Genomic DNA, 57,671 nt, shown 5'->3' with positions numbered 1-57,671 from the left:
GGACCGTTATTAGTGGAATAAGTTTTGAATTTTTTCGGAATTAATTTCCCGTTTTCTGTATAATTTATTGTGATTTCCTTTTCAATTACCGGCAAGAGCTTATTGTCGAATTCATAGAATAATTTTCCGTTTTTATTGGTGATTTTTTCTGCATACATATCGGCAACATCAACGTTTGATGAGGTATGCATCCAGCCACAATTTTCATTGAATCCCTGATAAATAAAAAATTGTCCCCAGGTTACTGCTCCGTAAACATTCAAGCCTTCTTCACTGGTAATCTGAACTTCTGGTCTGAAGTAAAAAGTAGTATGCGGATTAATGTATAAAATAGCATTTCCGTCGGCTGTTTTTGATGGTGCAAAAGCAAAACCGTTAGACCCGGTCTGAACATATTTTTCTCGTTCTACATAAGCCACTTTATCATTATTTCCCGAATAAAAAGCTTTTAATTCTGCTGTAGAAAGATCTGCAGTACTTATCGCGCCAATACTTCCGTCTGTCCAAAGCAATGGAAACCAAGGTTCAAAATGCGTTAAGATTGCCGGTTTTACTTCCGGATGTTTATACAGATAAAAGTTAATAGCATCTGCATAACTGTCCAATAATTTTTTAAGCCATGATGGTGCTTTTTTATAGTCGGCTTTGGCATCCTCAACATCAATCAGAAGTTTAATTTCTAAATCATTATATAAAACGGCTTGTCCTTTAATTTCTGAAAGTCGGCCTAATTTTTCAATATAATTCATTTCGATTCTTTTAAAATCGTCCTCACATTGCGCATAAAGCAATCCGAAAACAGCATCAGCATCCGTTTTTCCATAAATGTGTGGAATACCCCAATTGTCCCGAATTATGGTTGTTTGCTGTGCTAGTTTCTCTAAACGATTAACTTCTTTTGAACTTATTTTTTGTGCCGAAATCTGAAAACTGATGCAGCCAATTAAAAAAGTAAATTTTATTATTTTTAAAGAATGAAACATGCTTATTTGATATTAAATTTTTGTCCTGCGGTATAAATGCTCATTTCCAGTTTTTCAATAGAAATTAGGTTGTTTTTTTTAGATTTTAAAATTCCTTTAGGATTTTTAACGACAATGACTTCGCTTTCTCCAGCGACTTCAACCTGATTGTTTCGAACAATAATTGCGGTTGCTTCATCAATTCCGATTCCGGTTAAAGTAGGAAATTCAACCAAAGCAGAAAGTAAACGATTGTAACGATTTCTCTTTAAAAAATGCTGATCAATCACAGCTGTTTTCAATAATCCCAATCCTTCGGAAGTTTCTAAATTATCATATCGGATATTGTCAAAAGTACCGGAATACTCTTTTTGCAGTTTCTGGTTTCCGGTAATCATTTTTTCAGACATTACAGCTGCTCCGGCGCTTGTTCCGGAAATTGTGCTTCCGTTTTCATAGGCTTTTTGAATGGCGGTTTTGATTGGTGTATTTTGAACCACATTCATAAAACGACTTTGATCACCACCGCTTATAAAAATCAGTTTTGCTTTTTGAACCGAATCGGTAAGGACTTTATTTTGAGAAGTTTCTTTGTTGAAATTCAACATCACAATTGGGTTTTGAGTAAGCTTTACCATTTGAGTTTTAAAGAAAATAAACGAACTGTCTGGTTCTTCACTCGACATAGGTAAAACCACGATATAATCTTTTTTTCCTAATTCGGCTACAGCCAAAACCTGTTTCATTAAAGCGTCAGAACGATCTCCGCCGCCAATAATAAATAGTTTTCCTTTTGGAGTTTGCGCATGGAGAAAATTAAAAATGAAAAAAAACAGCAATGCAATAAATTGATTCGACGAAAACCTAAAAGGAAATTTATTTTTCATGGATTGAAACGATTAAGTAGATTATCTTATAATGTGATATTTCGTTTAAAAGCACAACCTAATTCGATAATGGAATCCGTTTTCGCAATGCCCGGAATACTATCAATTTTCTCGTATAGAATTCGGCGCATGTGTTCGTGATTCTTCGCAATAATTTTGATGTAAAGAGTAAAAGAACCCGTTACATAATAACATTCTGTGATTTCGGGAATATCTTTTAACGCTTCGATAATTCGATCTGAATCAGAATCTTTATTCAATGTTATTCCGGTAAAAGAAGCCCAGTCGTATCCAATCTTTTTTTCTTGTATAATTGGTTTTATTCCGCCAATTACTCCTTGTTCTATCATTCTGTTGATACGCTGATGCACCATCGTGTTTGATATTTTCAAATTAGCAGCAATTGCAGAAAAAGCCATTCTTCCGTCTTTTTCCAATTCCTTAATTATATTGATATCAAATTCGTCTAATGTTTCCATTCTTTTAAATTGAGTTTACTTTTAACATTCATAAAAGTAATTATTTTTTTTAATAAAAGGTTCTCAAATTGAATTTATGATAAAATCATATTTTACTTTTTAAAGTATAAATTTATATGTTTTGACTTATTTGATTAAAATTAAAGTCAAATATTGATTTTAAATAGCTTAAATTAATATTTTTAAATACTTTTGTAGCTCTAAAAAAGAAAGATCATGATTCATACTGAAAATACCCTTTCGTCAAAATCAGAAATTTTGATTGAAAAAGAAAATAAATACGGCGCTCATAATTATCATCCGCTTCCGGTTGTGCTGGAAAGAGGAGAAGGTGTATATGTTTGGGATGTTGACGGGAAGAAATATTATGATTTTTTATCGGCTTATTCTGCGGTAAATCAAGGGCATTGTCATCCTAAAATTGTGAAAGCAATGGTGGATCAGGCTCAAAAATTAACTTTAACTTCTCGTGCTTTTTATAACGATCAATTAGGAAATTACGAAGAATATGTAACGAAGTATTTTGGTTTTGATAAAGTACTGCCAATGAATACAGGTGCTGAAGCAGTTGAAACGGCATTGAAAGTTTGTAGAAAATGGGCATATGAAGTAAAAGGAATTCCCGAAAATCAAGCGCAGGTTATTGTGTGTGAGAATAATTTCCATGGAAGAACGACTACTATTATTTCTTTTTCTAATGATGAAACTGCCCGTAAAAACTTTGGCCCGTTTACAGATGGATTTATAAAAATTGAATATGATAATCTTGAAGCTCTTGAAAAAGCTTTAGAAGCATCAAAAAATATTGCCGGATTTTTGGTTGAACCCATTCAGGGAGAAGCTGGAGTTTATGTACCTTCTGAAGGTTATTTGGCGAAAGCAAAAGCTTTATGCGAGAAACACAATGTTTTGTTTATTGCTGATGAAGTTCAGACTGGAATTGCCCGTACCGGAAAATTATTAGCCGTTCATCACGAAAATGTACAACCTGATATTTTGATTTTAGGAAAAGCAATTTCTGGCGGAGTTTATCCGGTTTCTGCTGTTTTGTGTAACAACGAAATTATGAATGTGATTAAACCGGGGCAACACGGTTCTACTTTTGGAGGAAATCCTGTTGCAGCTGCTGTTGCAATTGCAGCTCTGGAAGTGATCAGAGAGGAAAAACTAGCTGAAAATGCAGAGCGTTTAGGAATTATTTTAAGAAAAGGATTAAACGAAATTGCGGAAAGAAATAACTTGATTACACTGGTTCGCGGAAAAGGTTTATTAAATGCGATCGTAATCAATTGTGGAGAAGATTCTGATTTAGCCTGGGAAATTTGCCTGAGATTCAGAGACAACGGATTATTGGCAAAACCTACTCACGGAAATAAAATCAGATTGGCACCGCCATTGGTAATGACAGAAACTCAAGTTCAGGAATGTCTTGAAATTATTGAGAAATCGTTGAATGATTTTAGAGATTAAGTTTTCTTTTCAATAAAATAAACAAAGGCTGCAGGACTTTCTTGCAGCTTTTTTGTTTTGTAATAGTGTGGAATTATGTAACAAACGAAAATAATTATATAATTTTTTAAATCATGATGAGAAGTAGTTTTGGATGTCTTCAAAAAGAAACAATTAAGCATAAAAACGTTTTCTTATTTCATTTCAATCTGGAGACTATTAAACAAACCAAAAACGGAATTATAAACTTAAATTCAATTTCAAAATGGCTTACTCAAATACTGATATCACTCGTTTTTTAGATGCGCAAAATAAACTTTATCTTACTGCACTTTCTGAAATTAGAAATGGAAAAAAGGAAAGTCATTGGATGTGGTTTATTTTTCCTCAAATAAAAGGATTAGGAAAAAGTACTATTGCTAAATATTATGCACTTGCAGATCTTCATGAAGCAGAAGAGTTTCTTAATCATCCTGTTTTGCTAAAACATTTAATTGAAATTTCACAACTTTTGCTGACTTATAAAACAAAATCGATCGAAGCGATTTTGGGAGAATTGGATGCAAGAAAATTACGTTCGTCAATGACGCTGTTTTCTCAGGTCGAAAATGCTAATCCGATATTTCAGGAAATAATAGATACTTTTTTCTCCGGCTATTCAGATCCTTTAACTTTATCAATGATTGCAGCCAATACAGAAATTGCGATGGCTTCTTAAGATTTAACTGCTATAAAATAAAATAGATTTTATATTAATTTTCAATCTTATTTATAAAATCATATAAAAAAATCATCCCGCCAAAGCAGGATGATTTTTTACATTTATGAAAGTTTCAACTTAGCTACTGTAACCTGGATTTTGGGTAATTTTTTTGTTCGCATCAGTTTCGCTCAATGGTATTGGGAAAACCAATTCGTCTGCATCGTAAAGAAGCAAATCAGAACCATCACCATCAGAACTAATATCTATAGAACGTTTTGTTCTGCGGATATCATGAATTAAAAATCCTTCCATTCCTAATTCTAATTCGCGTTCCAATAAAATATCATCAATGGTTACTGCAGCTAAATTATCAGCTTTAGCTCTTGATCTGATGATGTTGATATCATCAAGAGGCGTATTTCCTAATGTTGTTCCAGTTCTAAGATTGGATTCTGCTCTTATTAAATACATTTCGGCTAAACGGATAATTCCAACATTTGCAAATTGATCTGTAAATTTTGAAGTTAAAAGCCTTCCGTTATCATCATTTACATAGTTGAATGTTGCTCTGTCATCAGGATCACTAAATTTTTCCAAATAAGCATCTCTAATAGTAAAATCGCCACCACGGCCTCCATTGCCTTCAGAGGCGTAAAAAGTTACAGCGTCATTTAAACCTGTTTGTTTTGTAATCTGAATAGCAAAAACATCTTCTTCTTTATCTGTTTCGTGATTAAAAGCACCAGCATAGGTTTGAGATAGCGAATGTCCGCTGTTTTCAATTACATCATTTGCTGCGTCTCTTGCCCCGGCATAATTTCCTTGTTGCAAATATACTCGTGCCAGCAAAGCTCTTGCAGCATATTTATCAGCATAAAAACTGTTTTCTTCAGGAAGATTAGTGTAGGCTAAATTTAATCCGTCAATAATTACCTTATATACTTCATCAACAGTACTTCTTTCTTTAGAAAGATCAACATTAAAATCAGAAATAGCTGTGGGTCTGATCACAACTCCCAATTGGCTATTGGCTTTTCCGCTTACGTAGGGTTTTGCAAAAAAGCGAACCAGATCAAAATAAGCCAATGATCTTAAAAAGTTAGCTTCACCAATCATTCGGGCTTTTTTATCCGAATCTTTAACTTTGTTTATATTTTCGATAACCGTATTTGAGGCATTAATTATCTCATAACATCTTGCGTAACTTCCTTCAATAATTACATTGCTAGATAACATCGATTTAATATACATTTGTCTTAGCTCTCCAAAAGTACCTCTCCATCTTAAATCGGTAGTGCTTAATACACCGCTTACACCTAACAGATCGGCATAAAGTAAAATCCTTCCTCCATAAGCATTACCATTGGCAGCCAGGGCATAAGCTCCCGTAAGAACATTTGTAACCCCACTTTCAGTACTTAAAGTTACAGATGCGTCTTCTCTTTGCTTAGGTTCTATGTTTAATTCGTTTTCACAACTTGCAAAAAAGACTGCGAAAATTATAAATAAGATTAATTTATTTGCTTTCATCTTGTTGTTTTTAAAAATTAATATTTACTCCCATTGCAAAGGTTTTTGCGGGTGGTGCAGAGTAAAAATCTTCTCCGACACGTGGACTGGTTTTGCTAATGTCATCTCTTCTTGCTTCAGGATCTGTCCCTTCATAACCTGTAAAAGTAAGTAAGTTAACGGCTGTAATATATACTCTTAAACTGCTCATTCCTGCTTTATTTACAGTTTCTTTAGGTAATGAATATCCAAAAGTTAAGTTTCTTAAACGTACAAAATCAGACTTGTCTAAATAACGCGTTGATTCCTGAGTTCCATTTGATCCCAGATATCTTGCCTGCGGAACATTGGTAATATCACCAGGATTTTGCCAACGATTTAACTGGTCCAAAGTTTGGTTGTCAAAATAATCTGCAGCAGTAGATTGGTATAAACCTGCTGAATTATAAATACTCGCGCCCCATTCTCCCTGAAAAGTAAAGGTGAAGTCAAAACCTTTGTAGGTCATGGTATTTGTTAAACCAGACATTAAAGTTGGGAAAGGATTACCGGCAACAATTCTTTTAGCTTCACTATAATCGTTCGTCGTACTTTTGTCAATACTTCCGTCTGTATTTTTTGTGTTTTTTACAAAAAGTGCATCTCCGTTCGCAGGATCAACTCCGGCATATTCTACTAGATAAAAGGAAGAAATATTTTCTCCCGTTCTGTTAATAGTATAATCAGAGATAATATCTGTATTGTCGTTTGGCAGTGATTTTACTTTTGATTGATTCGTTGTAACGTTGATACTGGTATTCCATCTGAAATCTTGTGTTTCAATATTTTTTGTGTTTAAAGTAAACTCAAAACCATTACTTCTGATTTTTCCGATGTTTTTATTTATATAAGAAGCACCTGAACTTAAAGGCAAAGGCACTTCAAAAAGTAACCCGTCTGTGTCTTTTTGATAATAATCTGCTTCAAAAGTGATTTTGTTTAAAAAGCCAACTTCTACACCAAAATCTGTCTGAGTTGATTTTTCCCAGGTTAAATCATTGTTTCCAGCCTGATCAAACGTAAGACCCGATTTTAAGTTGTAGGGATTTGGTTTGTATAATTGACGAGAAGCGAAATTTCCTATTTCAGCATTTCCTAATTTACCCCAGCTTCCTTTTAATTTTAAATAAGTCAAAACAGTATTATCTTTCAGAAAACTTTCCTCAGACATTACCCAACCTGCAGAAAATGCAGGGAAAATTCCAAATCTTTCATTTTTTCCAAAACGAGAAGAACCATCTCGACGAACACTGGCCTTAAAAAGATATTTGCCCGCATAAGAGTAATTTAATCTTCCGAATTGCGAAACGAAAGCATAATCTGTTTCACTGCCGTGTCCTTCGTTAACTTCCGCACCGCCATCTACAGTATGAAAATCATCATTTGGAAAATAAATACTATTTACATCCTGGTATCTTCTGTTGTATTTGTTGAATTCCATACCGGCAACAACATTTAAAACGTGCTTTTCAGCAAATGTTTTATCGTAAGTAAAATAATTACTAAAAACATAATTTTCAGTATTTACGGAAGTAGCAAAAACGGCTCCGTCAGTTGCCATGAATGGTGCATCTTTGCCTTGCCAGTAATCTTCGGTTTGCGTTAAAAGATCATAGGAGAAATCAGAATTGAATTTTAAACCATTTACAATTTTTAGTTCTCCAAAAACTTTTCCGGTAACTCTGCGCATTATTGTTTTCCACGAAGTATTGTCTTTGGCTAATAAGTAGTTAACATATTCTGTATTCGGGTTTGGCGATCCATCTTCTAATCGGGCTTTCGAAATTGGAGCCTGAGCTACAGATTGCAAAGGAGTAGAGAAGGAGTTATCATCCTGAACCCTGTTGATTACCGATCTTGAAAAACCAATGTTCATGCCGGCAGTAAAACGATCAGAAACCTTGTGAGATACATTAGATCTTGCCGTAATTCTTTCCAGATCATTACTGTCAACGATTCCCGTTGTATTATTATAGGCACCTGAAAAAAAGTATTTTGTTTTTTCATCTCCACCAGAAACAGAGAAATCAGCATCAGTTGTATAACCGGTTCTTAGTGCGATATCTTGCCAGTTTGTGTCAATTTCTCCATTTCTCCAGTCGGTTCCCTGAGAAAGATATTCTAATTCATCTTCAACAGATTCTAAATCGTCGACATTTCTACCTGCTTCCTGTAGCAACTCAACATATTGTTTTGCATTTAGCCATTTCTTTTTATGAGTAGCTTCGCTAACACCTTGCGAAAAGTTGATCGAGAAATTTCCTTTACCTTCTTTTCCTTTTTTGGTCGTAATTATTACAACTCCATTAGCTCCACGCGCTCCATAAATGGCAGCAGAAGAAGCATCTTTAAGTACATCGATTGATTCTATTTCGTTAGGACTTAAAGTTAATAATGGATTGGTTGGTGAACCATTGCTGGATTCGTTGTCATTAATAAGCGGAATTCCGTCTAAAACATAAAGAGGCTGCGTTCCGGCACTTATACTCGCCGCACCACGAACTCTAATGTTTATTCCTCCCTCAACTTTACCATTTGTTTGTGTAATTTGAACTCCTGCCAGTTTACCTACTAATGCATTTTGTAAGTTTGAAACTGGTATTTGCTGGATATCTTTTGCTGTTACACGAGCAATATTATCGGTTAAATTCTTTTTTGATTGTGTACCGTAACCTACAACAAGTACGGCCTCTAATTCATTTTGTGTTTCAACTAATTCAATTGTCATATTGTTAGAAGCCTGCACATTTATAGTAGCAAAACTCACGTAACTAACAGTTAAAATATCACCTTTTTTCGCGGCAATTTTAAAATTACCATCAAAATCGGTTTGTGTACTTGCACTGGTTCCTTTCAGAATAATATTTACTCCCGGAATTGGAACCCCTTTTTTATCAATAACCTTACCGGTAATATATCCTTCCTGAGCGGCTGCTATCTGTGCAAATAGTATCAATACGAACCATAAAAAATGCTTTAACTTAATTTTCATTTTTCAAATGTTTAGGATTAGTTTTCCCAAATATCTTAAATATATGTTAATTAAAACATCTTTATTAACATTAAATATAACATTTTAATTTATTTTTGTATTATTTATAACTTTACACCTTTGTAAAACCCTTTTTTTGAAAAAAATAGCCAATAAATTATTGAATATTTAACTTGTGATTTGTAAAATCTATTTAATATTTATTAATTAACATATTATATGTGATAATTATTGCTTTTTTTAAAATGCATAATAGATTGTTTGATTTTGTTCTTTATTTTAATAAAAAAGCGATTGTTTATAAAACAATCGCTTTTTGTTATAATTACTTAAAATATCAAAAAAAGTAATTATGTTTTTAATCTAAAATCGGACCTTTTTAAGTTCCCATAAAGTTTTTATAAAAGTATCTACATCCTGAGTTGTGTTGTAAAAAGCCAGCGAAGGGCGAACTGTAGTTTCAACTCCCATTCGGCGTAAAATTGGCTGCGCACAATGATGGCCAGTTCTCACAGCAACTCCTTCTTTGTTTAGAGCCTGTCCAACCTGATCGTTTGAATATCCTTGTAAATTAAAAGATAACACACTTGCTTTGTCTTTTGCAGTGCCTATTAATCGTACACCTGGAATTTCCTTTAATAACCGGGTAGCATAGTCTAACAAATAATGTTCGTACTGACCAATGGTATCTATCCCAATTTTGGTTACATAATCGATTGCGGCTCCAAGACCAATTGCATCGGCAATATTTCCTGTTCCGGCTTCAAAACGATTGGGTGCTTTATGGTATTTTATTTCCTCAAAAGTCACATCCTGAATCATATTACCACCAGCTTGATACGGCTGCATTTCGTTCAATAATTCTTCTTTGCCATATAATGCCCCAATTCCGGTTGGACCAAACAATTTATGACCTGAAAAAACAAGCCAATCCGGATTTAAATCCTGAACATCAACTTTCATATGCGAAACTGATTGCGCGCCGTCTATTAAAACTTTTGCTCCGGCAGCATGCGCCATTTCAACTATTTTTTTGGCTGGAGTTACGGTTCCAAGAGCATTCGAAACCTGAGTAAAAGCAACCAAACGTGTTTTTGAATTCAGTAGTTTTGCGTATTCATCCAATAAAATCTGACCGTCATCGTCTACCGGAATTACTCTGAGTTTCAAACCTTTTTTATCGGCCAGTCTTTTCCACGGAACAATATTCGCATGATGTTCCAGATTACTAACGATAATTTCATCTCCGGCGACCAAATTAGGATCGCCCCAGCTTTGCGCCACAAGATTAATTCCTTCTGTTGCACCACGAACAAAGACAATTTCATTTACTGAACCGGCATTTAAAAACGTTTTTACTTTTTCGCGGGCAGCTTCATAAGCATCAGATGCCCGGGCAGCTAACTCATGTGCCGCACGATGAATATTCGAATTTTCGTGTTCATAAAAATAAGCGATACGATCAATAACAGCTTGCGGTTTTTGAGTTGTTGCGGCATTATCAAACCAAACTAGCGGTTTTCCATTTACAGTTTCACGCAGAATTGGGAAATCTTTTTTGATTAATTCTGCATTAAAATTGTTCCCTGTAATACCGCCAAATTCTTTTAATCCAAAAGTATTTCCAATAATTGCATTTGTGTTTTTTTGATCAAAAGCAAATGGATTCTGATCTAAAAAATAGTATGAATTTGGGCTTTCACTTCCGCCTGACGAAAAATCAACACGTTTTCTGAATTGCGTATCAACCATTTCGAGAGCCAATTTTAATTCTGCCTCAAAAGAAGAATTTTCAGTTTGGAATGGTAAATATTGATTATTCAACAGTAATGACGAAAAAAACGATTCTTCATTAATTTGTGATGCACCTTCATTTTTCAAATTAATATCATTAAATCCAGTTTGTGGATTATTGATATTTAAAGCATTATTTTCAGGAACTCCCGATGAAGGAATACCATATTGAGGATCAAAACCTGCGCCTGCATTCGGATACAATGCAGAAGCACTCGAACTTTGATTAGCAATAGTTGGAGAGGCTCCAAAACCACTAAATGAAGTTGGAAAAGGCTGTACATGTAACGGACTTTGCGTTGGAAATGGTGCAATGATATTGGCACCACCTGCATGCAAAAGTGTTTCTGCAATTTTTGTCGCACGAGGATGTTCGGCTCTATCCGGACTCAACGAAATTTCTTTCGGAAATTCATTGGGTAAAGTTTGGAACAACTCATTGGCTAAATTTTGCAAATCGTCAATGTTTGGTAATCCGTTTTCGTTAGTATTTATACTCATGATACTTTCCTATTTCTACATCTTCTAAAACAGCAATTGCATCATCAACCAAAATGGCTAAAGAGCAATAAAGAGATACTAAATACGAAGCAATGGCTCTTTCATTGATGCCCATAAAACGAACAGATAGTCCAGGTGATTGTTCCCCCTGTAAACCAGGCTGAATTAATCCGATAACACCCTGACGGCTTTCTCCGGTTCTCAACAAAATAATTTTCGATTTTCCGTTTTTAATAGGTAATTTATCTGAAGGTATAAGAGGAATTCCTCTCCAGGTTAAAAATTGTGATCCAAACAAAGAGGTAGTAGGAGGGGGAACGCCACGACGTGTACATTCACGACCAAAAGCAGCAATCGCTAACGGGTGAAGTAAGAAGAATCCAGGTTCTTTCCACACTTTTGTAAGCAACTCATCTAAATCGTCCGGAGTTGGTGCGCCAGTTCGCGTTTTTATTATTTGAGAAGGCGCAACGTTGCTTAATAATCCATAATCTTTATTATTGATTAATTCACTTTCCTGACGTTCTTTGATCGTTTCGATAGCCAAACGAAGCTGTTCTGAAATTTGATTGTATGGCTTACTATACAAGTCCGAAACACGGGTGTGAACTTCAACAATAGTTTGCACGGCTGCTAAATTATACTCTCTTGGATTCTCGATATAATCGACAAAAGTATTGGGTAAAACCCTTTCGTCTCGTGCAGAACAATCTACTTCGATATGACTTCCGTCTTTTACTTTATTCAGACGAAATACGCCAGATTCTACAGGTGTCCAATGCAATAAATGCGTTAACCAACGTGGAGAAATAGTTCCGATTTGAGGGACTGTACGGGTTGCAATTGCTAACTGTCTTGCTGCAACATCGCCTAATGCGGTCTGTTGTTGTTTAGATTCTGCCATTTTGTTTTTGGTTTTTTTTTAATTAATAATTTATTCTTTTTGGATACCTTAAAGTTATTGATAAAATTTAAAAATCTAGTCAAATAGTTCATCTATAGATAGATATCTTTCTCCTGTGTCATAATTAAAAGTGAGAATCACGGCATTTTCCGGGATATCTTTTAATTTTTTTGCGATTGCAGAAAGTGCTGCACCGGTTGAAATGCCTGCAAATATGCCTTCTTCTTTTGCAATTCTTTTAGTGAACGTGTACGATTCATTCTTATCAACTGTTATGATTTGATCGACATATTCACGATTGAAAACTTCGGGAATAAAGCCAGCACCAATTCCCTGAAAGGGATGTGGTGCTGGTAAACCCCCGCTTAAAACCGGAGATAATGCGGGTTCAACCGCAAAGGTTTTTAGATTTGGAAAATGTTGTTTTAGAATTTTTGATACACCGGTAATATGGCCTCCGGTTCCAACGCCGGTAATCAGATAATCGATTCCGTCGGGGAAATCGGCGAGAATTTCCAGCGCCGTTGTTTTTTCATGAATTTCTACATTCGCTTTATTGGTAAACTGCGATGGTAAAAATGAATTTTTAATCGTTGCTGCTAGTTCTTTTGCTCTTTCTACTGCTCCCGAAGTTCCTTTTTCACGAGGCGTTAAAATAAATTCGGCGCCATACGCATTCAGAATTCTTCTGCGTTCAACACTCATCGATTCTGGCATAACCACAATAACTTTGTAGCCTTTAACTGCCGCAACTAATGAAAGTCCGATTCCGGTATTTCCCGAAGTTGGCTCTATAATAGTGGTTTCTTCATTTATCAGCCCTTTTTTTTCTGCATCTTCAATCATAGCCAATGCAATTCGGTCTTTTATACTGGATCCCGGATTTGATTTTTCAAGTTTAATCCAAACTTCGTGCGATTTAAAAAGTTTATTTAATCTTATATGAGGCGTGTTTCCAATCGTCTCTAAAATGTTTTGATATTTCATTGGTTTTGGTGTTTTTTTAAATGGAATAAAAAATGGGCGCCGGAAAAGGATTATTGTCCCTGATCTTGATTTCATTTTTATGATAGACAACAGAATTTGAAGGTACAGTGTAGGTTAGCCAGACATTTCCTCCAATAATAGAATCTTTTCCTACTTTCGTCTGTCCGCCCAGAATAGTACTATTGGCATAAATAATTACATTGTCCTCAATGGTTGGATGTCTTTTTACAAAAGCCTCCTCTTTTTTTACACTCAAAGCCCCAAGCGTCACTCCCTGATAAATCTGCACATTATTGCCAATAATCGCTGTTTCACCAATTACAATTCCTGTTCCGTGATCAATGGCAAAATCAGTCCCAATCTCAGCACCGGGATGAATTTCAATACTTGTTTTAATATGTGCGTATTCCGAAATAGTTCTGGCGAGCAATTTTAAATCCTGTTTCCATAACTGATGAGAAAAACGATAAACTGCAATAGCAAAAAATCCAGGATAGGAATACAATACTTCCTCTAATGATTTTGCTGCAGGATCTTTTGTGAAAATCGTCAGGGCGTCATTTAACGCTTCCTTATGCAACAATGGTATGATGTTGAAAAAAGTGGTCGTCTGCTCTTTATCCTGCACCGTTTTTGTTGAAAAATCTAAAACTAGTTCGTCAAATTGGTTTTTAAGTTGAGTGAATTTGTATTTGATAGTTTCTTCTGACTCTAATGATTTTGATGTATTCGAGAACAAGATCACAAATAAGTTATCTACAAACTGGTGAATTAATTTCTTATCAGGAAGAATCAATAGCTCCTGATGCTGTTTGGCAATTTCCTGATAAAATGAATTCATAATTGATTATTTTAAAATTAGAAAAATGATTTTTATTTCTTCAAAAGCGCACCACCGGGCATCACTTCTGGTTTTAGTTTAAACTTGCTGTATTCTACAACTCCCGTTCTGTCTGCCCATTCAAAATAAGAAGCAGAAAGTTTGTTGACAATTCCCGGATTTTGTTGTGCGACATTGGTTGTTTCTCCACGGTCCGTTTCAATGTTGTAAAGCTCCCATTCATAAGAAGGATAAGTTGAAACTAATTTCCATTTTCCGTCACGAACCGCTCGGTTTCCGGCTCTTTCCCAAAATAATGGTGCGCCTCTGTTTACTTCAGAAACATTATCGAATAGAACTGGTAATAAGCTTTTTCCAGCTAATGGATTTGAATTAACACCATTGTATTCCTTCGGATATTCAATTCCGGCCAATTCGTAAAAAGTAGGAGCAAGGTCAATAATATGCCCGGTTCCTTTATCGATTCGGCCCGCTTTTATTTTTGATGGAAACCAGGCAATAAACGGCGAACTAAAACCACCTTCGTGCATGTTGTTTTTGTATTGCTGTAATGGCGTATTAGATAAATAAGCCCAGTTTTGTTCCTGATAATCAAACGATCCTGAAGTTCCTACAGGTCCGTCGTTTCGAACTAAACCTCTTCCAAGTGGATTGTAAGTATTGAATCCGCCTTGAGCACCATTGTCAGAAATGAAAATGATAAGCGTATTTTTATCTTTTTTTAGTGCTTTTAATTTCTCCAGAACTTTCCCCACATTCTGATCCATGTTGTCGACCATTGCGGCATAAACTTCCATTTTGGCTTTCCAGAATTGCTTTTCGTCGTACGTCAGTTTGCTCCATTCCGGAACTTCGGGATCTCTTGGAGCTACATTTTGATTGGCTGGTAAAATGCCGTTTGCTTTTAGTTTTTCAATTCTTTTCTCTCTTAAAATATCCCATCCTTCATCAAACTTTCCTCTGTATTTGGCAATATCAACTGGTTTTGCCTGCAGCGGCCAGTGCGGCGCTGTAAAGGCTAAATACAAAAAGAAAGGTTTATTTTCTTTGTTTTGCTCGTCTAAGAAAGTAACAGCATTATTCCCGATTTCATCTGTAAAATAATAGGAATCATCTTTTGGATGCAGTTCTTCATTGTTACGAAGCAATTTTACCGGATAAGGTGTTTTTCCGAAAGGCAAACCTTTGGTGTCAAAATAATTCGAAGCGCCTTTTAAGATGCCGTAAAATTTGTCAAAACCTCTTTGGTTCGGCCATTGTGCCTGATCTTCAGAACCAACATGCCATTTTCCTGACAAAATAGTGCTGTAACCTCCAGAACGGAAAACTTCTCCCAGAGTCAAAGATTCTTTATTCAGATAACCTTGGTAAGCCGGCAACCCTAAATTGACATCAAAAAATCCCATTCCGGCTTTGTGCTGATATTGTCCCGTTAAAAGGGAACCTCGGGTTGGCGCACAAATCGAATTATTGTAAAATTCGCGTAAGCGTAAACCTTCACTGGCTAATTTATCCAGATTGGGTGTTTTAATTTCAGAACCATAATTTCCTAAATCGGAGTATCCCATATCATCCACCATAATCAGAATAATATTGGGTTTTGATGTTGCATTTTGTGCATTCGATTCTATAGAACCTACAAATCCTGAAAGAAGGAGTGAAAATAGAATGCTTTTAACTTTGTAATTCATTTTAATAGTACTTTTTGTGAGTTGTTTTTTTGTTTTAAGCGATAAATATTCTTTAAGCTTTGCCATTTTTGTTGCCGCAGAAATGAACTTTTTATTATATTATCAATGATTTACTTGAAGCAAAAGCATCAAATAAATAGTTAAATAGCAATAAGAATTTTAAATAATCTGATAAGGTTTCGTTTTCTGATATTTGATTCGGAAGAAACATTTTTAAACGAAATAGTGAGGAAGAATTAGCAACAGCTGCACATATAACAAAGGCTGTTATAGGTGTGATTTTTAAGAAGAATGTAATTTAATCTGTTTGCTGTTGTTTTCAAAATGTAGCTCTTTAGGTTTTAAACTCTACTAAATCTATAGACAAAGTTAAATTTAATATAAAGATATCCAAATAAATATGTAATTATTTTTTAAAAAAAGAGCGTTTTTAAATTTAATTTATTGATTATTAGTTGTTTGAATTTGTTTTTTGCTTAGATCATAATTAAAAAAAGCATATATAAAATGTAATTTTAAATACATTTTATACATGCTTTAGATTTGAGGAAAGAATTTAACGGATTTTTGTCATTTCGAGGAACGAGAAATCACATAAAGTGAAGACACACAGTGCGTCGCTCTCTGGATGTGATTTCTCGTTCCTCGAAATGACTTTATCAGTGTTGAAAAGGGAATTTTAAAGAAATGATTAAACATAGCCCGAGGTTTCAACCTTGGGAACACAATGCATATAGCCGTTTCTCCCGCTCCCAAGGTTGAAACCTTGGGCTATGTCTAACATAAGCAGATCTATATGAATAAAATAGTTTCTATTTTTGTCTTAAATAGAAACGCTTTTATAATATTGCATTTAAACTTACGCGCTTCAACGGATTAAAATCCGCTGCTACAAATAGTTCGTTCCTACGCAACTTTGAAAAAAATCATTAAAATCTTTTAATCTGTGGCTTAAAAAACTTTGCACCTTTGCGAGATTAATTTTATTTTCCAAACAATAGAAAAGCAATAATCAAAGTCACAATCACATTAAACAATTGTGCAATTAAAAAGGCATACAAAGGTTTTCTGCTATTATTTTGAAGCAAATCTTTAAAATTAGTTTCTAAGCCAATGCTGGTAAAGGCTAATGCAAACCAGATTCCCTGCAAATTTTTTAAACTGTCTTTTACTGCGTCCCGAACTTCAGAAGTAAGGAAAAAAGAAAAAACAATTGAAGCCAGAATAAAACCAATAACAAATTTTGGAAAACGCTCCCAAATAACGCTTAAGGTAGGTTTTGATTCTTTGGCTTCCGCCGAATTATTATGCGTGTACGTCCAGTAAACTGAGATTGCAAATGCTGCTAATCCTAACAATACATTTTGAGAAAACTTAACAATGGTGCTAATTTTTAAAGCTGTTTCGCCCACCAAAGTTCCAGAAGCCACAACAGCTCCCGAAGTATCAATACTTCCTCCGAGCCAGGCGCCGGTTACTTCTTCAGGGAAATTGAAATATTTGGCAATTATCGGCATGAAAATCATCATTGGAATGGCGGTTACCAATACAATCGAAATCACATAAGACAGTTTTTTTGAATCGCCTTTGATTGCGCCGGAAGTTGCAATTGCTGCAGAGACACCACAGATGGAAACGGCACTCGAAATCATCATGGTCAATTCATCATCTACTTTTAATTTTCGGCAAAGCCAAAAAGCAAAATACCAAACAGATAAAACCACAATCAAAGCCTGAATTAATCCTAATGCCCCTGCCTTTAAAATATCTGAAAAAATCACACTTGTTCCCAGCAAAACCAATCCGATTTTCACAAAAACTTCTGTAGAAAGGGCAGAGCGAAACCATTCAGGAAGTTTCAAAAAATTTCCAATAGCCAAACCAATTATCAAACTGAAAATTACGGCTTCCAAATTGAGTGCTTTTACTTCAGTATTTCCTGCAATAATCAGAGCGAGAACAGTTAGAATATAAACAATTGGAAAAACCAGTAAAAAATATTTAACTGATTTTCCAATCAAAAAAGCACCGAAAGCACCAATTGAAATCAGATATAAAAATTGTATTCCGAGGATTTTTAAATTTTCGAAATCAAAAACATCTGAAATTAAATCGGTCCCGTTGGACCATTTGAAAACGGGAACTTCGGGAAGGAAAATAAATAACGAAATCCCGATGATTATAAATCCCAGAATTACGACTGTCCAGTCTTCGTGAATGGTAATTTTTTTTGGTTGAGTTGACATTTTAAATTAATGGTTATTGTTTAATAGAAAATAGAGTATAGAGTGTAGAAAATAGAAAAAATGTAAAGCGATCAAGTCGTGTGAATTGATCGCTTTTTTTCTAATCTTATTTATATTCTATGGTAACGTTATTCAGTTTTCCTGTGAAATTGAATGGAACTTTATATTTGTCTGAAACAGGAGAATTTCGATCTGCACCTACATCAATACCGTCTTTATAAATCGCAATTCTACCTTCGGATGCTACAATTGGTCTTTCTGCTACCTTTTGATCGTTGATATAGATTGATTCTGTTCCGGCAGGAAGATTACGGTCTTTGTTGCCTTTTGCAGGTTCAATATAGTTGAATTCAAATCTTAGTTTCGATTTTCCAACAGGTACTGGAATATTCGATTCCAAATGTTTAATGATACTTCCTGTGTTATGTGCTACAATGAATTTACCATCTTTAATAAATAAACTTAGTCCGTCAAATTCAGAACCGGAAGCAAAAAGAACGCCTTGTTCTGTTTTTGATTTTAGTTCGATATCAGCAGTGATTGTGAAGGGATCATTTTGAAATTGTGGTCCGCTGTAAGTAAGAAGCTGATCAATCCCAGGATATAAAACTACTTTGTTTTTCAATCCATAGGGGCTGCGTTCTCTTCCTCCGGCGCTGTGTCCTAATGCATTGTCACTTAATGGATATACGTTGTATTTAATTGCTTCGGCATCAAATAAAGCTTGTAATTCTTTTACCTTTTCAGGGTATTTAGCAGCCAAATCGATACGTTCGTTAAAATCATCATTCAGATTATAGAGTTCCCAAACATCCTTAGAGAAATCTGTTCCCGATTTGTGAAAAACCGAAGCTTTCCAACCCTCTTTTACAATCGCTCGTTTTCCAAAAAGTTCGTAATACTGAACAGTATGGCGGTTTGGCGCCTCGGCATTTTTAAAGGAGTAAACCAAACTGGTACCTTCTATTGGTTGTTGTTTGTAGCCTTTGATTACTTCGGGAACTTTTGCGCCAGTTAGTTCGTAAATAGTTGGGGCGATATCAATTACGTGTCCATATTGTGTATGAATTTCGCCTTTTTTAAATCCGCCATTTGGATAATAGACAATAAGCGGCTGATGTGTTCCTCCTTCGCTATTAGGATCTGCCTTCCATAAACGGAAAGGTGTGTTTGTAGCTTGTGTCCATCCTGAAGGAGCATCTTCAAAGGAATGTTCTGTTCCTATTTTATCAATATTTTTATACAATTCAGCAACCTGTTTATCTTCATCTAAACTGCTTATATAGCCATTCAAAGTTCCATTGGTTGGACTATGACTTGATCCATTATCTCCAATACTTACCAAAATAACCGTATTATCTGACTGTCCTATTTCTTTCAAATAATTAACAATGCGTCCAAATTCATAATCGGCATGCGTTAAAAATCCGGCATATACTTCCATAAAGCGAGCATAAACTTTTTTCTGTTCCGGTGTTAAGCTATCCCATGCTTTCACAGTTGGATCACGATCTGGTAATATAGCATTAGCAGGTATTACACCCAATCTTTTTTGACGTGCAAATACTTCTTCACGATACCAGTCCCAACCTTTGTCGAATTTTCCTTTGTACAAGTCACTCCATTTTTTATCTACCTGATGTGGAGAATGAATGGCGCCCGTAGCAAAATAAAGAAAAAACGGTTTTTCTGGTTCGATCGATTTCTGATTGGCAATATAGCTGATGGCTTTATCGGCCAATAAAGTAGTCAAATGTTTGCTGTTGGGTTCAATATCAATCACCTTCGCATCTTCGTATAAGTTCGGATGATACTGATCTGTATGACCTAATTGAAATCCGTAGAAATGATCGAAACCACGCCCTACGGCCCATCTGTCAAAAGGTCCATTTGAAGTAATTTCATTAAGCGGAGCCACATGATATTTACCCACGGCAAAGGTGTTGTAATTATTTTCATGTAAAACTTCTGCAATCGTTGCTTTATCTGCAGGCATAATTGCATCATAACCAGGAAAACCGCTCGAACTGTAATTCAGTGTTCCCATGTGTACCGAATGATGGTTTCTACCCGTTAGCAATGCTGCACGTGTAGGAGAACATACGCCCGTTGAGTGAAAATTGGTATAACGAAGGCCGTTATTGGCCAAACTGTCTAATACCGGCGTTTCCATAAGTCCTCCAAAGGCGCTTGCAGTACCATAACCTGCATCATCAATAAGAAAAACCACTACGTTTGGTGCTCCCGCCGGAGCTTTTTTCTTTTCGGGATGATACTCTTGCGACTCAGCGACGGTCCTTCCGATTTTTCCCTTAAATTCTTTATCTGAAGTTAATTGTCCCGATTGCTGTCCATAGGTATTCATTAATAGGGAAGATGCGAAAAGCATACTAATCCCAGTTTTGAAAATTATTTTATTCATTGTAATTTTTTTTAATGTTATATTATTTCCTCTTTGATGTAATTTGTATCCATTTTAGTTTTATGAATATTTTAAAGCAAAGTGTCAATCAATTTTTTATTCAGTGTAAAGCCAAAACCTGGATTGTCATTTACGACAATATTGCCGTTTACAAACTGTTCCGGAGGACTAAGAAGTTCGGCACGCCATGGCACTTCACCATAAGCAAATTCGAGAATGGCAAAATTTGGGATATTCGCGCACAAATGTGCCGAAGCTGCTGTTGCAACTGGTCCGCTTGGGTTATGTGGTGCAACACGTACTTGGCCTAAAGCATTCGCTATGGCCGCGATGTTTTTCAACTCCTGTACGCCGCCACAATGTTTTACATCTGGCATAATAATGCTCAATGCATTTGCCTGAAGCAAAGGGGCAAAACCCTGAACTCCAAAAATGGCTTCACCTCCTGCCAGATTTTGCTTGATATTGTCTTTAATTTCTTTTGTCTCCTGAACAAATTTTTCCGGATTTACAGGTTCTTCAAACCAGTAAAGATTATAGGACTCAAGCCTTTTGGCAGTTTCGATGGCTAAATCACGGTTTAAATGACTATGAACATCGATAAGCAATTCAATGTCATTACCAATGGTTTGGCGAATTGTTTGAATACAATTCACTGCATAGTCAATATCAGCTTTCAACTTTGAAGGGGAAGATGTTAACGGAGCCATTTCGTCGAAAGGAGCCAATTTAACTGCCTTGAATCCATTTTTCATAGCTTCTTCGGCGTTGCGCTGAAAGTTAGCTACTGATCGGTGTCCGCTATTTTCTTTATCATTGTTGGCACGGTTTATATTGGCATATACTTTCACAGTATCTCTCAGTTTACCACCCAGTAGTTCATATACCGGAACACCCAGAGCTTTGCCTTTTAAATCCCAAAGTGCCTGTTCAATGCCGCTAAATGCTGTTCCGGAAATTTTGGACTGAAGCGATTTCTTCCACGCAAGTTGCCTGAATTGTTCAATGTTGAACGGCGATTGGCCTTTTACAAGTTCAAAAAAGTAAGACAGTTCTTTATGCAGTGCTTTGTCTCCTTCACCAGAAAGACCACCAAAGGCATGCGACGCTTCACCAAATCCGGATAAACCTTTATCAGTAATCAGTTCAATGAAATACCAGCTTCCTCTTTGGTTAACTTTTACATTATAGACTTTAATGTCAGTTACCAAAAGCTTATTTCCAAAAGTTGACTCTGGATGGAAATCAGGCGAAGCACTCATTACTGATGGAACAAGCGGCAAAACAGCGCCCAATCCGGCTATTTTTAAAAACGATCGTCGTGAAGAATTGGATGTTCCTATTTTCATTTTTTCCGTTTTACTGTTTACTGTCCTCTTTGATAAAATCTCTAAAAGCCTTTGCTGTTTCTTCCAAAATTTCAGGAGAAGTAGTATTGGCATCATCGGTTTTTACATGAAAAAACGGATGAGCATACGACACACCTGCAAATCTTTTATATCCTTTTTGGGCAACATAAATAAGTTCTCCACCCGGATTTTCATTCGCCAAAAACTTTACTGCATTAATTCCGGTAAAAGCAGTGTTGAAGGAGTTTTTTACCGGATCATTAAAGAAGAATCTTCGTTTAGGATCAGCATTGGTTTGTTTTACTAATCCTGAAGGGGTGTTTTTAAATTCCAGCGTTGCTGCACCTGCACCAAAATGAATCCACAGATGCGTTTTTTCTACTGGCGGTGCATTTCGTTCCAAATATTCATGTGCGCCTTTAAAAGCATGTTCATGACCTGAGTTAGCCGTAAACACAAAGGTATATTTCGATTTTAAGGAAGCTGCCCATTTGGCCAATGACAACCAAATGGCAATACCTGAACCCCGTTCTCCACCACAAGTAAACCAACCACTAATAGGAGTGGAGATTACAATGTATTGTTCGCCGTTTCCAATTGTACCGTAAACATTGCGGCCTTTTACCTCTTTAAAAGTCCCATTTATGGCCAAAGTAACTGCTGCGCCGTTTTTTACAAACGCCAACGCCTTAGCACTGTCTTTTGGAGCAATTAAAATAATTGGCACTTTCCACGGCTGCTGATCTTTATTGGTATTATAGGCTTCAATTTCTCCCGACTGATTGTCGGTTATAGCAATTATACCCTTAACTCCCAGATTAATAATTGAATCTATATATTTTTTTGGATTCCCTTTTTGTTGTTTAAGCGGAAGATGAATTAGGGCGATATTACTTTTGGTATACGCTTTAACTTTATCTGCTTCAACAAGGGTACCGGTCACGGTTCGATTAATGCTCTCGTTTACCCACCATAGAGGAAAGGCTTTTATAGTTTCTTTTCCGCTTGATAATGATACTTTCTCCGGGAAGAATTGTCGAATAGGAAATTCGAGATATTTAACATCGTATCCATAAGAAGCAAGTTCCTTACCCAACCAATCTGAAGTTGCCAGATCGGTTGGTGTTCCGGTGCGGTGTTCGCCAAGTGAAACATATTTTTGGACAGTCGAAAACAGTTGTTTGCCGTTAAAAAAATCAGCTTCGGATTTGTTCTGACCAAATGTGGTAACACCGTATAACAGCAGAGCTGCAATGATTGAATATTTTGATTTCATATACTTTCTTATTTATCGTTTAGAATAAATTATTGCACGCTTTGTTCAATCACAATCCTGGTAACTTTTCCTTTAAAATCAAACGGCGCAGGATAGGTTTTGGTGACTGGCGAATTTAAATCTCGACCAACGCTAAGTCCTTCACCTGATATACTGTTAATGTATTTTCCACGGATGATATTACGCTCTTCAGCTACTTTTTCGCCATTTAGAAACAATGCAATATTTTTCGAATCTGGATATTCAATTTTGATGGTGTTTTTACCGGCCTGAATTGGTTTTGATGCCGTCAGGATTTTTTGATCCACTCCATTATTAAGAAGATAGTGTAATTTCCCTCCTTTGATATAGAGGCTTGAACCGCCCAATAAACCTCCATTTGCGAATATAACCCCTTCATCAGTTTTTGCAGCAGTTTCGATATTGGCCGTAATGGTTACAGCTCCTTTTCCAATATTTACCTGGATTTTTTGAGATGTTCCTTCAAGAATTACCGTTTTTGGCTTAATAACTGGCTTGGCCAATCCTTCCTGATAACTGTGTAAAGGATATACGTTATTGCTTTTGGCTTCGCTATCAAACAAATCCTGAAGTTCTTTTAGCTTTTCCGGATACTTTGCAGCAAGATCATTGATTTCATTCCAATCTTCATTCAGGTTATAAAGTTCCCATTTGTCCTGACTGAAAGGTCTCGGATTAAAATTTGGATCTGTGCCAGTTTCACCAGAAAAATTTCGAGGATGATAAACACTTGCTTTCCAGCCATCTTTATAAATCGAACGGCCACCATGAAGTTCATAGTATTGAACATGATGACGTGTTGGTGCTTTTTCGTCATTTAAAGAAAAAGCAAAACTTGTTCCCTGTATAGGCCATTGCGGATAGCCATTGATAACTTCAGGAACGGTAACTCCTGTAAGCTCAACTGTTGTCGGTAAAATGTCTGAAACATGACTGTATTGTGTGCGAATACCTCCTTTTTCTTTTATTCCTTTTGGCCAGCTAACAATCAACGGATTGTGTGTGGCTCCTTCACTGTTGGCGTCGCTTTTCCAGTATCTAAAGGGGGTATTACAAGCCTGAGACCAGCCTAATGGATAATTAGGATTTGTATTTTCTGTTCCGATTTTATCCAGATTTTCAAGCAAAAATGGTACATCACCAGTAAGACTGCGTTCTCCTGAACTTATCCCCAATGATCCTGTATAAGTTCCTTCTTTACTTCCTCCGTTATCTCCAATTACTAAGAAAATGATTGTATTATCAAGTAAATCGGAACGTTTTAAAAAATCGATTACGCGGCCAATTTCGTGATCAGTATACGAAAGGTAACCTGCATAATTTTCCATGAAACGGGCAAATACTTTTTTCTCATCTGCGGATAGGCTATTCCATTCCTGAACACCTGCCTGACGCGGAGGCAAAACAGTTCCTTTTTGTAATAATCCCTGAGCTGTTTGTCTGTTGAATACCTCTTGGCGGTACCAATCCCAACCTTTGTCAAACTTGCCTTTGTATTTATCACTCCATTCTTTGGCAACATGGTGTGGGGCATGGGTTGCACCTGTAGCATAATACAAGAAAAATGGTTTTTCAGGATCGGTTGATTTTTGATTTGCAATGTACGAAATGGCCTTATCTGCCAATAATTCGTTCAAATGTTTGGTGTTAGGTTCAATATTGACATCATTGATACCATCAACAAGTTGTGGGTGCCATTGATCTGTTGCACCACCAATGAACCCATAGAATTGCTCAAATCCACGTCCGGTTGGCCAACGGTTAAACGGACCAGTCAGACTTTGCTGTGCTGGTTGTATACCGTGCCATTTACCAAGTGCAAAGGTATTGTAACCATTTTCACGAAAAATCTCAGCAACTGTTCCGGCTTCTAACGGAATTTCACCTAAATAACCAGGTTCACCTATTCCTAATTCGGCATGATGTCCCATTGCTACTTTGTGATGGTTTCGTCCAGTTAATAATGCAGCTCGTGTTGGACTACAGATACCTGTTGTATGAAAATTGGTATAACGCAGACCATCGTTAGCAAGGGCTTCAAAGCTTGGTGTTTCTGCTAAACCACCAAAAGCTGATGAAGCGCCAAAACCAACATCGTCCAGCAAAATCCATAATACATTTGGTGCATCTTTCTTAGCTTTTACTTTTTCGGGCCACCATTGAGTAGATTCGTCAAGCGTTTTTCCAATCTTTCCCTGAAAAGGCTGAATAGGTTCATGCTGTGCTATGATGGAAGTACTAACTCCCAATAGAGCCACTGTTGCAATTAAAATTTTTTTGATATTCATTGGTTTAAGTTTTTCTCGTTAGTATTAGTTATTCCCAACCAGGGTTTTGAGTTAGCTTTTTATTTCGTTCAATTTCAAATTGAGGAATTGGGAATAGATAATGCCTTGCTGCCACGTTTGTTTTTCCAACCGCCTGAAGATTTTTAAGCAAAGTTCCTCTTCCTTCCGGTCCAACGCCTGTAGCTTCGCTTCCTGTTTGACGGATGAGGTCGAAGAATCGTTGGTATTCGCCAACCAATTCTAACCTTCTGTCAAGGTAAAGTGCTTCACGAAACTGATCTTTTGTCAAATCTGGTGTAAGATCATCCAAACCTGCTCTTTTCCTTACTCTATTAAGCGAAGCATATGCTTTTGCAGTTGGCCCGTTTAATTCATTCTCTGCTTCTGCATGAATTAGCAAAACTTCAGCAAAGCGAATGATATTGGCATTAGCTTCTGATTTTCCTGTGCTTGCAAAATTTGGATCCCAATATTTATTCAGATAAGGAACAGAATCACCAGGGATTTTAATGTCGTTGAGAGTTCCGTACCATTTTCCATTTGTCGGACTTTTGTATTTGGTCACAAAACTTACATTGCGTCTTTTATCTTTGGCTGTATATAATTTATAAATGCTGAAAAATTTATCCGTTCCTTTGGTATAAAAGGTTAATTGATCACCGTAAGAGCCTTTTATTCCAGGTACTCCTGTTGCGATATCTCTCCCGGTTACGGCATTAGTTATATTTGCAGCTGAATTAAACTGAACCGAAAAGATATGTTCCTTGCTGTTTTTGTAAGCAGGCAAAAACACTTGTGAGTAGTCGCTTAATAATACATAACCATAGCTGCCATTTATTACTTCTTCGGCAGTAGTTACGGCATTTGCCCAATCTCTTTTTGTAAGATATACTTTTGACAATAGTGATTTTGCTGCACCTTCTGTGGCGCGACCAACTTCTCCGGTTGATCCGGCCTTAAAGTTGTTTACAGATTCCTTTAAATCTGTTATTATTTGCGCATAAATTTCAGTTGCAGTATTGCGTGGTACCTGCAGTTGTTCAATCGGAAGTTGCGTTTGATCGGTCAATAATAACGGTACGCCTCCAAATTGTCTCACTAAATCAAAATAATACAAAGCGCGTAAGAATCGGGCTTCACCCAATAATCTGCTCTTTAATTTTTCATCCATTGTTACTTCCGGTATTCTTTCAATGGCGACATTTGCCTTGTTAATACCTGAATAATGTTGTTGCCAGCTTTCTTTTCCACGAAGTAAAGTAGATGAATGCGCTAAAGCGGAAAGCGATCTAACATCCGGATTTGGTGAACCAGGTCCGGCACTCAAATCATCTGTCATAAAATCCATTCCGGTATTGTACAGCGAATTATATATCGGCTGTCCCACAATATCATTTTGATTTAAGTGAAAATAGATTGAGTTGACCGCTGCAACAGCATCATTTGATGTTTTGTAAAATTGACCAGGTGAAATAAATGATTCTGGATCTTCTGAGAGTCCGGTACAAGCTGCCAAACCCAATGAAATAGCAGTAAGTAATATATATATCTTTTTCATTTTGATTTTTTTTAATTATTAAATTTTAGAAAGTGACGCTAACGCCACCTAAAATTGTTTTAGTTCCGGGATAAACACCTACGTCAACACCTGAATTAAGTGCAGCCTGACCATTACGGTTTACTTCAGGATCATAACCTGAATAATCTGTAAAAGTGATCAGGTTTTGACCAGCGATATAAACGCGTGCACTGCTCAGTGTTAGATAGGATGCTATTTTCTTAGGCAAAGTGTAGCCTAAAGAGATGTTCTTAAATCGGATGTACGAGCCATCTTCAACGTAGCGATCCGATAATGTAGCAGAAGGATCTTCAACCGCACGATGAATACGGGTATTAGTATTAGTAGGAGTCCAGCGGTCTAACAATGTAGCATAAGCTCCTGTAAAACCAGTACCTAACTCATAATCAGCAGCCGATCTGTTGAAAATTTTATTTCCGTAAGAAGAGTTAATGAAAATAATTAAATCAAAGTTTTTATAGCGGAAAGTGTTGGTTAAACTTGCCAGAAAAAGCGGTTCTGAATTGCCCACAACGGTTCTGTCATCAGCCTGAGTGATTTTTCCATCATTGTTTAAATCCTTAAATTTTTGACTTCCGGCTTTCGTATTGGCCAAAGGAGAATTTGAAAAATCATCTCCTTCCTGAAATAAGCCATCAAATTTGTACATGTAGAAGGATCCTAAAGGTTCTCCAACCTTTACAATTCCTGAAGGAGTTGTGGTAGTGGCCGGATTAACAGGAATAAAAAAGTCAGTTCCTTCGCCCAGACTTAATACTTTGTTTCGGTTAGCGGAATAAATGAAGTTGGTGGTCCATTCGAAGTCACCCACAAAATTTAGGGTTTTTAAACCTATTTCGATCCCCTTATTTTCAACCGATCCTAAGTTTTGAAAAGCACTTTCCAATCCTGAAGTATACGGAATTGGAACTTCTAACAATAAATCTTCCGTTTTCTTGTAATAAACATCGGCAGTCAGGTTTATTCTATTGTTGAATAAAGATACATCTGTACCTATATTATATTGTGTTGTCGTTTCCCATCCCAGATCCGGATTCTCGAAACTGCTCGGAGCGAAACCTGGTACCAGCGTGTTCGCAAATACATAAGGATAATAAGAAAGCCTTGCGATTGACTGATAAGGACTTATCTCTTGATTTCCGGTTAAACCGGCACTTAAACGAAGTTTTAATGAACTGATTTGCTCAACGTTTTTCAGGAAGTTTTCATTCGAAATATTCCAGGCAAAAGCTGCAGATGGAAATGTACCCCATTTGTTGCTCGAACCAAATCGGGAAGAACCATCAGCACGGACGGTAAATGTAAATAAGTAACGGTCGTCAAATCCGTAGTTAATTCTGGTAAGAAAAGATTGAAGTGACGACTCGCTGGCAGATGACATTGGAGTAGTGATTACAGTCCCAGATGCAAGATTATTATAAGTAAACTCATCACTTGCAAAATTGGATGATCCTGCACGAAATACTTCTGAAGTCGTTTTTTGTTGTGTATAACCAGTAAGAATATCAAACGCATGTTTTTCACCAATCTTCTTTTTATAACTAAGTGTATTTTCATTTAGCCAGCCAACAGACGATAATGATCCTTTTGAAGCGCTTCCACCGGCTGGACTTTCATAAAGTGTAGATGGAATATATCTGTTTTGTTTATTATTGATAATATCGGTTCCCAGCGATACTCTTGCTGTTAATCCTTCAATTATTTTGTATTCTCCAAAACCGTTAAATAAAAACCTTGTAGTATTGGTTTCATTTATTTGTAATGTCATTGTTGCTATCGGATTTGCTACCGCTGCACCATAACTGCTATTTGCCGTAAATGCACCATTGGCATCGCGCACCGGAACAACCGGAACCATACCCAAAATATTTTGAACCACTCCATCAGGAGCAACATCAGCATTGGTTATACTTCCACTTAAACTTAATCCAAATTTGAATTTTGGAGTAAAATCATGATCAACGTTCAATCTCCCTGAATAGCGGTTAAATCCAGAATTTATCAAAACTCCGTCTTGTTTAAAATAATTTCCTGAAACCAAAAGTCTCGTTTTATCAGAGCCTGAAGTAACCGAAATAGTTTGACTTGAAATAGGAGCAGAGGTGAATGCTTCATCCTGCCAGTTAGTACCTACACCCAAATTATCAAGTTGTTCTTGTGTGTAGAGCGGCGCTTTTCCGGAATCTTTTAATGCGTCATTTTTTAAATATCCCCATTGCTCTGCATTTAACATTGGAATGGTGTTAATCACATTTTGGACTCCATAATACGCATCGTAGGTAACAGACATTTGTCCTTTTTTACCTCTTTTGGTTGTAATTAAAATTACTCCATTTGCACCACGGGAACCATAAATAGCCGTAGCAGAGGCATCTTTTAAAACATCAATGGATTCAATTTCAGCAGGATTAAGACTGGACAACGGATTTATACTTGCACCGCTGGTTACTCCGGAATCAACGGCTCCATCTCCGTTATATACAGGAAAACCATCAATTACATAAAGTGGTTCGTTACCCGCAATAATTGAAGTTCCTCCACGAATTCTAACTGAAGTTCCGGCGCCGGGCTGACCACTTGATTGTGTAACCTGGGCACCTGAAATTCCACCTTGAAGAAGTCTGTCTACTGATAAGGTTGGCAATGACTTTAATTCAGTTGGAATAGAGGAAAGAGAGCCCGTATAATCCTTTTTCTTTTGCGTACCATAACCCACAATAAGAACGTCAGTTAACTCCTGAACATCTGCAGATAACGTAATATGAACAGGACTTTCATTGACAACCAGCTCTTTTGTTTTGTAGCCAAGAAAACTTACTATTAAAGTATACGGAAGTTTTTGCCCCGTCTGGAAATAAAATTTTCCGTCTAAATCTGTTTGTACACCATGTGTTGTTCCTTTGATATTTACAGATGCTCCAATTATTGGTTCATTTGTAATTTGGTCCACTATTGTTCCTTCGAGTTTCGATTGAATAAGTGGAGTAGTTTCCTGCGCATTAATTCCTAACGAAATCATAAATATGGTCAGGAATGAAAGTATATATAATTTTTTTTTCATTACTTTGTTTTGGTTTAATAAAGTAAGGATGCAGAGTGATTTACGTGACTTTTGCATTCCTTTTAGATATAAAATATTCTTTTTTAGCCTCGCCATTTCTGTTCCCGCAGAAATGGTTTTTTATTTTAGCCCTTATCATTTCTGTTCCCGCAGAAATGATTTTTTTATTAGCAACAGCTTCTTTTCATTCTATTTATTTTTAGGTTATTTTAATTAGTTATTAGTATTTTTTCCTTTATAGATTATAAATCAACAAAGTATTTTTGTGTTCCAAAATCAAATTCATAATGCGTTAAATTAGGCCACAAAGGTTTAACTAATCCTTTTTCCCAATTTTGCAAGGCAGCATGCAATTCTTTTACTTTTGCCGGATTTTTTTGAGCAAGATCAGTCTTTTCTGATTTGTCATTGGCCAAATTATACAACCATTCCTGATGCGTTTTTCCGCTGATAATTAATTTCCAGTCACCACTTCTGATGGCTTTTGCATCACCTGAACGCCAGTACAAAGTTTTGTGCGCTTCTTTATTTTCATTAACGGTACTCACAAGATCTACACCATCATAAACCCTGTCTTTTGGTAAATCAGAATGAATGGCAGCCGCAATCGTGCTGAAAATATCCAAAGTGCTTACCGGAGTTTTGTAAACAGTATGCGGTTTGATTTTTCCTTTCCATGACAAGGCAAACGGAACATTGATTCCTCCTTCAAAATGAGAAAATTTTCCGCCTTTTAAAGGTGCATTTGTGGTGGCAAAAGTATAATCGGCGCCACCGTTGTCGCTGGCAAAAAAGATTAAAGTATTATCTTCTAAACCTTCTTTTTTGACTTTGGCTCTGATTCGGCCAATGGCATCGTCTAAAGCGCTGATCATCGCAAAATAAACACGTTTGTTTTCGTCTTTTACATTCGGAAAACGATCGTAATATTTCTTGCGAACCTGAAATGGAGTATGTGGCGCGTTAAAAGGAACGTACAACAAGAAAGGTTTCTTTTTATTTTTATCGATAAAAGCTTCTGCTTCATCAGCAAACGTTTCCGTTAGATATGCTTTATTATGAATGATAGTGGTATCGCGACGAATTTGTCCAATTCCAACACGGCCATTTCCCCAAATTGTTTTATCGGTAAAATCTTTGTGATGATGGTTGATAATATCCGGATTATCATCTTCTGGTGTATAAAGCGAGAAAGCCTGATAAAACCCGTAATGATAATCGAAACCTCGGTCTAAAGGAAAAAATCCTTTGTTGTGGCCCAAGTGCCATTTCCCGATAATGGCAGTGCTGTAACCTTCTCTTTTTGCCAAATCAGCAAACGTAATTTCAGATTGTGGTAAACCTTGTGTAGCTATAGAGGCTTCATTTGGATATTCGATTTTCGGATTCAATCTCCAATTATTGGTATTGATCAAATATTTGAAACCATAATATTCTAAGTTGTTTTTGGGATAACGATCTCCGGGTTGAAATTCGTGTCCAAAACGTTCCTGATAGCGACCGGTAATCAAACCGGCACGTGAAGGAGAACAAATAGAAGCAGAAACATAAGCGTCTGTAAAAGTTACGCCAGAAGCCGCCAGGGAATCAATTTGAGGTGTCGGAGTTGCTTTTCCTCCGTACAACGAAATATCATATTTTCCTAAATCATCAGCAAGCAGAATAATGATATTTGGCTTTTTGAAGGAACTGTCTGAAGGAATTTTTTCAGCTAAAAACACTTTTTTTCCTTCGACTAATTTTTCATTTGGTTTTATTAGGGTTCCATCTGTATTGATGGGCCAGAATAAAAATATCGCTATGATTAATAGTATGGTTAGAATCGAGAAAACGATTTTTTTGGTTTTGGTTAATGCCATGGTTTTTTATTGTTTATTCTTTTTAGTGCATTTAGTTCGAGAGCTTACTCAAAGTTGTAGGGTATTTTTTGTCATCCCGAGGAACGAGGGATCCCCGCGAGAAACTCCTCACAGAAATTCGCTAATTTTTGTCGAGCTACTTGTGGGGATTACTTCGCCAGTTTGCTATCGCTCGTGTCCTCGTTCCTCGGGATGACAAAATTGAGTACAGAAAAATAAATTGTTATTTAGCAGCCAGTGCCACATCAACATCATTCTTCAAATCGCCTAGGCCATCTTTTTTGAAAACAATTTTTCCATTTTGATACAAGATCAAAGTAGGGAATACTTTTACCGTTTTTAAATCAGCGATTACTTGCGGGCTCTCTTCCAGCTCAATTTGAACAATTTTCAGTTTTTCTCCATATTGTGTTCTAAGATTTTCTAAAATTGGTTTTACTGTTTTGCAGGTTGCGCAATATTTTGAGCCAATATCAACCAAAACATAATTATTATCGGCAATGATTTTTTTGTATTCCGGTAATGTTAATTTGCTTTTTAAATTGGTGTAAAAAGATTTTCCGCCACCAATCCAGCTGGCAATTCCGCCGTCTAATATGTACACTTCAGAGAACCCTTTTTTTATTAATTCGGTTGATAAAAGACCACTTCTGTAAGCCGCGATGGAATAAATAAATACGGGTTGAGACGGATTTAAAGCCGCAACCTGTTTTTCATAATCTTCTGATTTTAAATTGAAGTTTACAGCGCCTTCAATATGATTTAAGGCAAATTCATCAGTGCCCCTGGCATCGATTATTTGTGGACTTTTTTGACTTTTAATTTTCGCATAAAAGGCATCCAGTAATACAATACTACTGGAGCTTTTATCTTGCGAAAAACCACTTATGGTTAAAAGAAAAAATACGATTGTGAAACTATTTTTAAATATTTTAGTTTTCATAAGTTTTGAATTTAAGGGGTTACAATATTCCAATATGGATTTGCGGGTTCAAAAACGCTTGCCAATTCTCTGAATTTAAACGGATCGCCGTCAAAACTAACTCCATCAGAAGTTAAAATATCTCGCGCCGTTTCAGGTTTTGTCAATAGTTCAACAAATTTTGCTTTTGGAATGGTTAAGGTAAATTCGGTTTTTTCGTTTGGACGCGCTTCACTTTGATGTAAAACACCATTTTTAAGATAAACCAATATGTTTTTATTCAATTCCGGAAATATAAATCGGAGTTTAATGTCTTTTCCGCCTGCTTTTGTTCCATCAACGGTAACCGATAAATAATCGAAAATAGCTTCAGGAGTTAAAGTGGCCAAAAATCCGGCAGCGCGATTTACAGGATTCTTGGGAACAATTACGCCTTCGCGGAGTTCTTTCGCACCTGATAAATACAAATCTCTCCAAATTCCGGATTCACTTTGATACGCAATTTGCTCGAAAGCATCGGCCTGTAAATTCTTTGCCGCAACATTATTTGGATTGGCAAAAATCACATGTTTCAAAACTTCGGCCACCCAGCGGTATTCGCCTTTTTCAAAACTTTCTGTTGCTTTTTTTACGGCCGTTTCTTCGCCGCCAAACCATTCTACATATTTCTTTGCCGCTTCAACTTGAGGAAGTTTATCGTATTCAGCAGGATTTCCGTCCCACCAACCTAGATAAAATTGGTAAGTAGCTTTGGCATTGTGTTTTACCGTTCCGTAAAAATCACGATTGTACCATTCTTTTGCCAGTTCAGCAGGCAATTTTATTTCTTCGGCAATCTCATCTTTGTTCAAACCTTTGTTGGCTAAATGAACCGTTTGATCGTGCACATATTTGTATAAATCTCTTTGTTTTTCTAAGAAAGTAATTCCTTTATCATGACTATAAACCGGCCAGGTGTGCGACGGAACAACGAATTCAGTTTTGTCTCCAAATAAATCAATTGCTTCGTCCAGATATCCTGCCCAAGCCTTGGCATCTCTGGTTTTGGCACCACGAGGCGTTAAAACGTTGTGATACGTATGACTGGCAATTTCAGCAGAAAAGAAAACTTTTTGAGCAGGAGCAAAGAGCGTTAATTCGGCTGGAGCTTCAGAATTCGGCGTAAGCTGAAAAACTAAATCCAAACCATCAATGTTTATCGTTTGTCCTGTTTTTTCGATTTCCAGATTGGGTTCTAAAAGGGAAGAAGAACCTCCGCCTAAAAATGGTTTTCCTAAACCAATATCAACCTGACTTTTGTCGTTTCGTTCCAAGCCTAATCCAAATTGATAACCGGCTCTTCTGCGCATTACATTTCCTAAAAGGACATTTTCGCTAACCGCTTCTTCATAAAAACCTTTTGGTGTAATGAATTTTACTTTGCCGGATTTGATGTCATCTGCAGAAATTAAACCCTCAATTCCTCCGTAATGATCGCCGTGACTGTGGGTTACAATTACAGCTAAAATTGGTTTATTGGCGACGTGTTTTTTGATTAATTCATAGGCTGCCGCCGAGGCTTCAGAAATCGTCAAAGCATCCACAACAACGTATCCGTTTTTAGTTTCAATAAATGAAATATTAGCGGCATCAATACCACGAACCTGATAAACGCCAGTTGTAATTTTGAATAATCCGTTGATATTATTCAATTGTGCCTGACGCCATAACGCCGGATTTACAGTTGCTGGAGATTTTCCCTTTATAAAATTGAAGGTATTTACATCGACTGCAATATTTCCGGATTTAGATAATACTTTTCCATCCGTTAAAGTGGCGATGAAACCGCGTTTTGCGTCTATAAAATCGGCAGTATCTTCAAAGTTTAATTTTGAATATACTGCCTCATTTGACTTTTGGGTAAAAGTCGAGGCTTGTTTTGAAACTTGCGCATTTGCAGCAAGGGTAATACTGATTAGTAAGGCGCTTAATTTTATTTTTTTCATGATATATTTAGGATTGAGCCTGTTCGTAAACCGGACTCGGAGTAACATTTTCTGGTTTTGGTTTTAAAGGAATAGATAAGACGCCATCGGCCAGGGCGCTTCCTTCTTTTTTAGATTTGAATATGGGCCATAAAAACTGCGCATACCATTCTTCTTGTTTGTAGGATTTCATTCCGTAGGATTCCGGGAATTTTCGGGTAATTAAACCCGTTCCGAAGATGACATCCCAAATGAAAAACATGTTTCCGAAGTTGCCTTTAAAGTGACCAACACCGTCTCCGCTTGTATCGGCATGATGTGCGTGATGCGTTGCAGGAGTAGAGATCAGACGCTCTAAAACCCATGCAATTGGATGTAGTACTTTATATTTATAAAAAGGTTTATCCCAAGCAACACTAGAGTGCGCTCCCAAAACTATAATGCTTTTGATAACCAAAACAAATAAGGCAGGTAATCCTAAACCTAAAAAGGTCAAAGTAGCGGTTAAGTAAATTTGAGAGAAAAACACCGTGTAAATAAAATTTTGTCTGTTCAACATCGCTACACCCATATAAGGAGCGGAATGATGTGTTCTGTGAAAACGCCATAAAAACGGAACCTGATGGTGCAAACGATGGTACCAATATTGTGTCAAATCATCGGCTACGGCAATTAAGAAAAAGCCTCCCCAAAACGGAACCCAAGAAAGTGAATTTTCAAGATTCGGAATTAAATTCGGTAAAATTGTTAAACTGAAAAAAGCAATTACCGGAGGTAAAATTAGTTTTGGAACAAGGAAACATATAATATCAATTTTGCGTTCTTCGCCTGTCCATTCGTCATCATATAAACCTGCTGTAAATTCAATGATTCCCAAAGCGAGCATAAAAACGATTAATCCCCAGGTTCTGATGTTTTCGAAAGCGGGTTTTGTAAATTCTAAAAAAGAAGGTAAAGTAAGATGCGATTCGCTTACAACACCGTTGCTTAATTTAAAATAAAGGTAAATTGCCAATACCGGCAAAGTGTATAGTAAAAGACTAATGCTTAAATCTCTTGTTAGTTTTTCTTTTTGAACTATCGCCATGATTTCTTATTTTAAAAACAGAGCTATCAAATTGAACATTTAATAGCTCTGCATAGATTTTATTTGATTTTTTACGACTGTACTGGTTCGTAAACGTTTTGATTTGTTACTACCGTATTTTCTTTTTGAGAAGTTGGCAGTGCAAGAACGCCATCTGCTAAAGGACTTCCTTCAATTTTAGATTTGAATATTGGCCATAAAAATTGAGCATACCATTCTTCGCTTTTATAAGTTTTAGTTCCGTAGGATTGAGGGAATTTACGAGTGATTAAACCCGTTCCGAAAATCACATCCCAAATGAAAAACATGTTTCCGAAGTTGCCTTTAAAGTGACCAACACCGTCTCCGCTCGTATCGGCATGATGCGCGTGATGCGTAGCGGGAGTTGAAATCAAACGCTCTAAAACCCATGCAATTGGGTGCAGTGCTCTGTATTTGTAAAATGGTTTATCCCAGGCGATGCTTGAATGTGCTCCCAAAGTGATAATGCTTTTAATTACCAAAACAAATAAAGCCGGAATTCCCAATCCTAAATAAGTTAATGTGGCAGTCAAATAAATTTGAGAGAAAAACACGGTATAAAGGAAGTTTTGTCTTGAAGCCATTGCCATTCCCATGTATGGAGCAGAGTGATGGGTTCTATGAAAACGCCATAAAAACGGAACCTGATGGTGAAGTCTGTGATACCAATATTGCGTTAAATCATCAGCAATTGCAATTAAGAAAAATCCACCCCAAAATGGAACCCATGATAATGTATTCGCCAAATTTGGTAATAAATAAGGTAATGCAGTTAAGCTGAAAAATGTAATTACAGGAGGTAAAAGTAATTTTGGAGCCAAAAAACAGATAATATCTACTTTGCGTTCACGTCCTGTCCAATGTTCGTCATACAAACCAGCTGCAAATTCGACAATTCCTAAAACAATGGAGAAGGCAATTAATCCCCAACTTCTGATGTTTGTAAATGCGGGTTGCAAAAATTCTAAATAAGTTGGCAATGTCAGATGTGATTCTGATACATGTCCATTATTTAGTTTAAAATAAAGCAATATTGCCAATACCGGCAAACTATAAATAAAAAGACTAATCCCTAAGTCTCTTTTCAATCTTGTTTGATCTAATGCCATGATTTCTTATTTTAAAAATTGATTAATTAATGCTAAACCTCCCGCCAAAATGACAAGTGGCACCAAAAAAACAATCGCACCAACGATAATTTTTTTCCCTATTACTTCGTAATCTGCTTTTCTCATGATTTCCTTTTTTTATTACTTATATATGTTCTTTTTCTTTTATTCTAAATTTCAAGCTTTAATTGTATATCAAGAAGTTGTAAATTTAAAAATAAAACTATTAATTCTACAGATTTAGTAGAGTTTTATTATGCAATTTTTTCAAATTTTGTTACAATATTCACTTTATTATTTTACTTTTTGAATGGTTGGAAGCGTTTCAACGGTTAAATTATTTCGAAGTGCATCTGATGGCAAATACAAACGAATAACCAAAGTTGCTTTTTTAACGTTGTTGATAGGCAGCCAGTTTTCTTTTTTCTCTGAAGCCGCTAAATTGATTTTATAAGAAGTGCTGTCTGCTTCATATTTTACAGTTTCAAGATTGTAACTATACGTGTTGATTGGATTTTTAATTAAAAAACCATCCTGATCGTAAGCGGTAATACTCCAGTATTTAGCATCTAAATTTTTTCCGCTAATGACATAATCTGATTTTGGATCTATGGCATTTCCTTCGCTATCGGTGTTTGTACTCAAATAGATTACTTCTTTTTTCGTCAAAGCGTAAGTTCCATAAACGGATATTTGCGCAATTGTTAGTAAATCAGCTGTATTAAGATCTTTGTCTTTGTCCACAGTTTGCCAATTTCCAATAACTCTTTGTGAGCTGCTTTTTCCAGAGGCGATATTGTAGATGCCAATTCCGCTTCCTAATACTATAGCGAGAAGGACTAATCCTAATCCCAATGCTATTTTTTTAATTTTTTGATTTAAAGCCATTTTTATATTTTTTTTTAATTGAACGTTTTCTTTCGGCATTTTTGTCATTCCGAGGAACAAGAAATCATATTAGAAATTCCGTAATGTATAGCACCAATCTTTGTCGAGTTTCGAGTGTGATCCTTCCTTCGTCAGGATGACAAAACTGTGGCGACAAAGTTGATAAGCGCAATTTTTGTCATTCCGAGGAACGAGAAATCCCCGCAAGAAGCTCCCTTTAGTAGCTCGTCAATCTTTGACGAGTTTCGTGTGTAATCCTTCCTTCGTCAGGATGACAAGATTGTGGTTACTTCGCTAATTTCTCTACTGTAACACCATGTTGTAATTCGGCTAATGTTTTTACCGGATAGGCTTTTGAAACCAAATAGCGAAACAAAATCAATCCTTTTGTTGTTGGACTGTAAATGATTTTTTCTTTTGGAATATTTTTCAATGCATCAGAAGTGCTTCCTTCAGGTGCAAGATAATATTCGAATTTGGCTTTTACTTTTTCTTCATTTTCAACAAAATAGTTCGTTGTATTTTCCTGATAAGCTGAAATAGACCAATAAGTAGAATCTGGAACAACACCTGAAATTTTCAAAACGCTATCGTTTAAATCATAATTGATTGTCGAATACAAAAAATCCGGATTTGGTAGCGGAATTACTCTGTTGTTTTCAGGATTCGGCTGCTCTCCAAATCGTGGTGTATTGACAAATCCCAGGCTTTTTTCGGCAAATTTATTTTGCACATAATAAGGCGTTGCCCAAATGGTTAAGTAATAAAAGCTAACTGCAATTGCTACAAGAACTAAGGCAAAAATGCCTTTTTTGATAAGTGGTTTTGTTGCTGCCATGATTTTCTTTTTTTAATTTCAGAGCTATTAAATCATTTTTTGAGAATACTTAACAGCTCTGAAATAGTTATTATTTCTTTGTTTTATGAATACGTTGCTTTAACGCATCTTGCCAGTCAATAAAAGGGTAAACGTTGTTTTTCTTCGCCTGATCATCAAATACAGCCTGTAGTTCTTTCAATTTTGCTGGATTCTTTTCTGCCAGATTCACTCTTTCATTAAAATCTTCATTCAGATTGTATAATTCCCAAACGTCATTATCGTAAGTGCTTGGACCCGTACTTTTAGCCAAAGCACCATTATCAACAATATCAATAAAATCAGGATGATGCGGAGCCGCAGCTTTCCAGCCATCTTTATAAATAGATCTGGAACCAAAAATGTAATAATATTGAACGCTATGTTTTGAAGCGGCTTTTGCATCTTTATAAGAATACACCAATGAAGTTCCCTGAATAGAATCTTGTGGAATTCCTTTAATTGTTGCCGGAGCTTTGATTCCGATTGTTTCTAAAGTAGTTGGCAAAATATCATTTACATGTCCGTATTGATTACGAATTCCAGGAGTTGTGATTCCCTTTGGATAATAAACAATTAATGGATTACGGGTACCTCCTTCAGAATGTGCATCTTGTTTTAAGTTTTTGAAAGGTGTATTTGCTGCCAAAGCCCATCCGTAAGGATAATTTCCTTCGATCGCATCCGGAGTTCCTAAAATATCGATTTTAGAAAGGTTTTCCTGAAGATCGTCTTTTGGTGCACCAAATAATTTTGAGAATAACGGCTGATCGATAGTTCCGTTCGCAGTTCCTTCTTTACTCGCACCATTATCTCCTAAAACAATATAGAAAACGGTATTGTCTAATTGATTGATTCCTTTAAGATGTGCTACAATTCGGCCCACTTCATAATCCGTATACTCGAGATATCCGGCATAAATTTCCATGAAACGAGAATATAATTTCTTTTGATCCGGCGTTAAAGTATTCCATGCTTTTACGTAAGAATCGCGGGTTGGTAATTTTGCATTAGCAGGAATTAAACCTAATTTTTTTTGATTGGCAATTACTTTATCGCGGTAAACATCCCAGCCTTCATCAAATTTACCTTTGTATTTGTCGCTCCATTCTTTTGCCACCTGATGTGGAGAATGTGTTGCTCCCGGCGCGTAATACAAAAAGAAAGGTTTGTTTGGTGCTGCACTTTTCTGGCGGTCGATATAGGTGATTGCTTTGTCCGTAATCAATTCGCTTAAATGTTTTCCGCCAAGATCGGCTGTAAACTCATTTTTAGATTTGTCTTTTCCTGAATTGTTCAATCTTGTATTTCCGTTTAGCCAGGCCTGATCTTCAACTAAATCAGGATTGTATTGATCCGTTTCTGAACCTAAGAATCCGTAGAAATGATCAAAGCCTTTTCCGGTTGGCCATCTGTCAAACGGACCTGCGTCTGTAGCATCTTCATCTGGCGTTACACCATATTTACCAACCGCAAAAGTATTGTATCCATTTTCACGTAAAATTTCTGCAATAGTTCCCGCTGATGAAGGAATTCTTCCGTCCCAACCAGGAAAACCTGCAGACATCGCCGTATGCGAAAATCCACCTACGTGAACCGCATGGGCGTTACGACCTGTTAATAAACTCGCACGGGTAGGGGCGCAAATAGCGGTTGTATGAAAGTTGGTATAGCGCAAACCTTCATTTGCTAATTTTTCGAAAGTCGGTGTGTTGATCAAACCTCCAAATGCGCTCGTGGCACCATATCCAACATCATCTAATAAAATCCAAACCACATTTGGGGCACCTTCCGGAGCTTTTACGGGATCTGGCCAATATTCCTTTGAGTCGGCTAAAGTTTTGCCAATTACACCTTTGTAATTTGGGTCTGGTTTGATTTGCGCAAAACCAAATTGAGTGATTAGCAATGCAGTAATCAAAAGCCCTTTTTGTGGACTTTTGATTATGCTATTATATTTGTAGTTTTTCATTATTTAATTTTTAAAGAACCGATTGATGGCAATTAATTAGAACTTCCTGAAGCAGTTGTCCCATTTCCTGGTTTCACAACTTGTTTAATCAGATCCTGAACCGTTTTACCTTTATCAGCATCTGTATTGTGTATTTTTCTGGTTATTACATCGTTCCAGTCAATTAGCGGATAAACATTGTTTTCTTTTGCCTGCTCATCAAACAGTTTTTTAAGTTCTGCTAATTTTTCAGGATACTTTGCTGCTAAATTATTACGTTCATTAAAGTCTTCATTTAAGTTGTATAATTCCCAAACATCAGAGTCAAAATTAGTGTCAGCAGGCGCTTGATTTTTACCCGTAGTTTTTGATGAGGTAAACGGATTCGCATGCGCAGCTCCGGCTTTCCAACCGTCTTTGTAAATCGCTCTGTTTCCAAAAATGTAGTAGTATTGCACTTTGTGTAATGATTCTGCTTTTGCATTCTCCAAAGAAGCATAAAAAGAAGACCCCTGAATAATATCCTGTTTTACATTTTTGATATATTCCGGCGCTTTGATTCCGGCAATATCCAAAATGGTTGGAAGTAAATCGGTTACATGGCTGTATTGATTTCTGATACCACCTTTATCTTTAATTCCGTTTGGATAAAAAACAATCAGCGGATTATGAGTTCCTCCTTCAGATTGTGCATCTTGTTTCCAGTTTTTGAAAGGAACATTGGTTGCCTGCGCCCATCCTAAAGGATAATTGGTGTTTAAACCTTTTGCAGTTCCAATTTCGTCGATATTAGCTAAGTTTTTCTTCAGATTTTCTTCTTCAGATACTCCCTGAGAAAACAAACTTTGGTTGATTGTTCCTTCTGTAGTTCCTTCTTTACTGGCTCCATTGTCTCCAATAGCCACAAAAATTACAGTATTGTCTAATTGATTGGTTTCTTTCAGATAATTCACTACTCTTCCAACTTCATAATCGGTATAAGTCAGGAATCCTGCATAAACTTCCATGAAACGGGCATATACTTTCTTTTGATCCGGAGTTAGTTTTTTCCAGTCCGTAATTAAAGGGTTGCGTTCTGGTAAAACCGCATTTGATGGAATTACGCCCAATTTCTTTTGATTCGCAATAACTTCTTCGCGGTAAGCATCCCAGCCTTTATCAAATTTACCTTTGTACGGATCACTCCATTTTGTAGCCACTTGGTGCGGTGCGTGAGCTGCTCCGGGCGCGTAGTATAAAAAGAAAGGTTTTCCAGGTGCTGCTTTTTGCTGTGTTTTAATGTAGCTGATTGCTTTGTCCGTAATTAATTCATTCAAATGACGTCCATCAGGAGTCACGTGAACCTGATCTTCCACTAAGTCAGGATTGTATTGATCGGTTTGAGATCCTAAGAATCCGTAGAAATGATCGAAACCTTTTCCGGTTGGCCATCTGTCAAACGGACCTGCATCTGTTGCTTCTTCATCTGGTGTAACGCCATATTTACCAACGGCAAAAGTGTTGTAGCCATTGGCACGTAAAATTTCCGCAATTGTTCCTTTATCTGACGGAATTCTTCCGTCCCAACCTGGAAAACCGGCAGATAATATAGTATGAGAAAATCCGCTTACGTGAACTCTTCCTGAATTTCTTCCTGTCAAAAGTGCCGCACGGGTAGGGGCGCAAATTGCAGTAGTATGGAAGTTGGTATAACGTAAACCATTATTGGCTAACTGATCAAAAGTTGGCGTTTGAATCAAACCTCCAAAAGCACTTGAAGCTCCAAATCCAACATCATCCAATAAAATCCAAACGACATTTGGTGCACCTTTTGGCGCTGTTACCGGCTCTGGCCAATATTCTTTAGAATCGGCTAAAGTTTTACCGATTACTCCCTTAAATTCTTCTTGCTTTTCTTGTGCAAAACCAAATTGTGCAAGTAGTATTGCGGTAATCAAAAGTCCCTTTTGCGGACTTTTGATTTTTGAGTTAATTTTAAATTTTTTCATTATTTCTTTTTTTTTAATGTTTTGTTTATTCTATGGATTTAGTCTGATTTTGAGCTAAATTTTTATTTGTTTGCTTTAGTCAATAATTCCTGAGCAGATTTTCCTTCTGTAGCCGGTGTTTTGTGTATTTTTCTTAAGTAAACATCCTGCCAGTCGATTAGTGGATAGAGGTTGTTTTTCTTGGCTTGCTCATCAAATAATTTCTTTAACTCGGCTAGTTTTTCAGGATATTTTTTGGCTAAATCTTTTCTTTCATTGAAATCTTCGTTGACATTGTACAATTCCCAAACATCTTTGTCAAAATCAGCATTTAAAAGACCCGCTTTTTTAGGATCGCTTAATGCCTCTTTAGCTTCAATTGAATTCGGGTGATGTGCCGCTGCCGCTTTCCAGCCATCATTGTAGATAGCTCTTGCCCCAAAAATGTAATAATGCTGAATTTTATGATTCGAAACCGCCTTTGCATCATTCAAAGAATTGAAGAATGAGTATCCCTGAATGGTATCCTGCTTAATTTCTCTGATAGATTCAGGCGCTTTCACTCCTAAAATATCAAGCGTAGTTGGTAAAATATCTATTACATGGCTGTATTGTGTTCTGATTCCACCTTTTTCTTTAATACCTTTTGGATAATAAACAATCAAAGGGTTGTGAGTTCCGCCTTCTGAGTTAGCATCTTGTTTCCAGTCTTTAAAAGGAACATTGGTTGCCTGAGCCCATCCTAAAGGATAATTTCCATAAGTTTCAGGTGTTCCAATTTCTCCAATTCGTTTTAAATTGTTTTGGAATACCGTCTCGTCAGTTTCGCCGGTTACATAAGTTTGTCTATTGACAGCGCCTTGTAAGGTACCTTCTTTACTGGCTCCGTTATCGCCAATTAAAACAAAGACAACCGTATTTTCTAGTTGATTACTTTCTTTTAAATAATTAACCAATCTTCCAATTTCATAATCTGTATACGTCAGATATCCTGCATACACTTCCATGAATCTCGAATAGACTTTCTTTTGATCCGGAGTTAATTTTTTCCAGTCTGCAATAAGCGGGTTACGTTCAGGCAAAACAGCATTAGCAGGAATAACACCTAATTTCTTTTGGTTCGCAATTGTTTTTTCGCGGTAAGCATCCCAACCATCGTCAAACTTTCCTTTATAGGGATCGCTCCATTTTGTAGCTACCTGATGCGGTGCATGAACGGCTGCCGGAGAATAGTATAAAAAGAATGGTTTTCCCGGAGCGGCTTTTTGTTGTTTTTGAATGTAACTAATGGCCTTATCTGTAATTTGTTCGCTCAAATGTCTTCCGTCAGGTGTAATGTGCGCCTGATCTTCGATTAAATCTGGTTTGTACTGATCTGTTGCTGAACCTAAAAAGCCAAAGAAATGTTCAAATCCTTTTCCGGTTGGCCAGTGATCAAAAGGTCCGGCATCTGTTGCTTCTTCATCAGGAGTTACACCATATTTACCCACACCAAAAGTGTTGTATCCTTTGTCGCGTAAAATCTCGGCAACAGTTCCGTTTTTCGAAGGCAATCTTCCGTCCCAACCAGGAAATCCTGCCGACATAATGGTGTGCGAAAATCCTCCAACGTGCACTTTATGAGAATTGCTTCCGGTCAATAAAGCCGAACGGGTAGGAGCACAAATGGCAGTAGTATGAAAATTGGTATATCGTAAACCATTATTGGCTAAACTCTCCAAAACAGGAGTTTCGATTAGACCTCCAAAAGCACTTGACGCTCCGTATCCAACATCATCTAAAATAATCCAGACTACATTGGGAGCACCTTTTGGAGCTGTAACCGGTTCTGGCCAATATTCTTTTGATTCGGCTAATGTTTTTCCAATGACACCTTTAAATTCTTCGGGCTTCGTTTGTGTAAAACCAAATTGTGCAAGAAGTATTGCAGTTATCAAAAGCCCTTTTTGAGGACTTTTGATTGAAATGCTATTTTTTGACTTTTCCATTTTATAGTATTGTTATGTTATTACAATTAATAGAATTCTGTAATCAGTATTTTAACTATGCTATTTTATTTTATTCCAATCTTCGACACCTACTTTTACTGACCATTGCTGATGTAATTCAATCAGGGTTTGGAGCAGTTTTGGTTCTGCTTTTGCGAGGTTTTTTGTTTCTGTCCGGTCTGTAGCAAGATTGTACAATTCCCAGGGCTGATTGTTTTCGGCTACCGCTTTCCACTGTCCTTTTCGCACTGCTTTACTGCCTTCATGTTCCCAAAACAAAGCTTCATGTGCCTCAGATTGTTGTCCTTCAAATTCCTTTTTTAAACTAATACCTTCTAAGGGCGTGCGTTTTTTTCCCTCAAAAGAATCCGGATATTGAAAACCGGCATACTCCAGACAAGTTGGAAAAATATCAATCACATGACTTACCCTGTTGCTTACTGTACCTGCTTTAATATGCTTTGGATAATAAGCAATAAAGGGAGAAGCAATACCACCTTCATGGGTGTTCTTTTTGAACAATTGAAAAGGCGTGTTGCTCACATTTCCCCACGGGCTTTCGTAACTATCGATTGATGCAACGGAGCCCGGTGTTCCATTTTTTTGCGTCACATAATTCCAGTTTTTCACATCATCGGCACTTCCGCCATTATCCGAAAGAAAAAGAATAATCGTATTATCTTCTTCTCCTAAAGATTTTACTTTCTGCAATATTTCTCCAATTCCGGCATCCATACGGTCGATCATGGCGGCGTAAATTGCCATTCGGGTATCCCATTTGTCTTTTTCTTCGGCGCTTAATTTTTCCCAATCCGGCACTTTTTCAAATCGATTTGATAAGTCCCAGTTTTTATCAATGATGCCTTGTTCTTTTAATTTTTTAAAACGGCTTGCTCTCAATTTATCCCAGCCTTCCAGATATTTGCCTTTGTATTTTGCAATATCTTCCGGTAACGCCTGAATAGGCCAATGCGGGGCATTATAAGCAACATAAAGAAAAAAAGGATGTTGCTGATTGCGCTGTTTTTCTAAAGAATTAAGAGCAAAATTGGTAATCTCCTGAGTCAGGTAAGTAGAAGTATCCTTGCGAATAATTTCTTTATTTCCTTTCAAAAAAGTAACCTTTCTACCGTCGTTATATAAAGGTTCCGAGTTGAAATAACTGCTTCCGTTGTTTTGTAAAGTAAAAGAATCATCAAACCCTCTGTTAACCGCCCAGGCTGATGGTACCAAACCTACGTGCCATTTTCCAGAAACGATGGTGTTATATCCTGCCTGTTTAAGCGCCTGCCCAATCGTGATACAATGCTCGTTTAAATACCCTTGATAGGCAGGAAATCCCTTATCCTGAACCATGTCTCCAACTCCTGCCTGATGCGGATACAAACCCGTGAGCAATGAAGCCCGCGAAGGACAGCAACGCCCCGCATTGTAAAACTGCTTTAGAATAAGCCCGTCTTTAGCGAGCTTATTCAAATTTGGAGTTTTAATTTCTGAGCCAAAAGCACCAATATCTGAGAAACCTAAATCATCCGCCAGAATGACGATGATGTTAGGTTGTTTTTTCTGTGCAAATAGCTGAAATTGTGCAACAACCAATATGGCAATAAGGAGCAGTTTTTTAATCATTTTATTTACTCGTAAGCCTTTTATTAATACCCAGGATTTTGTGGTAAACCTTCCGGATTGATATTTCTTTCGCTTTGCGGAATCGGATATAAATTATTTCTCTCTGAAACCGAGTTTTTAGCGGTTACTTTTTTCACTTCAGTAACCAAAGTTCCCCAACGAACCAGATCAAACCATCTTTGTCCTTCCTGTACAAATTCTTTTTTGCGCTCTTCCTGAATGGCTGCTCTAAATGAAGTTTGCGTTAATCCCACTAAATCTACCGTTGGATCCGGTGTATTGATTGGTTTAGCAAAAGCCCTTCTTCTCACTTGATTAATCAATTCATAAGCTTCCGGCGTTGGTGCTCCCTGTTCGTTTATCGCTTCTGCCAGAGATAATAAAATATCGGCATAACGAATTAAAGGGAAATTGATAGTTACGTTACCTGGAGTTGCCAAATTGGTTAAGTCTAAGTATTTCTTAAAAATTGGTTTAGGAAAAGTATACAACGTTCCTGTTGCAGGATTTAGCAATTGTTTGGCATAACTTACATCTCTTCTGGTATCTCCGGCTGCATAAATGTCATAAAACAAGGCTACATCCGAAATAATATCTGCTGGTTCTGTTGCTGTAAATCCGGTAAATGAAGTAGCTTGAAAATTATTTCCACTAGATCCGTTTCCTGCCTGATTGGCTTCAAACTGAACAGAGAAAATATGCTCTTTTCCATTCTTTTTTGCTTTTGCGAAAATATCTCCAAAACTTTCAAATAAGGCATAACCATATCCGCCATTAATTACTTCTCTTGATTTTGCAATTGCATTTGGCCAGTCTTTTCTGGTCAAATATACTTTGGCTAAAATCGCTTTAGCAGCGCCCGAAGTCGCACGCCCGGCATCGTTTGCAGGATAAGTTGATGGCAAATTTTCAGCAGCTTTTAAATCTGAAATAATTTGAGTGTACACTTCCTCAACTGAAGCTCTTTTTGATTTTAAACTTTCTAATTCAATAGAAGTTGGCTCATGCAAAACAATTGGTACACCCCCCCAAATACGAACCGCCTGAAAGTACAATAATCCTCTTATGAATTTAGCCTCATTAACCAATCTTGTCTTAACAGCTTCCGTACCAGCAACTTTTGGGATATTATCAATCGAAACATTCGCTCTGTTGATTCCGGCATAAATTTGTCGCCATGCTACCTGCACACGGTCATTAGTAGCATCGTGAGTCAAACTGCTCATTGCTCTTACCTGAGGATTTGTTGCAGAAACTCCCGCCGCTGCATAATCAGATCCCATATCCGTTAAGAAATACAGGTTTCTCCCGAATAAACTTTGCTCTCCCGGATCAAGGCTTAATGATGCATAAACTGCATTTACACTGGCAACGGCATCGTCTTGTGTTTTGAAGTAATTATCTTCGGTTACAAAAGAGGTTGGTGTTACCTCTAAATCTGTGCACGATACAAATAGTCCGGCACTAAATATGAATGTTATAAATATCTTTTTCATCGTTTATTTTTTTACTTAGAAAGTTATGTTCAGGCCCGAAATGAATGTTTTAGAGTTTGGATAAGAACCAAAGTCAATTCCCGGATATAAGTTGTTTTGTTCGTACGAGCTTACCTCCGGATCGTAACCCGTGTATTTTGTCCATGTTATTAAGTTCTCTGCAGAAACGTAAAATTTAATGCTCTTTGCTTTTAATTTTGTTGAAATGCTTTTAGGTAGCGTATAACCTAAAGTGATCAGTTTCAATCTCAAGAAAGAAGCATCTTCTACATAACGCTCCGAAACGATTCCTAAAGGAGAACTGGTTGCTCTCGGAATTTCATTACTTGGGTTTGTTGGTGTCCAACGATCGTCAAGCGTAACATTAGCATTTGTTCCAAGAGTTGAAATTTCTAATTGTTGGTTTAATGCATTGAAGATTTTTCCACCATATGCGCCCTGAAAAGAGAAATTCAGATCAAAATCGTGATACGAAATAGTATTGCTGAAACTTCCGACAAATTTCGGTTGAGAGGTTCCAAGATTACCTTTGTCAAGTGCTGTAATTACACCATCTCCGTTAGTGTCAACATATTTTCGGTCCCCCACTTTTGTGTTGGCCAAACTGTTTATTTTAGGTTGTGTATTTACTTCTTCCTGAGTCTGGAAAATTCCGTTAGTTCTGTATCCCCAGAAAGTTCCTAATGGCAAACCAACTTTTACCGTAACAGGTTGTTGTTGTAATAAAGATCCGTTTGGAACTACAGGGAAGAATTGATCAACTCCATTTCCAATTGCTACTACTTTGTTTTTATTAGTTGAGAAAACGAAGTTCGAATTCCATGAGAAATTTTCTGTCTTGATATTTTCAGTAATCAAACCAATTTCAAGTCCTTTGTTTTCAACTCCACCAATATTTTGTAGTACACTTGCATAACCAGAAGTCAAAGGAATTGGCACACTTATTAGTAAATCGTTTGTTTTTTTGTAATAAACATCAAAAACAAAATTGATTTTTCTATCCAGTAAGGATAAGTCTAAACCAACGTTATATTGATTTGTTTTTTCCCATTTCAAATCCGGATTGGCCAATCGGGTAGGAGCTAAACCGGTGTATAATGTTCCTCCAAAAGAATAGTTAACAGACCCCATTTGAGCCAGAGAAAGATAATTTCCAATTTCCTGGTTTCCTGTTGTTCCGGCTGTAATTCTCAATTTAGCTTCGGTTACGCCTTTAATGTTGTTGGCAAACTCTTCATCGGTAATGTTCCAGGAAAATCCGGCAGAAGGGAAATAACCCCAAAGCGATTCTGACCCAAATCTTGAAGAACCATCTGCACGACCTGAAAGCGTGAAGTTGTATTTTCCTTTATAAGAATAGTTAACTCTCGCTAACCATGATTTCAAAACACTTTCAAAAGCGTCTGTATAAGGTTTTACCGGAACTCCATCTTGTAGAGCATTATAAGTATTGGCATCATTTACAAAAGTATTGGCACCTGCATTTACTACTTCACCTTCCGTATATTGAAGTGTGTATCCTGCCAAAGCAGAGAACTTATGATTTTCACCAAAAGTAGTGTTGTAGTTTAATGTATTTTCATTTAGGACTGAACTCACTAATCGATCTCCTACAGAACCTAAACCTTTAGTTCCGGCTCCGGTAGTTGTTGTTGATGGTGCGTAATAATTTTGTTTAGTATCTAGTACGTCTCCGCTGACAGCCACTTTTGCAGTAAGTTTTTTGGTAATCTTATATTCACCAAATAAACTGGCCAAAATTCTGTTGATTTTAGTTTCGTTGGTAGTATTTTCCAAATCATTAATTGGGTTAGGAACAATACCATTTACAGCCGTTGCATAAGGATTATTAGTCAAATTATAACTTCCATCTGCATTTTTAATCGGAACTACAGGAGGTTGATATAAAGCAACTACTAACGGATTGGGCTGTCTGCCGGCTGCTGCACCACCGTTTGTTCCAATACCATTTGATACCGAGTTGCTGTAATTAGCATTTACACCAAATTTAAAATTTTGGGAATAGTTTCTTTCGTAGTTGGCACGAAGCGAAATTCTTTTAAAATCAGAAGCAATTACGATTCCTTCCTGTTGAAAATATCCTGCTGAAATAGCATATCTTGATTTCTCATCTCCACCTGAGAAAGACAATTGGTGGTTTTGTACCGGAGCGGCCGTTCTAAAAATAGCGTCCTGCCAGTCATAACTTCCTGAAGTTTTAAAAGCTTCTATTTGAGCTGCAGAAAAGGAAGGAGCCTGACCAATACTAGCCTGCACGTCATTGCGCAAACTTGCCCATTGGCTGGCGTTCATTATGTGTAATCTTTTAGAAACATTTTGGAATCCGAAATAACCCTGGTACGAAATATTATCCTGACCTTTTGTTCCTTTTTTGGTTGTAATAATTACAACTCCATTAGCCCCTCTTGATCCATAAATAGCTGTTGCAGAAGCATCTTTTAACACTTCAATCGATTCGATATCCGCAGGATTAATAGTTGATAATACATTGACAGTTGCTCCGGCATTAGCTACACCGGCGGTACTGTTGTTATTGTCATTGTAAATTAATATTCCATCCAAAACATAAAGCGGTTCATTACCAGCGGTAATGGAGTTTCCTCCTCGAATACGCACACTCGAAGATGCTCCCGGACGACCGGAACTTTGTGTAACTACCACTCCCGGAATTGCGCCACGTAATAAATTATCTGCTGATGAGGTAACCTGCGAAAGATTTGCTTTTGGAACTGAAGCTACAGAACCCGTAATGTCTTTACGTTTTTGAGAACCGTAACCTACAACCACCAATTCATCTAGTTCCTGACGTTCTTCTTTTATACCGATTGTTACTGGATTTTTATCCACAATAACTTCGGTTTTTTTATAACCAATGTAGCTTATGATTAGAGTATAAGGTAATTTCTGACCGGTTTGAAAATAAAATTTTCCTTCTGCATCGGTCTGAACCCCGTGAGTTGTTCCTTTAATAACAACAGAAGCACCAATAATAGGTTGATTAGTAACGTCATCAACAATAGTTCCATCTAGTTTTGACTGAATTAAAGGCGTCGTGTTTTGAGCATTAACCCCTGCCGTCAGAAGCAGGAGAAATAGTATTGCGTATATTTTTAAATTTTTTTTCATTTCTTTGTACTGGTTTAAGTAATTAACAAGGCACCCTGGGCACTGATTTTTCAGCACTCTAAAATGTGTTCTTGATTTAGCGATAAATATTCTTTAAGCCTCGCCATTTCTGTTGCCGCAGAAATGGCTTTTTTTATTTATATACAGCAGCGGTGCATCTTTTTCATTTTTAGTTTTTTTAGTTGTTAATTATTTTTTTTGATTTATAGGTATAGTTTCAAGAATCATCTCACTACAAATAAATGCATCAGATCGATTTTTGGAATTTTCAATAAGGAATTCTTGTGTTGAATTTTAAAAGTTTCGTTTTTTGGTCCCGATTTATAGTGCATTAAAAAAATCGTTAAACGAAAAGAATTTGCTGAGATTTAGCAACAGAAGCACATATAACAAAATGTGTTATAAGTATATTTTTTTGGAAGATTTAAATACGATATGCTTTCGGTTGTTTTCAAAATATAGTTCTTTATGGTTTTAAATATTATTTTAAACTCTACTAATCCTATAGACAAAGTTAATTTTAATATAATAAAAACCAAAAATTTCTGAAGTTTTTTTTAAAATTGGTTGAATAAGGCTTGCAGGTTTGAATTTGAATACATTGTAATTAATTGATGTTTAGTACTTTACACTAATCGTTGCAAGTGTTAGAAATGTTAAAAAATCTCATTTCTAAATCTGAAAAAGTAAGTTTTTTATACGTTTTATGAGGTTTTAAAATCATTAGTATGATAAGAAAAAAGATCAAAAACATCTGGAAAAGACCATTTTGAGGTTTTAAACCTGTTTTTTATGTAAAAACTAGCTTCATTTTCGAAGTTGATTTTGAATAAATTAGACTAATTTTATAGATATTAAAATAAATTCAAATTTTTTATTCATCCTATGAATAAATACTTATATTTGTAATAAGTATTTATACGTAGTTTATATTTCTTAAAATGATAAAAGTAAGTGAAGCTTTAGCGATAGTAGCTGCAAACAGTTCGAATATGCCGGTTCAAAGAATTCCGGTTCGAAAAGCGTTGGGTTATATCCTGGCAGAAACATTGTATTCTCCAATCGATATGCCGCCTTTTCGCCAATCGGCTATGGATGGTTATGCTTTTATTCACAGTGAAAAACATCAATATGATGTAATAAGTACTTCACAGGCCGGAGATCATTCGAATATAAAACTGAATGAAAATGAGGCTGTACGTATTTTTACCGGAGCTTTTGTTCCAAAAAATGCGGATACAGTAGTGATGCAGGAACATGTACTGGCAAATAAAGATTCGATTTTGATTGCCGCTATGCCGCCACAATTTTCTAATGTTCGTAATATAGGAGAACAAATTGCAAAAGAAGAAGTTGTTTTTGAAGCCAATACTTTAATAACACCGGCTGCAATTGGATTTCTAGCTTGTCTGGGAATCACCGAAATTACAGTTTATAAAAAGCCAAAAGTGGCGATTTTAGTGACTGGAAACGAATTGGTAAAACCAGGGAAAAAATTACCGAAAGGTAAGATATACGAAAGCAATTCGGTTATGTTAGAAGCAGCACTTCAAACAATCGGAATTAATAAAACAAAAGTTTATAAGGTAAAAGATAATCTTAAGGCAACAAAAAAAGCATTAAAAGGCATTCTTGATAAATATGATGTTGTTTTGATTTCCGGAGGAATTTCTGTTGGAGATTATGATTTCGTAAAAGATGCCTTACTAGCAAATGGAGTAGAAGAGCTTTTTTATAAAATAAACCAAAAGCCCGGAAAACCAATGTTCTTCGGATCTAAAAAGGATACTTTAGTATTTGCATTACCAGGAAATCCGGCTTCATCACTGACAAATTTTTATATCTACGTTTATCCTGCCATTAAAAACCGAATGGGATTTGCTGATATTCATTTGCCAAAATTAGTTCGCAAGTTAAATGAGCCGATAACAAATACAACTGGAAAAACATTATTTTTAAAAGCACTTTATGATGAAACCAATGTCACCATTTTAGACGGTCAGGCTTCATCAATGTTAAATACGTTTGCAATCGCTAACAGTTTATTGATTGTTCCGGATGATGTTGAAGGATTAAAAAAAGGACAGTTAGTAACTTTATTGCCGATTAATTAGAAGATGTTGAGAATAAAGAATAAAGAATAAAGAATAAAGAATAAAGAATAAAGAATAAAGAATAAAGAATAAAGAATTTCAAGCTTAAACAGCGGTGTGTAATTTTAAACATACAGCATAGAACTTGAAACTTGAAACAAAGAAAAACCTGAAACAAAAACCATGAATCTCCTTAGTTCCGAAAATATCCTCCTTTTTAGCTTCGCCTTAATTGTGATTGCCTTTTTATATTCTAGTGTTGGACATGGTGGTGCTTCGGGTTATTTGGCTTTGATGACGATTTTTGCTTTTCCGATTTCAGTGATGAAACCATCGGCTTTATTATTGAATTTATTTGTTTCGAGTATTTCGTTTTTCTTTTATTATCGAATGAATTATTTTAAACCGAAATTGTTTTATCCGTTTGCAATTGCTTCAATACCAGCTGCATTTATTGGTGGTTTTATCACTTTAGATAATACAATTTATAAAATTATTTTGGGAGTTGTATTGGTTTTTGCAGCCTTACGATTGTTCGGAATATTCAATTTTAAAGAAAAAGAAGCAGTTCAGATTAATTTGCCTTTTGCCTTGGCAATTGGTTTTGTTATCGGATTATTATCCGGAATGTTGGGTATTGGTGGTGGAATTATATTGAGTCCGATTTTATTGTTTTTAGGATGGGCATCGATTAAGGAATCAGCAGCGATTTCGAGTTTGTTCATTTTTGTGAATTCATTCGCCGGAATTATGGGTTTCTTTTTAGGAGGAAAAACAGTTCCGACAGAAAGTTTTTATTTAGTACCGATTGCCGTTGTAGGTGGTGTTTTGGGAGGCTATTATGGAAGCGGTTATTTCTCTAATAAAACATTAAAAATTGTTTTAGGAACTGTGATTTTATTGGCCAGTATTAAATTGATTTTTCCGTAATAAATTAAAATTAACCGCAAAGTCCGCAAGGTTTTGCAAAGCGGTTTGTCAAAATAGCAAAGTTCGCAAAGCTTTGTGTAGATTTAGCTTTGCGAACTTATTTTAAAGTTGCCGATGAATAAAAAAACTTAGCGCTCTTTGCGGTAAAATTTTTCCTCATTTCAACATGAAACCTGAAACAAAGAAAACCTGAAACAAAAAAGAAAGTCATGAAAACACTAACAGTATTTATTCTTTGTGGAGGAAAAAGTTCCCGAATGCAGTCTGAAAAAGGATTGGTGCTGTTTCAGGGAAAACCATTTATTGAACATATTATTCAGGCAATTTTGCCGATAACAGATCAAATAAAACTGATCACGGCAACCAAAGAATATGATTATTTACCGTATCAAAAAATACCGGATATCATTATAGATAAAGGGCCATTGGGCGGAATATATACAGCATTGACAAATTCTGAAACCGAATTTAATTTGATTTTAAGTTGTGATATTCCGTTAATATCGACGGAGTTATTATCGGAACTTATTTCAAAACATAATAACGAAGCTGGAATTACAGTTTTTGCTTCAGAAAGCAGATTACATCCGTTGATCGGAATTTATTCTAAAAAAGTATTGCCCGTTATCAAAAGCGCAATTGATAACGATCAATTAAAAATGATGGATTTGCTGGCGAAAATTCCGCATCAAATTCTCAATATTGACGAAAGTGAAAACTTTCATCTCACCAACATTAATTCGGCAGACGAATTAAATGATCTTAATATCAATTTAAGTTAGAAGTTATGCGAAATTCAAAAACACCAAAATTAACGATTGTAGGCGCGGGTCCTGGCGATGCTGAATTGATTACTTTAAAAGCAATAAAAGCACTGGAAAAAGCAGATGTGGTTTTGTATGATGCATTAGTAAATGAAGAATTATTGCAATATGCTACAAATGCAGAAATTGTTTTTGTGGGCAAAAGATTTGGATGTCATGCTTATACGCAGGATCAGATTAACGAATTGATTGTTTCGATGGCAAATCGACACGGACATGTGGTGCGTTTGAAAGGTGGAGATCCTTTTATCTTTGGGAGAGGAAGCGAAGAAATTGATTACGTCGAGCAATTTGGTTTAGAAACCGCTATTGTTCCCGGAATTTCATCTGCTTTAGGTGTTCCGGCTTCAGTTGGAATTAGTTTGACACAACGGCAGGTTGCTGAGAGTTTCTGGGTAATTACCGGAACGACTTCAAATCACGAATTGTCTAAAGATGTATATTTGGCTTCAAAGTCGGCTGCAACGGTGGTGATTTTGATGGGAATGCATAAACTGGAAGAAATAATTTCGATTTATAAAGAAAACCGAACTGATGATTTGCCGATAGCTATCATCCAAAACGGAACAAAAAATACAGAGCAAAAAGTAGTTGGAACTATAAGTTCAATTACTAAATTGGTATTAGAAAAGAAGATTTCTTCACCGGCAATTATTGTGATTGGTGAAGTGGTAAAAAATACTTCAAAATTGACTTCCTATTTTCAGGAGCATTTTGATGATGAGTTTATCTTTCAGAATTTAAATTTAGAATAATGATTGAAGTTAAATATTTTGGAGCTGTGGCTGAAAAGACCAAATGTGAATTCGAAAAAATCCCTTTTTCTGAAGTTTCACTGCAACAATTCTTGCAGGATTTAGAAATAAAATACCAATTCGATTCCCTTAGTTTTAGTGTGGCTGTCAATCAAAAAATAGTGCCAAAAACAACCGATTATAAATTGCAGACAAGTGATGTTGTCGCTTTATTGCCACCTTTTGCAGGCGGGTAAATAATGAATTTTATGAATGATTCAATACGTTATAACCGACAAATAATTCTACCTGAAATAGGAGAGAATGGTCAGCATAAATTATCTATAGCGAAAGTTTTGATAATTGGTGCAGGCGGTTTGGGCGCTGCTGTTTTGCCTTATCTGGCTGCAGCCGGCGTTGGTGAAATTGGAATTGTTGATGATGATGTGATTGAAATTTCCAATTTACAACGTCAGGTAATTTATAAAACGTCGGCTGTTGGAAAATACAAAGTTGAGGAAGCCAAAGCAATGGTTTCGGAATTAAATCCGTTAGTGAAAGTGAATGCGATTGCAGAAAAACTTTCAGGAAAAAATGCCATTTCATTATTTGAACAATATGATATTATAGTAGATGCGACAGACAATCTTTCAATTAAATATTTAATTAACGACGCTTGTTTAGTCACAAATAAACCAATGGTTTACGGATCGATTTTTAGATTTCAGGGACAGGTTTCGGTTTTCAATTATCAAAACGGACCAACTTATAAATGTTTGTATCCAGATGAAAATAGTCAGTCTTTAAATTGCGAAGATGCGGGAGTAATCGGAATTTCAGTCGGCATTATTGGCATGCTTCAGGCAAATGAAGTAATCAAAATGATTCTACAAATTGGAGAGGTGTTGAGTGGTAAAATATTGGTTTATAATATTTTAAATAACCAACAGCAAAAGTATGACTTTGAGAAGAATACAATTGCTAAACTAGATAAAAAGGCTTTTGAAGAAAAATATAAAGTAGCTGAAAATCAGATTGAAGAAATTGCTGCAGAGGTAATTGTGAATGAAATTGATAATGATGAAGTTTTGTTTTTGGATGTTAGAAACGCAGACGAACTTCCGAAAATTAATTTCAAAAATGGAATTCAGATTCCGCTGATGAAGTTAGAAAATGAAATTGAAAACCTGAACCCAAATCAAACCATTTATGTTTATTGCCAATCCGGAATCAGAAGTAAAATCGCAGCCGAATTGCTTCAAAGAAAGAATTTCAAGAGTGTAAAAAGTATAGCCGGAGGAGCTTTGGCTTTAAGCCAAATAGTAAAAGAAAAAATTGCAGATTAGAGAAATTTTTCCGCCACGAATTCACGAATGATTATTTTTTAATTCGTGAATTCGTGGCGGAAAAAACCTCAAAAAAAATAAAAGAAAAATGAGTAAAAATGTATTTGTAGAAGGGCCAATTGCTCCTGAATTCATAGCCGAATCTATCGCCAAACACCAATCGAAACACACAATTGGCGCACACAATATTTTTTTGGGACAAGTTCGTGCCGATGTGATTCACGATAATACCGTTGTCGCGATTGATTATTCAGCTTATACGGATATGGCCAACGAAGCTTTGCATGCCATTCGTGAAAAAGCTTTTGCTAAATTCGACTTAACCTGTATGCATATTTATCACAGTTTAGGTGTTGTGAAAGCAGGCGAAATTTGTTTGTTTGTCTTTGTTTCGGCAACAAGAAGAAAACAGGTTTACGAAGCAACAGAAGCCATTGTAAACTGGATCAAAACCGACGTGCCGATTTTTGGTAAAGAAATGTTTGAAAACGATACATTCACCTGGAAACAAAATACTAATGGTTGATATTACGCATAAAATAAACACTTTAAGAGCCGCAACGGCAACAGCAATTGTCAAAGTCAGTAAACAGGAAACAATTGATGCTGTGGTGAATAATCTGGTTCCAAAAGGAAATGTGTTGGAGATGGCAAAAACAGCCGGATTATTTGCTGTTAAAAATACGTATTTGTCCATTCCGGATTGTCATCCAATTCCAATTGAATTTACTTCGGTGGAATATAAAATTGAAGGTTTGACCATTCAGATTATATTTAATGTAAAAACGGTTTACAAAACAGGTGTTGAGGTTGAAGCCATGCACGGTGCTTCGATTGTAGCTTTGACAATGTACGATATGTTGAAACCAATTGATAAGGA

40 protein-coding genes (2 of these 40 running past the window's edge) are annotated in these 57,671 nt (G+C 36.4%); 10 read left to right on the top strand and 30 right to left on the bottom strand.

Features of this window, described 5'->3' with window-relative positions; translation table 11 throughout:
* The 3 genes in view from B0A65_RS07145 to B0A65_RS07135 are tightly spaced (at most 26 nt apart) and all read right to left on the bottom strand, a layout consistent with a single transcriptional unit that may run on beyond the window.
* Positions 1-983, bottom strand: partial view of a penicillin acylase family protein gene (locus B0A65_RS07145; RefSeq protein WP_074658611.1) — the start only. It extends 1,219 nt beyond the left edge of the window; the window shows 983 of its 2,202 coding nt (coding positions 1-983); its start codon is at positions 981-983; its stop codon lies beyond the left edge, outside the window.
* Between the two features lie 2 nt (positions 984-985).
* Complete coding sequence (locus B0A65_RS07140) at positions 986-1,849, bottom strand: cyanophycinase (RefSeq protein WP_074658609.1); 864 nt, start codon at positions 1,847-1,849, stop codon at positions 986-988.
* A 26-nt stretch (positions 1,850-1,875) separates the two neighbouring features.
* Positions 1,876-2,328: an Lrp/AsnC family transcriptional regulator gene (locus tag B0A65_RS07135; protein ID WP_026984584.1), complete on the bottom strand. Its 453-nt coding sequence runs from the start codon at positions 2,326-2,328 to the stop codon at positions 1,876-1,878.
* Positions 2,329-2,544: 216 nt separating this feature from the next.
* On the opposite strand from B0A65_RS07135, the gene rocD reads away from it, so the two are divergent.
* Both rocD and B0A65_RS07125 read left to right on the top strand, forming a co-directional pair.
* Entirely contained in the window at positions 2,545-3,798 is a 1,254-nt protein-coding gene (gene rocD / locus B0A65_RS07130) for an ornithine--oxo-acid transaminase (protein WP_074658607.1), read from the top strand.
* Positions 3,799-4,042: 244 nt separating this feature from the next.
* On the top strand, positions 4,043-4,495 hold the full coding sequence (locus B0A65_RS07125; RefSeq protein ID WP_074658605.1) for a DUF1810 domain-containing protein: 453 nt from the start codon (positions 4,043-4,045) through the stop codon (positions 4,493-4,495).
* A 120-nt stretch (positions 4,496-4,615) separates the two neighbouring features.
* On the opposite strand, the gene B0A65_RS07120 is transcribed toward B0A65_RS07125, so the two are convergent.
* From B0A65_RS07120 to B0A65_RS06990, 27 genes are all read right to left on the bottom strand, one after another.
* Positions 4,616-6,010 carry a RagB/SusD family nutrient uptake outer membrane protein gene (locus B0A65_RS07120; RefSeq protein WP_074658603.1) on the bottom strand — a complete coding sequence of 465 codons (1,395 nt, stop codon included), beginning with the start codon at positions 6,008-6,010 and terminating at the stop codon, positions 4,616-4,618.
* Between the two features lie 10 nt (positions 6,011-6,020).
* Positions 6,021-9,020 carry a SusC/RagA family TonB-linked outer membrane protein gene (locus tag B0A65_RS07115; protein WP_074658601.1) on the bottom strand — a complete coding sequence of 1,000 codons (3,000 nt, stop codon included), beginning with the start codon at positions 9,018-9,020 and terminating at the stop codon, positions 6,021-6,023.
* 363 nt (positions 9,021-9,383) lie between these two features.
* Positions 9,384-11,315: a family 2A encapsulin nanocompartment cargo protein cysteine desulfurase gene (locus B0A65_RS07110; RefSeq protein ID WP_074658599.1), complete on the bottom strand. Its 1,932-nt coding sequence runs from the start codon at positions 11,313-11,315 to the stop codon at positions 9,384-9,386.
* Positions 11,299-12,219 carry a family 2A encapsulin nanocompartment shell protein gene (locus B0A65_RS07105; protein ID WP_074658598.1) on the bottom strand — a complete coding sequence of 307 codons (921 nt, stop codon included), beginning with the start codon at positions 12,217-12,219 and terminating at the stop codon, positions 11,299-11,301. Before B0A65_RS07105 ends, B0A65_RS07110 begins: the two co-directional genes overlap by 17 nt.
* Positions 12,220-12,294: 75 nt before the next feature.
* Positions 12,295-13,206, bottom strand: coding sequence for a cysteine synthase A (gene cysK, locus B0A65_RS07100; protein WP_074658596.1), 912 nt, complete (start codon positions 13,204-13,206; stop codon positions 12,295-12,297).
* A gap of 16 nt (positions 13,207-13,222) precedes the next feature.
* A complete protein-coding gene (gene epsC / locus B0A65_RS07095; RefSeq protein ID WP_074658594.1) occupies positions 13,223-14,047 on the bottom strand; it encodes a serine O-acetyltransferase EpsC in 825 nt (274 codons plus the stop codon).
* A 32-nt stretch (positions 14,048-14,079) separates the two neighbouring features.
* Positions 14,080-15,738 carry an arylsulfatase gene (locus B0A65_RS07090; RefSeq protein ID WP_074659224.1) on the bottom strand — a complete coding sequence of 553 codons (1,659 nt, stop codon included), beginning with the start codon at positions 15,736-15,738 and terminating at the stop codon, positions 14,080-14,082.
* 983 nt (positions 15,739-16,721) lie between these two features.
* Positions 16,722-17,984, bottom strand: coding sequence for a YeiH family protein (locus tag B0A65_RS07085; protein WP_074658592.1), 1,263 nt, complete (start codon positions 17,982-17,984; stop codon positions 16,722-16,724).
* Between the two features lie 106 nt (positions 17,985-18,090).
* Positions 18,091-20,406: an arylsulfatase gene (locus tag B0A65_RS07080; RefSeq protein WP_083370404.1), complete on the bottom strand. Its 2,316-nt coding sequence runs from the start codon at positions 20,404-20,406 to the stop codon at positions 18,091-18,093.
* 71 nt (positions 20,407-20,477) lie between these two features.
* Positions 20,478-21,755: a mandelate racemase/muconate lactonizing enzyme family protein gene (locus B0A65_RS07075; RefSeq protein ID WP_074658588.1), complete on the bottom strand. Its 1,278-nt coding sequence runs from the start codon at positions 21,753-21,755 to the stop codon at positions 20,478-20,480.
* Between the two features lie 10 nt (positions 21,756-21,765).
* Complete coding sequence (locus B0A65_RS07070) at positions 21,766-23,031, bottom strand: hypothetical protein (protein ID WP_074658586.1); 1,266 nt, start codon at positions 23,029-23,031, stop codon at positions 21,766-21,768.
* A 29-nt stretch (positions 23,032-23,060) separates the two neighbouring features.
* Positions 23,061-25,340: an arylsulfatase gene (locus tag B0A65_RS07065; protein ID WP_074658584.1), complete on the bottom strand. Its 2,280-nt coding sequence runs from the start codon at positions 25,338-25,340 to the stop codon at positions 23,061-23,063.
* A gap of 28 nt (positions 25,341-25,368) precedes the next feature.
* Positions 25,369-26,898: a RagB/SusD family nutrient uptake outer membrane protein gene (locus B0A65_RS07060; RefSeq protein ID WP_026984574.1), complete on the bottom strand. Its 1,530-nt coding sequence runs from the start codon at positions 26,896-26,898 to the stop codon at positions 25,369-25,371.
* A gap of 25 nt (positions 26,899-26,923) precedes the next feature.
* Positions 26,924-29,980 carry a SusC/RagA family TonB-linked outer membrane protein gene (locus B0A65_RS07055; protein WP_074658582.1) on the bottom strand — a complete coding sequence of 1,019 codons (3,057 nt, stop codon included), beginning with the start codon at positions 29,978-29,980 and terminating at the stop codon, positions 26,924-26,926.
* A gap of 242 nt (positions 29,981-30,222) precedes the next feature.
* Entirely contained in the window at positions 30,223-31,839 is a 1,617-nt protein-coding gene (locus tag B0A65_RS07050) for a sulfatase-like hydrolase/transferase (RefSeq protein ID WP_074658580.1), read from the bottom strand.
* 223 nt (positions 31,840-32,062) lie between these two features.
* Positions 32,063-32,782: a rhodanese-like domain-containing protein gene (locus tag B0A65_RS07045; RefSeq protein ID WP_074658578.1), complete on the bottom strand. Its 720-nt coding sequence runs from the start codon at positions 32,780-32,782 to the stop codon at positions 32,063-32,065.
* An 11-nt stretch (positions 32,783-32,793) separates the two neighbouring features.
* Positions 32,794-34,746 (bottom strand): alkyl/aryl-sulfatase, encoded by a 1,953-nt coding sequence (locus B0A65_RS07040; protein WP_074658576.1) that lies wholly within the window; start codon positions 34,744-34,746, stop codon positions 32,794-32,796.
* 7 nt (positions 34,747-34,753) lie between these two features.
* Complete coding sequence (locus B0A65_RS07035) at positions 34,754-35,812, bottom strand: sterol desaturase family protein (protein ID WP_074658574.1); 1,059 nt, start codon at positions 35,810-35,812, stop codon at positions 34,754-34,756.
* Positions 35,813-35,883: 71 nt separating this feature from the next.
* Positions 35,884-36,942 carry a sterol desaturase family protein gene (locus B0A65_RS07030; RefSeq protein WP_026984569.1) on the bottom strand — a complete coding sequence of 353 codons (1,059 nt, stop codon included), beginning with the start codon at positions 36,940-36,942 and terminating at the stop codon, positions 35,884-35,886.
* A gap of 294 nt (positions 36,943-37,236) precedes the next feature.
* A complete protein-coding gene (locus B0A65_RS07025; RefSeq protein WP_207556411.1) occupies positions 37,237-37,830 on the bottom strand; it encodes a DUF1214 domain-containing protein in 594 nt (197 codons plus the stop codon).
* A gap of 286 nt (positions 37,831-38,116) precedes the next feature.
* On the bottom strand, positions 38,117-38,668 hold the full coding sequence (locus B0A65_RS07020) for a DUF1254 domain-containing protein (RefSeq protein WP_074658569.1): 552 nt from the start codon (positions 38,666-38,668) through the stop codon (positions 38,117-38,119).
* A gap of 70 nt (positions 38,669-38,738) precedes the next feature.
* Complete coding sequence (locus B0A65_RS07015) at positions 38,739-40,658, bottom strand: arylsulfatase (RefSeq protein ID WP_074658567.1); 1,920 nt, start codon at positions 40,656-40,658, stop codon at positions 38,739-38,741.
* Between the two features lie 32 nt (positions 40,659-40,690).
* A complete protein-coding gene (locus B0A65_RS07010; RefSeq protein ID WP_074658566.1) occupies positions 40,691-42,625 on the bottom strand; it encodes an arylsulfatase in 1,935 nt (644 codons plus the stop codon).
* A 62-nt stretch (positions 42,626-42,687) separates the two neighbouring features.
* Complete coding sequence (locus tag B0A65_RS07005) at positions 42,688-44,592, bottom strand: arylsulfatase (protein ID WP_074658564.1); 1,905 nt, start codon at positions 44,590-44,592, stop codon at positions 42,688-42,690.
* A 60-nt stretch (positions 44,593-44,652) separates the two neighbouring features.
* The gene (locus B0A65_RS07000; RefSeq protein WP_074658563.1) at positions 44,653-46,221 is read right to left on the bottom strand and encodes an arylsulfatase; all 1,569 of its coding nucleotides are present in this window, start codon (positions 46,219-46,221) and stop codon (positions 44,653-44,655) included.
* Between the two features lie 23 nt (positions 46,222-46,244).
* Positions 46,245-47,717, bottom strand: a complete 1,473-nt coding sequence (locus B0A65_RS06995; RefSeq protein ID WP_074658561.1) for a RagB/SusD family nutrient uptake outer membrane protein — start codon at positions 47,715-47,717, stop codon at positions 46,245-46,247.
* A 15-nt stretch (positions 47,718-47,732) separates the two neighbouring features.
* Entirely contained in the window at positions 47,733-50,864 is a 3,132-nt protein-coding gene (locus tag B0A65_RS06990; RefSeq protein WP_074658560.1) for a SusC/RagA family TonB-linked outer membrane protein, read from the bottom strand.
* A 941-nt stretch (positions 50,865-51,805) separates the two neighbouring features.
* Here B0A65_RS06990 and B0A65_RS06985 point away from each other — a divergent pair.
* From B0A65_RS06985 to moaCB, 8 genes are all read left to right on the top strand, one after another.
* Positions 51,806-52,978, top strand: a complete 1,173-nt coding sequence (locus tag B0A65_RS06985) for a molybdopterin molybdotransferase MoeA (protein WP_074658558.1) — start codon at positions 51,806-51,808, stop codon at positions 52,976-52,978.
* Between the two features lie 162 nt (positions 52,979-53,140).
* A complete protein-coding gene (locus B0A65_RS06980; protein WP_074658557.1) occupies positions 53,141-53,887 on the top strand; it encodes a sulfite exporter TauE/SafE family protein in 747 nt (248 codons plus the stop codon).
* A gap of 209 nt (positions 53,888-54,096) precedes the next feature.
* Positions 54,097-54,669 (top strand): molybdenum cofactor guanylyltransferase, encoded by a 573-nt coding sequence (locus tag B0A65_RS06975; RefSeq protein WP_074658556.1) that lies wholly within the window; start codon positions 54,097-54,099, stop codon positions 54,667-54,669.
* Positions 54,670-54,674: 5 nt separating this feature from the next.
* Positions 54,675-55,466, top strand: a complete 792-nt coding sequence (gene cobA / locus B0A65_RS06970; protein WP_074658554.1) for a uroporphyrinogen-III C-methyltransferase — start codon at positions 54,675-54,677, stop codon at positions 55,464-55,466.
* Complete coding sequence (locus B0A65_RS06965) at positions 55,466-55,702, top strand: MoaD/ThiS family protein (protein ID WP_074658553.1); 237 nt, start codon at positions 55,466-55,468, stop codon at positions 55,700-55,702. Before cobA ends, B0A65_RS06965 begins: the two co-directional genes overlap by 1 nt.
* Before the next feature lie 12 nt (positions 55,703-55,714).
* Positions 55,715-56,791, top strand: coding sequence for a HesA/MoeB/ThiF family protein (moeB, locus tag B0A65_RS06960; RefSeq protein ID WP_083370414.1), 1,077 nt, complete (start codon positions 55,715-55,717; stop codon positions 56,789-56,791).
* An 88-nt stretch (positions 56,792-56,879) separates the two neighbouring features.
* Positions 56,880-57,317 carry a molybdenum cofactor biosynthesis protein MoaE gene (locus tag B0A65_RS06955; RefSeq protein WP_072972525.1) on the top strand — a complete coding sequence of 146 codons (438 nt, stop codon included), beginning with the start codon at positions 56,880-56,882 and terminating at the stop codon, positions 57,315-57,317.
* Positions 57,310-57,671, top strand: the 5' portion of a protein-coding gene (gene moaCB, locus B0A65_RS06950) for a bifunctional molybdenum cofactor biosynthesis protein MoaC/MoaB (RefSeq protein ID WP_074658550.1). The gene runs 553 nt beyond the window's last position; 362 of the gene's 915 nt are visible here — the first part of the coding sequence; it begins with the start codon at positions 57,310-57,312; its stop codon lies off the right edge, out of view. The genes B0A65_RS06955 and moaCB overlap by 8 nt, the downstream gene beginning before the upstream one ends.

It is taken from the genome of Flavobacterium frigidimaris (assembly GCF_002217275.1).
Classification (GTDB): domain Bacteria; phylum Bacteroidota; class Bacteroidia; order Flavobacteriales; family Flavobacteriaceae; genus Flavobacterium; species Flavobacterium aquidurense.
This window is presented reverse-complemented; position numbering and strand designations above follow the sequence as displayed.

What these genes read in the sequence shown, in the direction of transcription:
- B0A65_RS07140 (WP_074658609.1), bottom strand. Translation starts at nt 1,849, where the DNA reads ATGAAAAATAAATTTCCTTTTAGGTTTTCGTCGAATCAATTTATTGCA.
- B0A65_RS07135 (WP_026984584.1), bottom strand. Translation starts at nt 2,328, where the DNA reads ATGGAAACATTAGACGAATTTGATATCAATATAATTAAGGAATTGGAA.
- rocD (WP_074658607.1), top strand. Translation starts at nt 2,545, where the DNA reads ATGATTCATACTGAAAATACCCTTTCGTCAAAATCAGAAATTTTGATT.
- B0A65_RS07125 (WP_074658605.1), top strand. Translation starts at nt 4,043, where the DNA reads ATGGCTTACTCAAATACTGATATCACTCGTTTTTTAGATGCGCAAAAT.
- B0A65_RS07120 (WP_074658603.1), bottom strand. Translation starts at nt 6,010, where the DNA reads ATGAAAGCAAATAAATTAATCTTATTTATAATTTTCGCAGTCTTTTTT.
- B0A65_RS07115 (WP_074658601.1), bottom strand. Translation starts at nt 9,020, where the DNA reads ATGAAAATTAAGTTAAAGCATTTTTTATGGTTCGTATTGATACTATTT.
- B0A65_RS07110 (WP_074658599.1), bottom strand. Translation starts at nt 11,315, where the DNA reads ATGAGTATAAATACTAACGAAAACGGATTACCAAACATTGACGATTTG.
- B0A65_RS07105 (WP_074658598.1), bottom strand. Translation starts at nt 12,219, where the DNA reads ATGGCAGAATCTAAACAACAACAGACCGCATTAGGCGATGTTGCAGCA.
- cysK (WP_074658596.1), bottom strand. Translation starts at nt 13,206, where the DNA reads ATGAAATATCAAAACATTTTAGAGACGATTGGAAACACGCCTCATATA.
- epsC (WP_074658594.1), bottom strand. Translation starts at nt 14,047, where the DNA reads ATGAATTCATTTTATCAGGAAATTGCCAAACAGCATCAGGAGCTATTG.
- B0A65_RS07090 (WP_074659224.1), bottom strand. Translation starts at nt 15,738, where the DNA reads ATGAATTACAAAGTTAAAAGCATTCTATTTTCACTCCTTCTTTCAGGA.
- B0A65_RS07085 (WP_074658592.1), bottom strand. Translation starts at nt 17,984, where the DNA reads ATGTCAACTCAACCAAAAAAAATTACCATTCACGAAGACTGGACAGTC.
- B0A65_RS07080 (WP_083370404.1), bottom strand. Translation starts at nt 20,406, where the DNA reads ATGAATAAAATAATTTTCAAAACTGGGATTAGTATGCTTTTCGCATCT.
- B0A65_RS07075 (WP_074658588.1), bottom strand. Translation starts at nt 21,755, where the DNA reads ATGAAAATAGGAACATCCAATTCTTCACGACGATCGTTTTTAAAAATA.
- B0A65_RS07070 (WP_074658586.1), bottom strand. Translation starts at nt 23,031, where the DNA reads ATGAAATCAAAATATTCAATCATTGCAGCTCTGCTGTTATACGGTGTT.
- B0A65_RS07065 (WP_074658584.1), bottom strand. Translation starts at nt 25,340, where the DNA reads ATGAATATCAAAAAAATTTTAATTGCAACAGTGGCTCTATTGGGAGTT.
- B0A65_RS07060 (WP_026984574.1), bottom strand. Translation starts at nt 26,898, where the DNA reads ATGAAAAAGATATATATATTACTTACTGCTATTTCATTGGGTTTGGCA.
- B0A65_RS07055 (WP_074658582.1), bottom strand. Translation starts at nt 29,980, where the DNA reads ATGAAAAAAAAATTATATATACTTTCATTCCTGACCATATTTATGATT.
- B0A65_RS07050 (WP_074658580.1), bottom strand. Translation starts at nt 31,839, where the DNA reads ATGGCATTAACCAAAACCAAAAAAATCGTTTTCTCGATTCTAACCATA.
- B0A65_RS07045 (WP_074658578.1), bottom strand. Translation starts at nt 32,782, where the DNA reads ATGAAAACTAAAATATTTAAAAATAGTTTCACAATCGTATTTTTTCTT.
- B0A65_RS07040 (WP_074658576.1), bottom strand. Translation starts at nt 34,746, where the DNA reads ATGAAAAAAATAAAATTAAGCGCCTTACTAATCAGTATTACCCTTGCT.
- B0A65_RS07035 (WP_074658574.1), bottom strand. Translation starts at nt 35,812, where the DNA reads ATGGCGATAGTTCAAAAAGAAAAACTAACAAGAGATTTAAGCATTAGT.
- B0A65_RS07030 (WP_026984569.1), bottom strand. Translation starts at nt 36,942, where the DNA reads ATGGCATTAGATCAAACAAGATTGAAAAGAGACTTAGGGATTAGTCTT.
- B0A65_RS07025 (WP_207556411.1), bottom strand. Translation starts at nt 37,830, where the DNA reads ATGGCTTTAAATCAAAAAATTAAAAAAATAGCATTGGGATTAGGATTA.
- B0A65_RS07020 (WP_074658569.1), bottom strand. Translation starts at nt 38,668, where the DNA reads ATGGCAGCAACAAAACCACTTATCAAAAAAGGCATTTTTGCCTTAGTT.
- B0A65_RS07015 (WP_074658567.1), bottom strand. Translation starts at nt 40,658, where the DNA reads ATGAAAAACTACAAATATAATAGCATAATCAAAAGTCCACAAAAAGGG.
- B0A65_RS07010 (WP_074658566.1), bottom strand. Translation starts at nt 42,625, where the DNA reads ATGAAAAAATTTAAAATTAACTCAAAAATCAAAAGTCCGCAAAAGGGA.
- B0A65_RS07005 (WP_074658564.1), bottom strand. Translation starts at nt 44,592, where the DNA reads ATGGAAAAGTCAAAAAATAGCATTTCAATCAAAAGTCCTCAAAAAGGG.
- B0A65_RS07000 (WP_074658563.1), bottom strand. Translation starts at nt 46,221, where the DNA reads ATGATTAAAAAACTGCTCCTTATTGCCATATTGGTTGTTGCACAATTT.
- B0A65_RS06995 (WP_074658561.1), bottom strand. Translation starts at nt 47,717, where the DNA reads ATGAAAAAGATATTTATAACATTCATATTTAGTGCCGGACTATTTGTA.
- B0A65_RS06990 (WP_074658560.1), bottom strand. Translation starts at nt 50,864, where the DNA reads ATGAAAAAAAATTTAAAAATATACGCAATACTATTTCTCCTGCTTCTG.
- B0A65_RS06985 (WP_074658558.1), top strand. Translation starts at nt 51,806, where the DNA reads ATGATAAAAGTAAGTGAAGCTTTAGCGATAGTAGCTGCAAACAGTTCG.
- B0A65_RS06980 (WP_074658557.1), top strand. Translation starts at nt 53,141, where the DNA reads ATGAATCTCCTTAGTTCCGAAAATATCCTCCTTTTTAGCTTCGCCTTA.
- B0A65_RS06975 (WP_074658556.1), top strand. Translation starts at nt 54,097, where the DNA reads ATGAAAACACTAACAGTATTTATTCTTTGTGGAGGAAAAAGTTCCCGA.
- cobA (WP_074658554.1), top strand. Translation starts at nt 54,675, where the DNA reads ATGCGAAATTCAAAAACACCAAAATTAACGATTGTAGGCGCGGGTCCT.
- B0A65_RS06965 (WP_074658553.1), top strand. Translation starts at nt 55,466, where the DNA reads ATGATTGAAGTTAAATATTTTGGAGCTGTGGCTGAAAAGACCAAATGT.
- moeB (WP_083370414.1), top strand. Translation starts at nt 55,715, where the DNA reads ATGAATGATTCAATACGTTATAACCGACAAATAATTCTACCTGAAATA.
- B0A65_RS06955 (WP_072972525.1), top strand. Translation starts at nt 56,880, where the DNA reads ATGAGTAAAAATGTATTTGTAGAAGGGCCAATTGCTCCTGAATTCATA.